We start from the raw sequence: 57671 nt of genomic DNA on the forward strand, positions 1-57671 counted from the left end.
GGCCCGCGACTCCGCCGCCCAGGACGGCTACGGACGGCCGTGGCGCGCGGGGCGCCGCCGACGCGGCCGGAGCCCCTGTGCCGAGGGCGGCCGCGGAGCCGGCCGCCGCGGCTCCCGCGATGAAGGTGCGCCGGGTCGCTCCCGACGTGGTTCCCGACCGATCCATGCCCAGCCCCTACTCGACGGTAACTGTCAGATCCGGCGCAGGAGCATACGGTCGGCCCTCGTGACCCGGAAGCGCCGCGCGGGCCCATTCACCCAGCGCGACACCGGTCAGGACACAATGGCCCCATGGCCCGACGTACCACCCGCCCCCAGCAGCCCACCGTCACCGACGGCTCGCCCTGCCCCTGCGGACTGCCCGCCGCGTACGGGGCCTGCTGCGGCAGGTTCCACACCGGAGCGACCGCCGCCCCGTCCGCGGAACTGCTGATGCGGTCCCGCTACTGCGCCTTCGTCGTCCGTGACGAGGCCTATCTGCTGCGCACCTGGCACCCGGAATACCGGCCGAGCAGTGTGGAATTCGATCCCGCGATGCGCTGGACCGGTCTGGAGATCCGGGACACCACCGAGGGCAGCATGTTCCACACCACCGGCACGGTCACGTTCGTCGCCCGCTACACCCGGGGCGGGGAGCCCGGACAGCTCCACGAGCGCAGCCACTTCGAGCGGCACGACGGCGCCTGGGTGTACGTGAACGGCACCTTCATGGAATGAGCGCCCCGGCGTGCCGCGGGCGGTCCGTGCACACCGGGCCCGGCGCGCCACTGCGGCAGCCGGGACGACGCCGGGCCGAGGCCCGTGGGTTCGCGGCGCCCCGATCCGCCCCCGCGGAAAGGCGGTTGCCGGTCCGGCCGGGTCCCGCCCCCGGGACGGTGGTGCGCGGGTGCCGTCGCCGTGCGGCGCGAACGCGAGCCGGCCGGGCGGCGGGTGGTGCGGCTCCCCCGGCTCTCCGGCCGTGCGGCGGGTGGTGCTCCCTCGGCTCTCCGGCACCCCGGTTCTCCGGCACCCCGAGGCTTCCCGGCTTCCCGGCTCCCCGAGGCTTCCCGGTCTCTGCCGTGGGCCCTCGGTCCTGCTGCCGCGCAGACCCCCGAAACGGTGTCAGACGCTCGTCGTCGAGCCCGGCCGCACGATCATCAGCGTGGTGACGACCGCCCACAGCAGGTTGAAGATCCCCGTGTACATCGCCAGCCGCTTGGTGTCGGCGATCACCACGGGACCTTCCAGCACCGCGCTCTGCCGGGGCAGTACCAGCGCCGCCAGGACGGCGGCGGCCGCGGCGGTGAGCACCATCGAGACGATCAGCCATGCGTCCCCGAGCACGCCGAGCTGCCCCGCGGTGGCGAGCCCGAAGACCGGGACGGTGACGCCGACGAGGGCGTACGCCCGGCAGACGCGGTGGAGGTTCGTGAGGACGGCCCGGGCCCGCTCGTCCTCGGGCGAGGCGATGACCTGCCGGGCGGTCGGGGGGAACATGCTGGCCGCCACGGCCACCGGCCCCACGGCGATGATCGCGGCCAGGACGTGGACGACAAGAAGGATCTTGGTCACGGAGTGACGCTAACGGCGGCTGCCGGACCCCTGACAGTGGCGGGAGTGCCAGGTGTCAACAGATTCCCGCCAGTGCCGCGCGGCAGGGGCCCGCCCCGTCCGGCCACGGCGCCGGCGGTGTCCACCTACGGGCGCGGTCCGCCCGGACGGACCACCAGGCCCGGGTTGTAGGCGGCGAGGATCTTGTTCGCCCGGGCCAGCACGGCCAGGGCGTGCTCCCGGTCCGCCTGGTCCTCGCTGCAGAACGGTGCCCGGAACCGCATGGCCTCGCGCGCCGCACACTCGGCTTCGATCTCCGCCTGCAGCACGCCGAGCGGCATGCAGGACCCGATCAGGGCGGCCACACCGTCGGGAATCGGGACGGGGACGAGGTTGGACGCGGTCACGTGGTGTCCTTTGCTGATGTTGCTCCGGGGTCGCCGGGCATGGGTGGTGTTCTCCTCTATACGTACCGGATGCGCTTCACGGTTCGTCAGCCGGGACGTCTCTGTGTGGAAACCGTTCGGTCGCGACCGTTGATTTCTCCTTACGCGGGAGTAAGTTGACCCGCCTGTAACCCCCGGTAAGTCCGCTTGCGCCGAACAGGAGCCGCCGATGGGCGTACGCAGGGATCTGAGGAGGGCCAGGCGCCGAGCCGACCTGGCGGGACGCGCCACCGTGGAACTGGTCAGGGAGAACGGGACCGTACGCGAGGTGCGCGCCGCTCCGCTCGCCGGGCCCGCCGTCTCGGGGTCCGCGGCCGACATCCCCTTCGTCAACGCCGAGGAGGCCCCCGGTGCCGTCGTCCTCCGCCGCAAGGAGGGCGACGGCTGGCGGCCCGTCACCGCGGCCGCGTTCGCCCGGGAGGTCACCGCCGTCGCCAAGGGACTCGTCGCCGCGGGTCTCGAGCCCGGCGACCGGGTCGCCCTGATGTCCCGCACCCGCTACGAATGGACCGTCCTCGACTTCGCGGTGTGGGCCGCGGGCGGGCAGTCCGTCCCCGTCTACGCCACCTCGTCCGCCGAGCAGGTCGCCTGGATCCTGAGCGACTCGGGCGCCCGGTTCGCCGTCGTGGAGAACGAGGGGAACGCCGCCACCCTGGCGGACGCGGCACGGCTGCTCCCGGAACCGCCCCGGACCTGGAGCATCGACGGCGGCGCGCTGCGCGAGCTCACCGAGCTGGGCACCCGCACCTCCGACGAGGAGATCGCCGGGCGGCGCGGCGCCCTCGGCCCCGACAGCGTCGCCACCCTCTGCTACACCTCCGGGACCACGGGCCGCCCCAAGGGCTGTGTGCTCACCCACGGCAATCTCCACGCGGAGGCCGCCAACACCGTGGAGCTGCTCCACCCGGTGTTCGAGGAGATCACCGGCCAGACCGCCTCGACCCTGCTGTTCCTGCCCCTCGCCCACATCCTCGGCCGGACCATCCAGCTCGCCTGTCTCCTGGCGCGCATCGAGCTCGGCCACTGCCCCGGCATCAGACCCGACGAACTCCGCCCCGAACTGCGGTCGTTCCGGCCCACGTTCGTCGTCGGCGTCCCGTACCTCTTCGAGAAGATCCACGACACGGGCCGGGCGACCGCCGAGCGGATCGGACGCGGTGCCTCCTTCGAGCGGGCCGACCGGATCGCCGTACGGTTCGGCGAGACGTACCTCGGGAAGTTCCTCGGCCGGGGGAAGGGACCGGGACCGGGGCTGTACCTCGCCTGGGCGCTGTACGACCTGCTCGTCTACCGCCGCGTCCGCAAGGAGCTCGGCGGCCGGCTGCGCTACGCCATCAGCGGCGGCTCCCCGCTCGACCGCCGGCTCAATCTCTTCTTCTACGCCGCCGGGATCATCGTCTACGAGGGGTACGGCCTCACCGAGACCACCGCGGCCGCCACGATCATCCCGCCCCTGGGCCCCCGCCCCGGCACCGTCGGCCTGCCCGTGCCCGGGACGGCGATACGGATCGCCGACGACGGCGAGGTCCTGGTCAAGGGCGGCATCGTCTTCGGCTCGTACTGGAACGACCCGGCCGCCACCGCGGAGGTGCTCGACGGAGGCTGGTTCGCCACCGGTGACCTCGGGAGCCTCGACGACGAGGGCTATCTGACCATCACCGGCCGGAAGAAGGACATCCTTGTCACCTCCGGTGGCAAGAACGTGTCACCCGCGGTCCTGGAGGACCGGCTGCGCAGCCGCCCGCCGGTCGGCCAGTGCGTCGTGGTGGGGGACGGCCGCCCCTTCGTCGCCGCACTCGTCACGCTCGACCCCGAGGCGGTCCCGCACTGGCTCGCGGTCCGCAGACGGCCCGCGGACACAACACTCACCGACCTGTGCGACGACCCGGAGATGATCGCCGACGTCGGCAAGGCGGTCGACTACGCCAACCAGGCGGTCTCCCGGGCGGAGTCCATCCGTGAATTCCGCCTCGTCGCGGGGGAGTTCACCGAGGAGAACGGACTGCTGACGCCGTCGCTCAAGGTCAGGCGGCACGCGGTGGCCGAGGCGTACGAGGCCGAGATCGAAGCGCTGTACCGCTGATAGGGGCCGGCTTCGCGGCGGGCACGGCCCCCACACGGAAGCCGCCGTCCGTGGTTCACCTGGGCGGCGGCGCCGACAGCACCTCCGAGAGGTCGTAGCGCACCGGCTCCTCCAGCTGGGCGTACGTGCAGCTCTCCGGGGTGCGGTCGGGCCGCCAGCGCCGGAACTGCGCCGTGTGCCGGAAGCGGTCGCCCTCCATGTGGTCGTACGCGACCTCCACCACCCGTTCGGGCCGCAGCGCCACCCACGACAGGTCCTTCTTGCCCGACCAGCGGCTCGGCGCGCCGGGCAGCCGGGCCGACTCGTGCGCCTCCTCCTCGGCCCAGCGCGCCCAGGGGTGTTCCGACACGTCCGCCAGGCGCAGCGGCTCCAGCTCGGCGACCAGCTCCTCGCGGCGCTTCATGGAGAACGCGGCGCAGACGCCCACGTGCTGCAGCGCACCCTCCGAGTCGTACAGGCCGAGCAGCAGGGAACCGACGACCGGCCCGCTCTTGTGGAAGCGGTAGCCGGCGACGACCACGTCCGCGGTCCGCTCGTGCTTGATCTTGTACATCAGCCGTGCGTCGGGCCGGTACGGAAGGTCCAGCGGCTTGGCGATCACCCCGTCGAGCCCGGCCCCCTCGTACTGCTCGAACCACTGTTCCGCGACGGTCGTGTCCGTCGTCGCCGGCGCGACGTACACCGGCTCGCGCGCACCCGAGAGCGCCTCGACGAGCGCGGCGCGCCGCTCGGCGAGCGGGGTGTCTAGCAGCGAGTCGTCGCCGAGGGCGAGGAGGTCGAAGGCCACGAAACCGGCCGGGGTGCGCTCGGCGAGCATCCGCACCCGGGAGTCCGCCGGATGGATGCGCTCGGTGAGCCGGTCGAAGTCGAGCCGCCCCTCGTGGGCGATCACGATCTCGCCGTCGACGACACAGCGCTGCGGCAGATTGGCGCGCAGGGCGGTGACCAGCTCGGGGAAATAGCGGGTCAGCGGCTTCCCGGTGCGGCTGCCGATCACCACCTCGTCCGCGTCCCGGTGGACGATCGCACGGAAGCCGTCCCACTTGGCCTCGTACTGCATCCCGGGCGGGATCTTCGCCACGGACTTGGCGAGCATCGGTTTCACGGGTGGCATGACCGGCAGATCCATAGGGCGATTGTCCGGTATGCATGGATTCCTGGCACGGCCTACGCTGACGGTCATGGCCGGAGCGGTGGAAGTGGAAGTGGGCGGGCGGACCGTCCGTGTGTCCAATCCGGACAAGGTGTACTTCCCCGAACGCGGCTACACCAAGATGGACATGGTCCAGTACTACCTCGCCGTCGGCGACGGCATCACCCGTGCGCTGCGGGACCGGCCCACCACCCTGGAGCGCTACCCCGACGGGGTGACCGGCGAGTCGTTCTTCCAGAAGCGCGCTCCCAAGTACCTCCCCGACTGGATCCCCACCGCCCACATCACGTTCCCCAGCGGCCGTTCGGCCGACGAGATGTGCCCGACCGAACCCGCCGCCGTGGCCTGGGCCGCCAACCTCGGCGCCGTCACCTTCCACCCGTGGCCGGTCCGCCGCGACGACACCGACCACCCCGACGAACTGCGCATCGACCTCGATCCGCAGCCCGGCACCGAATACGCCGACGCCGTCCGCGCCGCCCACGAGCTGCGGGACGTCCTCGACGAGACAGGGCTGCGCGGCTGGCCCAAGACGTCCGGCGGACGGGGACTCCATGTGTTCGTCCCCATCGAACCGCGCTGGACGTTCACCCAGGTGCGGCGCGCCGCCATCGCCTGCGGCCGGCAGCTGGAGCGCAGGATGCCCGACCACGTCACCATCAAGTGGTGGAAGGAGGAGCGCGGTGCGCGGATCTTCGTCGACTACAACCAGACCGCCCGCGACCGCACCGTCGCCTCCGCCTACTCCGTACGGCCCCGCCCGCACGCCCCGGTCTCCGCGCCGCTGCGCTGGGAGGAGATCGACGACGCCGTCCCCGAGGACTTCGACATCGTGACGATGCGGACGCGCTACGCCGAGGCCGGTGACGTCCACGCCGACATGGACGACCGGCGCTTCGGCCTCGAGGCGCTGCTGGAGCTCGCCCGCCGTGACGAGGCCGAGCACGGACTGGGCGATCTGCCGTACCCGCCGGAGTACCCCAAGATGCCCGGCGAGCCGAAGCGGGTCCAGCCGAGCCGCGCGAAGAAGGACGCCCCGGCAGGCGGGCCCGCGAGGAAGACCGGGCGCGCGCCCGCGAAGCCGCGGGGCGACGCCGGGGAAGGGACGCCGGGGGAGACGGGGCCGGGAGAGGCGGGCCCGGGGAAGACGGGGCCGGGGAAGACGGGGCCGGGTGACGGCTGATCCGGAGCGTCGGACCGTCCGCAGCACGCGTGTGCCCCACCGCCCGCCGGGGCGGTGGGGCACACCGTGGCCGCGGGGCCGACTCGGCTACAGCTCCTTGACGCGGATGTTGCGGTACGAGATCACATCGGTGGTGCCGTGCACCTGGAGGCCGATGTAGCCCTGGGCGTAGCGCCGCCCGTCCGTGCCGGGGTCGTCGGCCCGCGCCGGGACGAACTCCTGGCCGCCGCTGTTCTCGAACTCGTTGATCAGGACACCGTTGCGGTAGACCGAGTAGTGCTGGCCCTCCACCCGGATCTCGTAGTCGTTCCAGGTGCCCTTCGGGGTGACCCCGGCCCCGCCGAGACCGACGCGGTCGAAGCCGTAGACGGAGCCGGTCTTGTACATGTCGCCGTCGGGCCGGTCCAGGACCTGCACCTCATGGCCGTACTTGATGGCCACCCACTCCGGCCGCGGCTCCTCCGGGTTGTCGTGCACGTACGGGAAGCGCACGAACACACCACTGTTGGCGTTGCCGGTGCCCGGGGCGTCGTCCCGCCACTGGAGCTTCAGCGAGAAGTCGCCGTACTGCCGCTGCGGGAACCACAGCATGCCCAGGCCGCCCTTGGTGGTGCCGCTGGTCATCGTCCCGTCGGCGTTGAGACCGAACGAACCGCCGCCCACGTGCTGCCACTTGGCGAACGAGGCGGCCGTGCCGTCGAACAGGTCGCGGTAGCCGGCGGTCTGGCCCGGCTTGCCGATACCGGACTGCTTGGCGGCCTTGTAGATCTTCCTGTGCTCGCGCTGGTCGATCACGCCGTCGGCCAGGAGCCGGTCCAGCACCGCGTCGACGTGCTTGAGGAACAGGGCGTGGGAGCTCCAGTCCTTCTCGTCCTCGATCAGCTCGTTGATCGTGCACCGGGAGCGGGTGACCCGGTTCGGCACACCCGTGTCGACGGTGCCGACGATCACGGTCAGCCGCTCGTCGTACTCCGGGCAGTTCGGGGCGGGGACGCCGCCGCTCTCCGCGACCGTGAAGGACTCCTTCTTCGCCTCGGAGGTGTTGCCGGCCTTGTCGGTGGCCCGGTACTGCACGGTGTGGAACCCGACCCGGTCGACGATCACGGGCGCGGTGTAGGCCAGGTACGGGCCCGCGTCGAGCGAGTACTCGATGCGTTCCACACCCGAGTCCGTGTCCGCCGCCGTCACCGTCACCGTGGCGCTGGTGATGTACGCACCGTCCGAGTTCCTGGTTCCGGTCACCGTCGCCGCGGTCGTCGGCGGGGTCTTGTCGTCCGTCGGCGGGGCGACGACGGTGAAGTCGACGGCCTTCTCGGCGGCGGTGTTGCCGGCCTTGTCGGTGGCGCGGTAGCGGACCTTGTGGGTGCCGGTCTCGTGGACCATCACGGGTGCGGTGTAGGGCTGCCAGGCCCCGTCCGCGCCCAGCGCGTACTCGATGGTGTTGACCCCGGAGCCCGTGTCGGAGGCGGTCACGGTGACCGTCGCCATGCCCAGGTACTCGCCCTGCTCGTTCTTCTCGCCGCTCACGGTCGCCGACGTCTCCGGCGGGGTCTTGTCGTCCGTCGGCGGGGCGACGACGGTGAAGTCGACGGCCTTCTCGGCGGCGGTGTTGCCGGCCTTGTCGGTGGCGCGGTAGCGGACCTTGTGGGTGCCGGTCTCGTGGACCATCACGGGTGCGGTGTAGGGCTGCCAGGCCCCGTCCGCGCCCAGCGCGTACTCGACGGTGTTGACCCCCGAACCGGCATCCGTCGCCGCCACGGTCACCGAGGCGTGGCCGATGTAGGCGCCGTCGGCGTTCTTCTCGCCCTCGACCTTCGCGGAGGTCTCGGGCGCCGTCGTGTCCTCACCGCCCGGGTCGGTCACCGTGAGGATGCCCTGCATCTGGCCGTGGCCGGGGATCGTGCAGTGGAAGCGGTACCGCCCCGGCGTCAGCGTGACCTCGACCGAGTACTTCCCGCCCTGGTCGTCGTTGGGGTTCGCCAGGATGTTCAGCGGAACGTCGTTGTTGTACTCGGGATCCGAGACGTCGAAGGACAGCGTGTGCGGCATCCCGGTGGTGTTGCCGGTCGCCTTGCTGTTCTCGAAGACGATCGTCGTCGCGCCCGCCACCGCGGTCGTCGGGAACGACAGATAGCGGTCGATCGGGTCGCCCGCGGTCCAGGTGAGCGTCTGGGCCGCGGTCGTGTCCGCCTCCCGTTCACCGGCCCGCCCGTAGGCGACGGTCGAGGTCAGCCCGAGCACCGTCACGAGCGCGCCCAGCAGCGCCGTCCACAGCCGGAGCTGTCCCTGCCGGAGGATTCTCACTGCTGCGCCGCCTTCCTTGCGAGCTGATCGGCGGCCGGGGTGGGCCCGCCGCCCTTGTACGTCACACGCCACAGCGCGGACCGGGAATCGGAGGTGAAGAAGCCGCGCCCGTAGTCCAGGACGTACAGCGAACCGTCCGGGGCGAACTTCCAGTCCATGAGGTTGCGGATACCGTCCGTGCCGACCGGGATGATCTTCTTCAGGGACTCGGCGTGCACGGGCAGTCCGCCCTTGCCGACCGTCTTCGGGTCGGTCAGCACCGCGTGCCGCGGCTGGTCGCCGTCGTAGAAGTCGCCCACGAACCACTTGCCGTCCCAGTACGCGGGCCAGCGCACGGCCGGGTCGCCCTTCGCGTCGTCGAACCGGTACACCGGGCCGTTCATCGTCGCCTGACCACCGCCCTTCAGCCACGGCAGCAGCAGCTTCTGCTCCTCCACCTTGTAGCTGGGCACACCGGCGGCGTCGCGCGGGTAGTCCGGGCCGCCGCCCTGCGGCGAGTACCAGATCGTGTTCGGCGTCACCGGCGGCAGGTTCACCAGGCCGTCGTTGTTCGGTGACTCGTTCTTCGGCCTGGCGCAGTCGTACCAGCCGAGCGGCACGCTCGGGTCGGGCAGGTTGCGGTCCCGGTAGGGCTGGTTGTTGCCCATGCAGAACGGCCAGCCGTGGTTCCCCGCCTTGGTGATCGCGGCGAACGTGTCGTACTTCGCCGGGCCCCACGTCGTCGACGGCGAACCGGCGTCCGGGCCGACCCAGCCCGCGTACAGGATGTCGGTCGTCCTGTCGACGAAGATCCGCGCCGGGTTGCGCACGCCCATCACATAGATCTCGCCGCGGGTCTTGCCGCCGCCCTCGTCCGGCTCCTCACCGGTGAAGAGGTTGCCCGCGGGGAGGGTGTACGTCCCGTCGTCCTCCGGGTGGATCCGCAGGATCTTGCCGTTGAGGTTGTTGGTGTTGCCGGCCGTGCGCCGTGCGTCCGCGAACGAGACGCCCCTGAAGTTCGGCTGCGGGTTGTTGCCCGAGTAACCGGAGCTGAAGCCGGACGAGTTGTTGTCACCGGTGGCGACGTAGAGGTTGCCCTTGGAGTCGAAGGCCATCCCGCCGCCCGAGTGGCAGCAGCTGTGGATCTGCACCGGCCACTTCAGCAGCACCTTCTCGCTCGCCGTGTCGAGTTTGTTGGTGGCGAGGTCCAGGGTGAAGCGGGAGACGTAACGCTCCGCCATGTGCGTGTCGCGGTTGATCCGCGAGTGCGGTGTGTAGTGCAGATACACCCAGCCGTTGGTCTGGAACTCCGGGTCGAGCTCGATGCCGAGGAGCCCCTCCTCGTTCTTGGTGAGCTCGTCTCCGCCGCCCTTGTTGCCGAAGACCGTGAGCGCGCCCGCGAGGGTCACCTTCTTCGTCTTCGGGTCGTAGACGTGGACCTCGCCCCTGCCCTTGCCGATGTCCGGGTTGTTCCAGTCGGTCACGACCGGCTGGGACGAGTCCGCGCCGCCGCGCCCGATGTACAGGATCCGCCCGTCGGGCGCCGCGACCAGGCCGTGCGGCTCGCCGATCTGGTCGTTCTGTCCGGGCTGGTTGGGCTGGGTCACCCGCTGCGCCGTGTAGTTGGCGGTGATGGTGGCCTTGCAGTCCGCCTGCGAGGTGCGGGACGTCCAGGCCAGCGCGCCGCGCAGATGGTCCCGGAAGTCCGTCTCGGCGAACGAGTCGGCCGTCCCGCCCATGCCGGTGTAGAAGGAGCGGCCGCCGTCGTAGTCCCGGCACCAGGACACGGGGTGGTCCCAGCCGTTGGCGCCCTGGCCCGGCTGGTACGAGCTCTCCTTGACCCGGGCCACGGTGTGGACCGAACCGGACGGGTTCACCGACCAGTTGAGCCATCTGTCGGGCCGCTTCCAGTTCAGCGGGAGGCTCTTGGTCGCCGGGTGGAGCCGGTCGCCGACCTCGACGACCGCGCGCTGGACGGCGGCCGGTGAGGTGGTGGGCCGGGCGCCCACGAGACCGGTGAACCAGTCCGAGTACGGCTCCGCGCGGGCGGCGTCGTGGATGCCGACGAAACCGCCGCCCGCCTCCATGTACGCCTCCAGGCCCGCCTCCTGCTCGGGGTCGAGCACGTCCCCGCCGCCGGTCAGGAAGACCACGGCGTTGTACCGGCCGAGCTTCTTGGCGTTGGTGAAGACGGACGCGTCGTCGGTGGCCTCGGTGCGGAACCTGCCCGCCGCCGGCCCCGTCAGCCCGATCTGCTCGATGGCCGCGATCCCGGGGTCGACGGTCGGCGGCTCCTGGCCGGCGGAGGCATGGAAGACGAGCACCCGTACGTTCGCGCCACCCGGTGGCGATGGCAGGGACAACGTTGTCGTCCTGGGCGACAGAGGATCCGGCGCGGGTCTCGCCGTCGCGGCGGTCCCGCCGAGCAAGGACGCGGCCATCGTCCCGGCCAGCAGTGCCGCCGCCGTCCCGCGACGGGATCTCGACCGGTGATGTGGTGCGCGGTGCATGTGGTCACCCACCCCTCATTGGTCACAGCAACAGCCGTGAAGCTAGACCTCTTTCGGCGAACCGCCAATAGGTATGGTCGCAATCCGACGAACTTTGTCCTGGGTGTGGAGAAACGAAGATCAGCCGACTACGGTGTGCCCGGCCCAACCCGATTTTCCTTATGGCACTGGGGAGTTCACATGGACAGACGGAGCTTCAACCGGCGCCTGCTGGCGGGCGGCGCGGTCGCGGCGACGGGTGTGACATCGTTGTCCCTTGCCACCGCTTCCGCCGCGACCTCCGCCGAGGGCGCACCGAAGACTGCCCCGGCCGGCGGCCAGGTACGCCATCTCAAGCTGTACGCCGAGAAACTGCCGGACGGTCAGATGGGGTACGGCCTGGAGAAGGGCAAGGCGACGATCCCCGGTCCCGTGATCGAACTCGTCGAGGGGGACACCCTGCACATCGAGCTCGAGAACACCATGGACGTGCCCGCCAGCCTCCATGTCCACGGCGTGGACTACGACATCGCCAGCGACGGCACCCGGATGAGCAGGAGCCATGTGGAACCGGGTGCCACCCGCACCTACACCTGGCGCACCCACGCCCCGGGTCGGCGCAAGGACGGCACCTGGCGGGCGGGCAGCGCGGGTTACTGGCACTACCACGACCATGTGGTGGGAACGGACCACGGCACCGGTGGCATCCGCAAGGGACTGTACGGAGCCGTCGTGGTGCGCAGGAAGGGCGACCTGCTGCCGGACAGGCAGTTCACGATCGTCTTCAACGACATGACCATCAACAACCGGCCGGGCCACCAGAGTCCGGACTTCCGGGCGACCGTGGGCGACCGGGTCGAGATCGTGATGATCACGCACGGCGAGTACTACCACACCTTCCATATGCACGGCCACCGCTGGGCGGACAACAGGACCGGCCTGCTGACCGGCCCCGACGACCCCTCCCGGATCATCGACAACAAGATCACGGGGCCGGCGGACTCCTTCGGCTTCCAGATCATCGCGGGTGAGGGCGTGGGCGCCGGCGCGTGGATGTACCACTGCCATGTGCAGAGCCACTCGGACATGGGGATGGCGGGACTCTTCCTGGTGGCCAAGCCGGACGGGACGATCCCCGGGTACGAGCCGCACCATCCGGCGGCATCGGCGGCACCCGGCGCGAAGGGCGCCAAGGGCGCTTCAGGGGAGTCGAGTTCGTCGGACGCGTCCACGGAGCACGCGCACTGAGCGGCTGAGCGGGGCCGTCCCTCCACGGTCCCGTCCCGGACGCCTCGACCGCGACAAGGGGCGGGGGATACGTGCGGGGCCACCCGTTGCGCAACGGGCGTCATGGTCCCTCGTCGGGCCGCCGCGCCCAACCGTGTCGCGGCGACGACGGTGCGGACCGGGAGGGGGACGGCCGGAGACGGCCTGCGCGGGGAATGCGGACGAGGCTCCCGTGCAGGTGTCGTGCACCCGCGCGGCCTGCGGGCCGTGCGGGTGTCGCGTACGCGTCCGGCGCGGGGCGCGACCGATGCCCCACGCGTGCGGGGCCGGGGCTCTCCCCGGGGTACCGCCGCCCGCCGCGGCTTGCTCAGCGGCCGTAGCTCGCCCGGCACATGGCGACGAGGGAGGGGTCCGCCATCCCGTCCGAGGCCCGGCACAGGTCGCGCATGCCGTAGTCCGTACGCGGCCGGATCGGCCGTACCCCGGTGTGCTTCCCGCGCTTGCGCGGCGCCCTGGCCTGCTCCTTCGGCGCCGACTCGCCCCGACCGCCGCGCGCCCGCCGTTCCGGTGCGTCCGCACGCCCTTCACGCGCCGCTGGCACCCCCGCCGCGGCCGGTCCGCGTGCCTCGTCCCGCCGGTCGGCGCCCGCCTCGCGGGTGCCCGCGGGCCGGGGGCGCGGTGATGTCTGCGGCCCGGTGGAGGCCAGTTCGCCGTGGTCCGACGCCTGTTCGGTGCGGCGGTCGGCGAGCACGGGGGACGGCGAAGTGGTGCCGGCCGGCACGGGGCCGGGTGCCTGGGGCTGCGGCGGCGTCGCCGGTACGGAGACACAGCCGGTCGCCGCGAGACCGGTCGCGGCGAGCAGTACGGCGAGGGTGAGGGGCCTGATCCGGGGGTGCATCCGTCCACCCTGCCGCAGCGAACGGCCGTTGTGCGGCGGGCACACGGCCGGACCACCGGCACGAGTGATCGCACGGGACGCAGGGCGACGCCGTACGGACAACCGGGCCGCCAGGGAGCGGGGCCGGTGAACTCGCCGGGCCACTGCCCGGGACCGCGCGGCCGGTTGGCGTTCCCGGACACACGGACGGGCTGACGCACGACGGGCAGAAGGACGGGCTGACGAACGGCCTCGGCCGGGGTACGGACTGCGCTGGGCGCGGCCGGAGATCGGGCCGGCGTATCCGCTCGACTCGGGCCCCGGGGTGATGCTGCGCTTCCTGGACGCGACCGAGCGCCCCTTCGTCCTGGCGGCCCGGCAGTATCCCGCCGATCCCGGCAGGGCGCACGGCGGCGTCCAGCCGTCCACGCCTCCGCGCACGTCCCGGACGGTTGTCCGGCCGACGCCACGGAAGCCGTGCCGCGGCAGTTCGAACGCTTCGCCCCGGGAACAAGGGAACGGATCGTCGCGCTCGTCGCGCGGTCCGTCCCGGCCACCGAGGCGTACGACCCCGACCACATGGGCGGCGACATCATCAACGGTTCCACCGGTGCGCTCCCACTGGTCCCGCGTCCCCGGCCCACCCCGTTCGACCCCTACGCCACGGGGGTGCCGGGTGTGCATCTGTGCTCCGCTGCCACCCCTGCCCGGTGCCGGGACGCACGGGATGTGCGGCCACGAGGCGGCCCGTGCCGCACTGCGGGCGGCATCCCGGCGCCCCGTACGCCGTATGCGCCGAGGACCGCCGCGACGACGGCCGGCCGGGAACGCGGGACGGCGGCCGCCCCGGGTGCGGAGGGCCGGGACCGGTAGCACACTCGATGGGGTCGACGGCACACCCACGAGGGGGGTGAGGCACGACGACGGGCCCCGACGTCCCGGGGGCCACGAGGCTCGCGAGCCCCGTGGCGGGACCGCCGGCGGCCCACGAAGGAGCGACGTCCATGCTCACCACCCGCTTTCTCACCGGCTCTCCGAACTGGCTCGACCTCGCCACCCCCGACCTCCCGGGCGCGGCCTCGTTCTACGGCGACCTGTTCGGCTGGACGTTCCGTCCCACGGGTCCACAGGCCGGCGTTTACGGCATGTTCGAACTGGACGGGAGGACCGCGGCCGGAGGAATGACCGTCCCCCCGGAGCAGGGGGCGCCCGGCTGGACCCTCTACTTCCAGTCGCCCAGCGCCGACGACACGGCCGAACGGGTGAGGAACGGCGGCGGCGCCGTCACCCACGGACCCGCGGACGTGTGGGACCTCGGTCGCATGGCCCACTTCACCGACCCTGCGGGCGCGGGCTTCGCCACCTGGCAGCCCGGCACCAACCCGGGCCTCGACGTCGTGAACGAGACCGGCTCGCTGTGCTGGGCCGAGTTGTGCACCCCGGACCCGCACGCGGCGCTCGGCTTCTACCGTTCCGTCTTCGGGTGGGACGAGTTCGCCGTGCCCATCCCCGGCGGTGACACGTACGTCACCGTGAACCCGGCAGGCGCCGGCGAGGACGCGATGTTCGCGGGCCTCGTGGCCCTGGAGACCGACCCGGTGGACGTCGCCGGCGGCCCGTACTGGCTGCCGTACTTCGAGGTCACCGACACCGACGCGACCGCGGCGAAGGCCGAGGAGCTCGGCGGCACGGTCCGCACGGCGCCGATCGACCTCGAGGACGTCGGCCGCGTCGCCAAACTCGCCGACCCGTACGGGGCGCGCTTCGCGGTGATCGAGTCAGCGGCGAAGGGCGCGGGAGCGGCGGACGCCGCATGACGAGCCGCCCTTGGGCCGGACGATCCACGGGCCCAGGATGGCCGAAACGCGGGCGTTGAGCATTCATTGACATGCCGTTTATCACCGCGAGGCAGCCTGTCGACCATGCCCATGAACACCACCACCGCCGCACCCGACCACGAACTCTCCTGGCAGGAAACCGCCCTCTGCGCCCAGGTCGGCCCCGAGTTCTTCTTCCCGGCTCCCGGTTCCTCCACCCGAGAGGCGAAGCAGCTGTGCGGCGCCTGCGAGGGCCGTGTGGCGTGCCTGGAGTACGCGCTCGCCAACGACGAGCGCTTCGGTGTCTGGGGCGGCCTCTCGGAGAAGGAGCGCGGCAGGCTGCGGCGCTCCCGGATCGGGCGCCACGGGTAGCGTCCGGCGGGGACGAGCCGGCGGGGAAGGAGCCCGGCGGTGAAGCGGTCCGGCGGGGCGGCGAGGTCGCCGGCGCGCGCCCGAAGTGCTCCCCTCGCGGTCTCTCAGTCTCGCGGTCTTGCGGTCTCGCGGTCAGACCGTCGCCCGGGCGCGGCAACGCCGTACGCCTTCCGGGCGAGGGGAATTCAGGATGCCCACACGCGCCGGCGCTGGCTACGATCACCTGCGCATGAAGCAGATGTACGCGACGGCGACGGGCGCCGCCCCGGACGCGTCGGACGGCACGGTCACGGACGAGGAACTGGCCGCTTTCGGCCGGACGGTGGAGCGGCTGCGGGGCCTTCCCCTGGAGGATCCGGCGCGGATCCGCGGCGAGGAGATCGCCGCGTCCTTCGCCCGCGAGAGCCGGAACAAGCGCCGCAAGGCCCGTCGGCGGGAGCGCTCCGACGCCGATGCCCTGCTCAGCGCTGCCACGGCGACCGGCGCCCTCGACCGTCGTGAGGACGCCGCGCTGGAGTCCCGTCGCGGCACCGTGGGGACCTTCCTTAAGCCCCGTCATTGCTATGTCTGCAAGTCGCTGTATCGACAGGCGGATGCCTTCTACCACCGGCTCTGCCCCGACTGCGCGCGGGACAACACCACGCGGCGCGCGCTGCGCACCGACCTGTCCGGCCGCCGCGTCCTCCTCACCGGCGGCCGTGTGAAGATCGGCTTCCAGCTGGCCCTGATGATGCTGCGCGACGGCGCGCACGTGCTGGTCACGAGCCGTTTCCCGCAGGACGCCCTGCGTCGGTTCCACGCCGTGCCGGGCAGTGGGGAGTGGATCGACCGGCTGACCGTCGTCGCGATCGACCTCCGCGACCCGCGCCAGGTCCTCGGGCTGTGCGACCGGCTGCGGGCCGACGGCGAGCCGCTCGACATCCTCGTCAACAACGCCGCGCAGACCATACGCAGGCCGCCCGAGTCGTACGCGCTGCTCGCGTCCGGCGAGGGCGGCGACCGTCCGGCGGGTGTGCTGGCCGCCCCCGGGTACGTGCCGGCGGCGGTCACCGCGGGCCCGTCCGCCCCGCTCGACCTGGTGCTCGACGGCGCCGACGAGGCCGGGCTGCTGCCCGACCTCTCAGCCGCCAACTCCTGGTCGGCGCGCATCGGCGAGCTCGACCCGGCCGAGCTCCTGGAGGTGCAGCTCGTCAACTCCGTCGCCCCCGCGCTGCTGTGCGACCGGCTGCTTCCGCTGCTGCTCGCCTCGCCCCGGCCGCGCCGCTACGTCGTCAACGTGTCGGCCGTCGAGGGCCGGTTCGCCGTGCGCAACAAGACCGGCGGCCACCCCCACACCAACATGGCGAAGGCGGCGCTGAACATGCTGACCCGTACGAGCGCGGCGGAACTCGCCGCTCAGGGCGTGCACATGTGCAGCGTGGACACGGGATGGATCACCGACGAGAACCCGGCCCCGCGGAAGGCGCGGATCGCGGCGGTGGGCACCCGTACGCCGCTCGACGTCGTCGACGGAGCGGCCCGTGTGTACGACCCGGTCGTACGGGGCGAGGCGGGCGCGCCGCTGTCCGGGGTCTTCCTCAAGGACTACCGGGTCGCCGACTGGTGACGGCGGAGGCGGCAGCGGGACCTGGCGGCACCGGCTCCGGTCCGGCCGCGCCACGGCACCGTCCGGACCCGGACCGGAGAGGCCCGGTCGGCTCCGGTCGCGCGTCGGGTCGGGTTCGGTCGGGTCAGGTCCGGACGGGGCGCGGCCCGGGTCCGGTCGCGGTCAGGTCCGGACGGCCGTCGCGGTCAGGTCCCGCCACGGCACGGGCCGGGCCCCGTGCCCGGCCGTGCCCGGCGCACGGGCGTCAGGAAGCGGGGATCCGGAACGTCTCCCCGTACATCCGCCACTCCAGCGGCGCGGCCAGCTTCATGTTGCCGTTGCGCAGGAAAACCCGCTGCGCCGTGTCGATGCGCGAGGTGTCGCGCTGGGCGGAACCGATCCGGGTCCGCATCGCCGAGCGGCTCTCGTCGAGGAAGGCGTTCAGATACGCCTTCTCAGCGCCGCCCTCCGCCGCCGTCCGGGCCTTCTTCATGGCGGCCTGGCGGATGCCGTAGAACCCGTCGGGTTCGAGGCCCGGGCCGTGCAGCAGCATCGCGTCGTAGTAGATGAACTGGCCGAGCGTGCCGAGCCCGTCCATCTTGGCGAGCCGGACGGCGGGGTCGAAGTAGATCCGGTCGCGGGCGGCGTTCTGCGCGGCGCGGAAGGCCGGCTTCCCGGCCTCCGCGACCCAGGCGTCGGTGAAGCCGGGGTCCAGCCCCTCGTGCGAGTCGGTGCCGTCGACCTCCCTGAGGGCGGGGAGGTACCGGGCCAGACCGTTGTCCGGGTGGTCGGCGGTGTACGCCTCGACCAGCTGCAGCATGTCGTTGGTGCCGGAGCAGAACCCGATGATCCCGGCGGTGTAGCCGTTGCCGTCGCCGAGGTCCTCGATGGCGTCGTACTGACCGCGCCAGTCCAGGGTGGAGTGCTCGGCGGTGGACACCAGCCGCGCGGCGATCTCCTTCTTGGCGGGGTCCGCGAGCCCGGCGGGCATTTTGGCGATCCTGGCCTCCAGCGCCTGCCGCTCGGAGGCCGTGCCCGACTTGAGGGGGTTCTGCACGGGGGCCGCCGTGGTGCGGGCCTCGCGCGGACGGTCGGCGAGCGGGATCTCGTCCTCGCTGCCGACGCCGAGGATCATGGACACGACGATGGCCACCGGGGCGCCTATGAGGATGATGCGGGTCGCGGGCTTCACGCCGGACAGATTACGGGGCGCGTCCAGGCCGGCGGACGGCCGTCCCCGCCGAACACCGCGTTCCGGCCGGCGGAGGTCTCCGGCCGGGCCACGACGCCGACCGCCCCCGTCGCGTCGTGCGACGGGGGCGGAGGTTCCCCGCGGGCACCGGCCGGTGCCCGCGGGTACGGGTGGGAGCGGCGCACACCCGCGGGCGGCCATGAACTCCGCCTCGTTCGCGCCCGGCGATTCCGTCGGAGCGGCGCGCCCGGGTCAGCCCTTCGCGCGGGCCGCCAGCCGGGCCTTGCGGGCCGCGAGCTTCTCGTCGAACTTGGCGGCCTCGGAGTCCAGCCCGCCCATGTACAGTCCCAGTTCCTCCTGTGCCTTCACGCCCTCGGGGCCGAGCCCGTCGATCTCCATCACCTTCAGGAAGCGCAGCACCGGCTGCAGCACGTCGTCGTGGTGGATCCGCAGGTTGTAGATCTCACCGATCGCCATCTGCGCCGCCGCGCGCTCGAATCCCGGTATCCCGTGCCCGGGCATCCGGAAGTTCACCACGACGTCCCGCACGGCCTGCATGGTCAGGTCCGGCGCGATCTCGAAGGCCGCGCCGAGCAGATTGCGGTAGAAGACCATGTGCAGGTTCTCGTCGGTGGCGATCCGCGACAGCATCCGGTCGCAGACGGGGTCGCCCGACTGGTGGCCCGTGTTGCGGTGCGAGATACGCGTGGCGAGCTCCTGGAAGGCCACGTACGCGACCGAGTGCAGCATCGAGTGGCGGTTGTCGGACTCGAAGCCCTCCGACATGTGCGCCATACGGAACTGCTCGAGCTTGTCCGGGTCGACGGCCCGCGAGGTCAGCAGGTAGTCGCGCATGACGATGCCGTGCCGGCCCTCCTCGGCGGTCCAGCGGTGCACCCAGGTGCCCCAGGCGCCGTCGCGGCCGAAGAGCGTCGCGATCTCGTGGTGGTAGCTGGGCAGGTTGTCCTCGGTCAGCAGATTGACGACGAGGGCGGTCTTCCCCACGTCGGTGACCTTGGACTGACCGGGCTCCCACTCCTCGCCGTCTTCGAAGAGGCCGGGGAAGTTCCGGCCGTCCGACCACGGCACGTACTCGTGGGGCATCCAGTCCTTGGCGACCTTGAGGTGGCGGTTGAGCTCCTTCTCCACAACCTCCTCCAGCGCGTACAGCAGCCGGGCGTCGGTCCACACTTCCGAACTGCCGAGGTGGGGAGAGGTGATCGTCACGGGGGCTCCTGGGGACGGGTGGGGGAGGGACGTCGTCGTGCGGTACGCACGACACCGACGGCAAGGCACTGGCCGGATCACGGCATGCGACTTACCTACGACCTCGTAGGTTACGAAACCGTAGGTTAAAGGTGCAGTAAGCCATAGACCAAGCGCGCGGCCGTGATGTCCCCCTGCGTGCCGTTATGTATGCAGGTCCCGGAGTCGTACGGAGAGACACGTCACGCAGCCCTCGAGCTTCTCGAACTCGCTGATGTCCACCGGAACCGGTTCATATCCGAGGTCGGCGAACAGCTCCGCCGTCTTGGGAGCGCTCGCCGCCATCAGCAGTTTTGCGCCACCGAGGAGGACCACATGCGCCCCGGCCTCCTCGGGGACGGGCAGGAACCGGGGGAACAGCGACGGCTGCTCGACCAGCGGCTCGTAACCGATCACGGTCCCGTCGGGCAGGGCGGTCACCGCCGACTTCAGATGGAGTACGCGCGACACGGGTACGGCGACGACCCGCGCGCCCAGCGGCTCGAAGGCCGCGCGCAGCTGCTGCACCCCGGCCGCGTTCGTCCGCCCGCCGCGGCCCACGTAGACGGTGTCGCCGATCTTGAGCACGTCGCCCCCGTCGAGCGTGCCCGGCTCCCAGACCCAGTTCACCGAGCAGCCGAGCCTCGCCACGGCCTCCTCCACCCCGGCCGTCTCCGGGCGGCGGGTCTCGGCCCCCGAGCGGGCGATGAGGGCGACGTTGCGGAACATCACCACGCTGTCCTCGATGAAGACGCCGTCGGGGCAGTCGTCGGCGGGCTCGGCCTCGATCGTCTCCCAGCCGTGCGCCCGCAGGGCCTCGCCGTACGCCTTCCACTGGGCGAGCGCCGCCCGTGCGTCGACGGCGCGGCGCTCCACATGGGTGACCAGGCCGTCCGCCACGCGGGGGCTCGGGCGTCGGATCAGTGCTTTTCTGCTCGGCACAGGCTCTCCAGGGACCGAATTGGGGGGCGGCAGGGCCATCATGAGCCCCACCTGCCCGATTCCGTCCCGTCCCACACGGCGCGCGCCGCCCGTGCGTCCGGCCGCCCCTGGTGAGCGGGCGGGTGGCCGTGCGCGGCGGCCTCGGGTGCCACGCCGCCGGAGGCCGCGGCAGCGCGGCCGGGACCGCCGTGTCGGCGGCCAGGGCCCGCCGGCACGGCCGGCGGAGGCGCGGATGACCCGTGCCAGGCCGGCGCAGGCGGCCAGGTGCCGGCCGTGGCGAAGGCGCCGGCCGGTCGTCACGGCGGGCTCAACCGGTCATCCCCCCATCAGCTCCTCCCGTACCTCCTCGGCGGACGTGGGCCGCAGCTCACCGTCGAGCAGCAGCCAGCGGGTGATCCCCAGTGACTCCAGGAACGTCACGTCGTGGCTGGCCACGATCAGCGCGCCTTCGTACGCCTCCAGGGCCTCCGTGAGCCCCCGCACGCTCGCCATGTCGAGATTGTTCGTCGGCTCGTCCAGCATCAGCAGCTGCGGGGCGGGCTCGGCGAGCAGCAGCGCCGCCAGCGCGGCGCGGAACCGCTCGCCCCCGGAGAGCGTTCCCGCCGGGCGATCGGCCCGTGCCCCCCGGAACAGGAAGCGGGCCAGCCGCGCCCGGATCGCGTTGTCCGTCGCCTCGGGCGCGAACCGTGCCACGTTCCCTACGACGCTCAGCCCGTCGTCCAGCACGTCCAGCCGTTGCGGGAGGAAGCGCAGCGGCACCTGGGCCGCCACCTCACCCGAGACCGGCTGCAACTCCCCGGCGATCGTGCGGAGCAGGGTCGTCTTGCCGGCCCCGTTCCGCCCGACGAGGGCGATCCGCTCCGGACCGCGCAGATCGAACTCGCCCTGCACCCGGGCCCCGTAGCGGAGCTCCACGTCGGACAGCCGCAGGACGCCCAGGCCCGGATGGACCTTGGTGTACGGCAGTTCGACGCGGATCTCGTCGTCGTCCCGCACCGCGTCCACGGCATCCGCGAGCCGCTCCTTCGCCTCGGTCAGCTTCTCGGCGTGCATCGTGCGGTGCTTGCCCGCGGAGACCTGCGCCTGGCGTTTGCGCGCGCCCATCACGATCTTCGGCTCGCGCTTCTGCTCGAACATCTTTTGCCCGTAGCGCTTGCGGCGGGCCAGTTTGACCTGGGCCTCGGCCAGTTCGCGCTTCTGGCGCTGGACATCGGCCTCGGCCACGCGGACCATCCGCTCGGCGGCGTCCTGCTCGACGGCCAGCGCCTCCTCGTAGTCCGAGTAGGTGCCGCCGTACCAGGTCACCTCGCCGTCGCGGAGATCGGCGATCTGGTCGACCCGCTCCAGGAGTTCACGGTCGTGGCTGACCACGATCATCACTCCGGACCAGGCCTCCACGGCCTCGTACAGCCGCGCGCGGGCGAAGAGGTCCAGGTTGTTCGTCGGCTCGTCGAGCAGGAGCACATCGGGTCGCGCCAGCAGCAGCGCCGCGAGCCTGAGCAGCACGCACTCGCCGCCCGACATCTCGCCGACGGTCCGGTCGAGGCCGACGTGCCCGAGCCCCAGCTGATCGAGGGTGGCGCGGGCCCGCTCCTCCACGTCCCAGTCGTCGCCGACCGCCGTGAAGTGCTCCTCCCGTGCGTCGCCCGCCTCGATGGCGTGCAGCGCCGCACGGGTGGCGGCGATCCCGAGGGCCACGTCCACGCGCAACGCCGTGTCCAGCACGGCGTTCTGCGGCAGATAGCCGACCTCACCCGCGATCCGCACAGCGCCCTCCGTGGGCGAGAGCTCTCCGGCGATCAGCCGCAGCAGCGTGGACTTGCCCGAGCCGTTGAGTCCGATCAGCCCCGTTCTGCCGGGGCCGACGGCCAGCTGGAACTCCTCGAGGACGGGAGTGCCGTCCGGCCAGGAGAAGGACAGCGAGGAGCAGGTCACATAGGTGGGGAAGGTAGACATACGGTCTCCCTGTTGCGTGAGAAGAAAAAGGGGCAACGGGTGAGACACCGGTCGGACGGCACAAAGGCCCTGGTCCGGGAACGGGACGGCTCGTACGCCGAGGTCGCACACGGGCACGCGGGCGGAAAGCCGCGTGACACGGTGTCTCAGGACCTCAGACGAGCAACGTCCTTCTCCGATCGACGACAACAGGGCCGGTCACGAAAATACGCCCGGCAGGGGCGGTCGGCAAACGATTTGTGAACGGGGCGGCGGATGCCGCCGAGGGGCGCTCCGGCGGCCTCAGTGGGCGTCGCGCATCAGCTCGGCCAGGTCCGCGTCCAGGTCCAGGTGGAGGTGCTCCCGGCCGGCCGGCACGAGTCCCTGGGCCCGCTTCAGGAAGCGGCGCAGTTCGGACGTGCGGATGTGCATCATCGCGGTGCCCTCGGGGGCGTGGAACTCCAGGACGGTCCGGTCGTAGCCGTAGGGCCGCACGCGCACGTCACCCAGCCCCGCGGGCTCGTCCATGCCCTGCACCAGCAGATCGCGCGAGAACGCCCAGGACACGTCGGTGCCCTCCAGTGTGGCCGGTGCGGGGAACGACATGCTCACGGCGAACGGGTCGCGGCAGTCGTACCGCAGGGTCGCCGGCACGGATTCCATACGTGGCGCGGAGGCGACCAGACGGACCTGTACGGCCTGCTCGATAACGCTGGACAAGGCCCGCTCCCTCACGTCGCTGCTGCCGGACGACACTTTTCTGCCACAGAGGAGGACGACCGGACGACGGAATCCGTGCATCGGCCGGGTGCGTGAGCTGCGTCACCGCGCGGAGGAGCGGGCGGGTCGGCGGGCGCCGGGGGCCGTGGCCTCGCCGACGGCGCCTCCCGACCGCTCCTGCGGGGTCCGGGGAGGCCCGGAAGTCGTGAACGCCCACGCCTCCTCCCGACCGCTGCCGTGCGGTCCGCGGAGGCCAGGGGCCGTGAGCCCAGGGGTCGTGAGCCCAGGGGTCGTGACGCCCGCACCGGGCATCCCGGAACGCGCGTCGGTGGCGGCGGAGCCCGGCGGCGAGGCGCCCGCTCACTCTGCGGCGGCGCCGAACCACCGCCCCAGCCGGACGAGCAGCTCCTGCTGGTCCTCGCCGACCCACGCCACATGGCCGTCCGGCCGCAGCAGCACCGCCGGCACGTCCGGATCCCCACCGGCGTCGACGACGTGGTCGACCCGGTCCGCCCAGCCCGCCGCCGACAGCCGGCCGGTGCGGTCGAGCAGCAGTCCGCGGCCGCCGTGCATCAGATCGTAGAGGCGCCCCTGCTTCAGCTCCACGTCCCGCATCCGCCGCCCGAGCAGGTCGTGGCCCTCACCGAGGTCGTAGCGCACCCCGACCGCCGTGATCATCTCGGTCACATACAGGTTCACCGCCTCGAACTCCATCAGCCTCGCGAACAGCCCGCGCAGCGCGGTCGCCCCCGGATCGGTACCCAGCAGCGCGATCTGCGCCCGGGTGTTGTCCAGCACGGCGGCTCCCACCGGGTGCCGTTCGGCGTGGTAGCTGTCCAGCAGCCCCTCCGGCGCCGAGCCGTTGACCTCGGCGGCCAGCTTCCAGCCGAGATTGAAGGCGTCCTGCACGCCGAGGTTGAGCCCCTGCCCGCCGGTCGGCGGGTGGATGTGCGCCGCGTCCCCGGCCAGCAGCACCCGGCCGGCCCGGTAGCGCTCGGCCTGCCGGGTGGCGTCCCCGAACCGGGACAGCCAGCGCGGCGAGTGAGCGCCGAAGTCGGTGCCCGCGAAGGCCCGCAGCTGCGTCCTGAACTCCTCGAGCGTCGGCGCGGTCGCACGGTCCTCGGCCACACCGTCGGCGGGCACGACGACACGGAACACCCCCTTGTTGCCGTCCACGTCGGGAACGGCGCCGAACCGCAGCTGGGTCCTGCGGACTTCCTCGACGACGGCGGCGACCGTCGCCGCGTCCTCGGTCAACTCCATGTCACCCAGCAGGGTCTCGACCGTGGCGGGCTCGCCCGGGAAGCCGACACCGAGCAGTTTGCGCACCATGCTTCGGCCGCCGTCGCAGCCGACGAGGTATCGCGAGCGCAGCCGTGTGCCGTCGGCAGACTCGGCGGTCACCCCGTCGTCGTCCTGGCTCAGCCCGACCAGTTCGAAGCCGCGGCGGATCTCGGCGCCGAGCTCGACGGCGCGTTCGGCGAGCAGGCGCTCAGTGACGGTCTGCGGGGTGGCGAGGCCGTACGGGTGTGCCGTGTCCAACCCGTCCGGCCACGGCGAGGCCACTCCGGCGAACGGGCCGCCCACCGTGAACGGCTCGCTGACCGCGAGGAACCGGTCCAGCAGGCCGCGTTGGGCCATCACCTCGACGCTGCGCACGTGCAGTCCGCGTCCGCGGGACTGCCGGGTCGGCTCGTCCAGCTTCTCGAGCACGACCGTGCGTACCCCTGCCAGCCGCAGTTCAGCGGCCAGCATCAGCCCGGTCGGTCCGGCGCCGACAACGATCACGTCAATCACAAAAGCCCCATTTCCGCAGGTTCTGGCTTCGGTCGAGGATTCTGCGGTACGACCGGGGCCTTGCCGCAAGCCCCGGGGTGCGCTATACGTTGAGAGTGGCAAGGAGACGGTGACCTCCTTGCCCTTTGTCTTTCACCGTCCGTCGAGGGCCTTCTCCGCCTTCCCGAGGGGACGTTCCGCCGCAGCCTTCGGGGTCTCTCGGTCGCCCCTCCCGGTCCGGTCGGCGCCGTTCTCTCCCGACGGACACGCCTCCTCGAGCGAAGCGGCAGCGCAGCACAGCGCGAGGGCCGACGGCGCCTCGGGCGGCCGGACAGCGGCCGGTTCGGTTGCGACCGTGCCCGGAGCGCGGATGACTGATCGCGGTTCCCAAGCGCCGTGGAAGGCTCCTGAGCAGCGCAACGGCCCGGTGGGAAAAGGCCCAGGGCCCGGCAGTTGCGGTCGACGGCGAACTCGGGACCCGGCGCGGTACGGAACGGAGGCCCTCTGGACCGGGTGCCGGGGGTCGGCTACGTTCGCGCGCCATGAGACCCAAGGGGAAGTCGAGACGAACGGTGTCGGCGGGGCTGAGCGGTGTGGCGCTTGCCGCCGTCCTGGGTGCGGGCCTGTCGGTACCCGCGCAGGCGGACGCGCGGCACGAGGAGGGCCGGGCACCGCACTGGGAGCTCAAGCAGACCGGGACGGACGTCCGGTTCCGCGGCCTCGCCGCGGTCAGCCGCACGACCGCCTGGCTCGCGGGCTCGAAGGGCACCGTGCTCCGCACCACGGACGGCGGCCGCAGCTGGCGGAACGTCTCCCCGCCGGGCGCGGGCGAGCTGGAGTTCCGTGACGTCGAGGCCTTCGACGCCCGCAGGGCCGTCGTGCTGGCCATCGGCGAGGGCGAGGCGTCGAGGGTGCTGCGCACCGAGGACGGGGGAGCGACCTGGGAGGAGTCGTTCCGCAACACCGACCCCAAGGCGTTCTACGACTGCATCACCTTCTTCGACCCACGGCACGGGCTCGCGATGAGCGACCCCGTCGACGGCAAGTACCGCATCCTCTCCACACGGGACGGCGGCAGGTCGTGGAAGGTGCTGCCGAGCGCGGGGATGCCGGACGCGCAGCCGGGCGAGGCGGGCTTCGCGGCGAGCGGCCAGTGCCTGGTGAGCTCCGGTCCCAGGGACGTCTGGCTCGCGACCGGCGGCGGCGCCACCGCGCGCGTGCTGCACTCCGCGGACCGCGGACTGCACTGGACCGCGGCCGAGTCCACGATCCCGGCCGGTGACCCGGCGCGGGGCGTCTTCGCGCTGGCCTTCCGGGACCGCGCACACGGTCTCGCGGTCGGCGGCGACTACCGCACCGGTCAGGCTTCACCGCAGGCGGGCGCGGTGACCCGGGACGGCGGCCGCACCTGGCGGCAGTCCGCGACCCCGCCGCCCGCCTACCGCTCCGGCGTCGCCTGGCTGCCGCACAGCCGCAGGGCCGCTCTCGCCGTCGGCCCCACGGGCACCGACCTCACCACCGACGCCGGCCGCACCTGGCGCACCGTGGACACCGGCTCGTACGACACCGTCGACTGCACACCGGACTTCGGGTGCTGGGCGGCCGGCGAGAAGGGGCGCGCGGCGCGCCTGGAGTGGTGACGCCACGCCGGTCGCCCTCGTGCCGCCCTGACCGGACGGGCCGGTGCCGGGCCGTTCCACCCGGTACCCGCCCGTCCCCAGGCGCGCACGGCCGTGACACCGGGCGCGGCGCACCGGGTGCGCGAGAGACGGCCCGGAGCGCCCCGTCCCAGCCCCGCGCCCGTCACACGGAGGGCTGCTCCCTGTACTCCTCCAGCGCGGGCGCCGTCTTGGTCGCGATGAACTCCGTGATCCGGTACGCGCACACCCCGGCCTCCGAGTAGGGGTCCGACGCCGCGATCCGCTCGGCGCCCTCGCGGTCGACGCCCGCCGCGAGCAGCACACCGCCGTCGCGCGGGTTCTTGCGGCCGGAGGCGATCAGGACGCCCTCGCCGTACAGCGCGTCCAGCCAGGCGGCATGGGCATCCTGGTGCTCCTCGACGCGTGCGAGCGGTGCCGTGTAGGTCAATTCCATTACGAACATGATCGGCAGGTTAGCCCCACGTCTAGGCTGGGTGTCACCATGACCCTCATCAGGACACCCGCCGACGAGACCGAAGCCCGCGCGGTGCAGGACGAACTCAGGACCCGCGTCGTCCTGGACGAACCCGGCCCGCCGCCGGGCACGGGCCTCGTCACCGGGGTCGACGTGGCCTACGACGACGAGCGCGGCGTCGTCGTCGCGGCCGCCGTCGTCCTCGACGCCGCCACACTCGACGTCGTCGAGGAGACCACCGCGTCGGGCCGGGTCGCCTTCCCCTACGTGCCGGGGCTGCTCGCCTTCCGCGAGATCCCGACGGTGCTCGCCGCGCTGGAGTCGCTGGAGCACGGCCCGGGGCTGGTCGTGTGCGACGGGTACGGACTGGCCCACCCCCGCCGCTTCGGACTGGCCAGCCATCTCGGGGTGCTGACGGGACTGCCGGTCATCGGGGTCGCCAAGAACCCCTTCACGTTCACCTACGACCCGCCGGGCGAGCGGCGCGGTGACGCCTCGGCGCTGGTCGCGGACGACGGCGAGGTGGTGGGGCGGGCGCTGCGCACGCAGGACGGCGTCAAACCGGTCTTCGTCTCGGTCGGCCACCGCGTCTCGCTCGACAACGCCTGCGCCCACACCCTCGCGCTCTCCCCGGACTTCCGCATCCCCGAGTCCACCCGCCGGGCCGACGCCCTGTGCCGCAGGGCGCTGCGCGCGGCGACCACGGGCTGACGGGCCGGTCCGGGCGCCGGGAGGCGTCACTCGGGCCACGGTCGGCCGGGCCGCGGCACCACGGGTCGGCCCGGGGCGCAGGCCGTCGCCGTGGCGCACGGGACCGGGCCCGGTCCACCTCGGCGAAGGTGCGGCCGCGCCGAGCCGCCCTTTTCTGCAAGAGTCCCGGTAGAATTGCCGGTGCCCGCGTTCGTGCCGTTCCCGCGGGGCGGGCCGCCCGGCGTCATCGCCCGGCCGACTCCCGCCGCACCCGCTGCGGGACCCGCCGAGGCGCGCCGCGGATCGCCCGGCGTCCCCCGCGCTTTGCGCTGATTCCAGGGCGGGTGTCATGGCTTCCACCGCTCAGTCCTCGACCGTCAGACTGGTCCATCTCCCTCATTTCGCCATTCCGTTGGGCTTCGCCGGCCTCGGTGGGGCGTGGACCGCAGGTGTGCTGGTCGTGCATGCACCCGAGTGGGTCGACGACACCCTGTACACCGTCGCGGGCGTGCTGTGGCTGATCTTCTCCGCCGTCTACATCGGCGAAAGAGCACGTCACCGAGGTGCGTTCCGCAGCGACCGGGAGAGCGCGGCGTCGGGGGCCGGGGCGGCCTTCCTTCCGGTCGTCGGCATTCTGCTGATCGTGCACTTCGGTCGGTACTTGCCCCTCGCGGCGGCACGGACCGTCTGCTGGATCCTGGTGGCCGCACTCGCCGTGGTTGCCGCGCAGCTGCTCGCGCACTGGCTGACCGGCCAACTGACCTTCCAGCAACTGCATCCCGGCTACACCCTCCCGCTGGTCGCGGGGCCGTTCATCGCAGCCATCGGCCTGGCGAGTGTTCAGGCGGTGTCCGCGGCCAGGGCGGCTCTGGGTGTGGGCATGTTCTTCTGGGTCGTCATCGGCGGCGTCATCACCGCACGCCTCATCACGGGCGGCCCTCTCCCCGAACGGGTCCTGCCGTCCCTGTCCGTGCTGCTCGCCCCGCCGGCGACGGGCGGAATCGCGACCTTCGTGGCCTACCCCGGACCGATCGGGCCTCTGCAACTGGCCTTCTTCGGCGTCTTCGTCGTGATGGCGCTCGTTCAGATCGCGTTGCTCAAGGCGTACCTCTGCCTCCCGTTCAGCCTCGGCTTCTGGAACTTCACCTTTCCCGTCTCCGCCTCGGCCAACTACAGCCTGCGCTGGTTGGGCGAGTCGGAGTTCGACGGCCGGGACGGGCTCGCCTGGGGCGTCCTGGGGCTCGCCACGCTCTTCGTGCTCTCCATCGCCGTGGCGACGGTGCGCGGTCTGACGCCGGCCGTGCGCCGGCGTCTCCGACGCGGTTGACGCCGGGCGCGGTTGACGCCGGGCGCGCGCCGTGCCGGTCGACGGAGGCACGGACGGTGGCACGTGTGCGAGGCGGGTCCGACCACCCAGCCGCGGTCCTCGGACCCGCCTCGGTCGTTGCCGGCGCCCGGCTCAGCCGCGTGCGAACTCGAGGAGGTCCGCGTTGAACTGCTCGGCGAACTCGGGGACCATCGACAGACCGTGGGGTGCTCCCGGATAGACCTTGTAGACCGCGCCCTTGACCAGCTTCGACGACTTGTCCCCGGCGGCCACGATGGGCACGATCTGGTCGTCGTCGCCGTGGACGATCAGGGTGGGGACGTCGATCCTCCTGAGGTCCTCGGTGAGGTCGGTCTCGGAGAACGCCTTGATGCAGTCGTGGGCGCCCTTGATGCCGACGGTCATCGACCACAGCCAGAACTCGTCGCGGGTGCCCTGACTGACGGTCGATCCGTCGCGGTTCGCTCCGTAGAAGGGCGCGCTGAGGTCCTTGTAGTACTGGGACCGGTCGGTGAGGACGCCTTTCCGGATCTCGTCGAAGACCTCGATCGGAAGGCCCTCGGGGTTCGCCTCCGTCTTGAGCATCAGCGGGGGTATCGCGCCCAGCAGTACGGCCTTGGCGACACGGCCGGTGCCGTGCCGTCCCATGTACCGCGTGACTTCGCCGCCGCCCGTCGAGTGGCCCACCAGAATGACGTCCCTGAGATCCAGCGACTCGATGACCGCCGCCAGGTCGTCGGCGTACGTGTCGAGGTCGTTCCCGCCCCACGGCTGACCGGAGCGTCCGCCCCCGCGCCGGTCGTGGGCGACGGCGCGGAACCCGTTGTCCACCATGAACTTCAACTGGGGGTCCCAGGAGTCGGCGGTCAGCGGCCAGCCGTGCGAGAAGACGACGGGCTGACCCGATCCCCAGTCCTTGAAGTAGATCTCTGTGCCGTCCTCGGCCTTGGCGAAGGGCATGGTGGGTTCCTTTCGAAGCTCGTCACTCGTCCAGAACCGCGGGGGTCGAGCGGAGTTCTGGACGACCGGCCGGGAATTGTCACGCCGCGAACCAGCAGCGGACGCACTGGGAAGGCGACGGAGCGGTCAGCAGCGAAAGGCGACCGGAATGAGCACGTCGTTCGACAACGCTACCCGAGAAGCCGCCGATCAGCGCGTTGACCCGATTTCCTACGAGACTTCGGGGAACGAGGTCCGGAATGCCGGGGACGAGTCCGGAATCGTTCGGCAGCGAGCACGGAATCCTTCGCGGACGAGTCCGGAGTGCTTCCGGAAACGTGTCCCGGGGTCGTTTCCGGCAACGACCCCGGGACCATGCCTCCGCGCGCGCCGGACAGCGCCTTCAGCGCGCGTCGGCGACCCGGAAGACGATGCCCGCGGCCCGCAGCCGTGCCAGCAGGGCGTCGCCCATCGCCACGGCCGTGGTGACCTGGCCCGCGGTGGCCGGGAGTTCGTCGAGGGCGAGGCCGAGTGCCGACTCGGCGAGCATCTTCGCCGTCTCGCCGTAGCCGGGGTCCCCACCCGAGACCTCCGTGAAGACCCGGCGGCCGCCGCCCTCGCCGACGAAACGGACCCGGAACCAGCTGCGTTCGCGCTGCTCGGCGCTGGGACCGCGGCCGGGCTCGTACCGGTTCATCAGCCACGCGCGGGCCGGCCCGACCTGCGCCAGCGCGGCGAGGGCGCCGAGCGCGACCGGGCCGCCGAGGGCCATCGGGAGCGTCTTCACCGACGCGTAGTGCCGGTACTGGAAGTCGGGACCGTACCGCTTCAGACCGGCGGCGGAGCGGGCCACGATCCGGGGGTCGAGGGTAGGCAGCGGCAGCGCCCAGGCACCGGTCTCCCGGCTGAAGCGGGGCGCCCCGATCGGCGCCCTCGCGCGGCGGCCCATCAGCCGGGGCTCATGGAGCCTGCGCTCCCGCGCCACGCGCGCGGCCTGTCGCTGCCGGCCCATCGCCGTGAGCGCGGAAGCGAACGTCCCGCCGGAGAAGATCCCGCCGGCGCGGACGAAGCCGTCGACGCGCAGCGGCACGTCCTGCGGGAGTTGCTGCACCGTGAAGTAGACGCCCAGATCGTGCGGCACCGAGTCGAAGCCGCAAGCGTGCACCAGCCGGGCACCCGTCTCACGGGCCCGTGCGTCGTGCCGTATGTAGACGGAGTCGACGAACTCCGGCTCACCGGTGAGGTCGGCGTAGTCCGTGCCGGCCTCCGCGCAGGCGGCGACCAGCGGCTCGCCGTACCAGACGTAGGGACCGACCGTCGTCGCCACTACGCGCGTCGACTCGGCGAGGGCGCGCAAAGAGTTCGCGTCCTCGGCGTCCGCGACGACGAGCGGCAGGTCGGCGCAGGCCGGGTCGAGGGCGGTGAGCCGCTCCCGCAGCTGCTCCAGCCGTGCCCGGCTGCGCCCGGCGACGGCCCAGCGGCAGCCCTCGGGGGCATGCGCGGCCAGATACTCCGCGGTGAGGGTGCCGACGAATCCGGTCGCGCCGAAGAGCACGATGTCGTACGGCCGCTCCGGTCCGTTCTGCCTGTTCACTGGCCCTCCACCCCGCTGTGGGTCCTGTCCCGCGCCGTTTGTCGCCGGCCGAGGCTAGCGTGAGACCGAACGAAGCGCTCCACCGGGAGGACGGGATGACGGCACCGCCGAGGAATGCCCTGGCGAAATGGGAGAAGGTGCGGTCCTTTGCCCTGGACCTGCCGGGAGCCGGCGAGGAGTTCCCCTGGGGGGACACCGTCGTCAAGGTCAACAAGAAGATCTTCGTCTTCATGGGTGTCACCGACGGCAGCCACCCGCTCGGAGTCGGGGTGAAGCTCACGGACGAGGCGTTGCACGCGCACGCGCTCTCCTGTCCCGGCGCGGAGCCGTCGGGGTACGGCCTCGGCAAGGCGGGCTGGGTGCGGATCCCGCTGCTCGGGAAGGGCGCGCCGTCGGCGGAGGAGCTCTGCGACTGGGTCGAGGAGAGCTACCGAGCGATCGCCCCGAAGAAGCTGGTCGCCGAGCTCGACGCGCGCTGACGGCGGCGGCACGGGCGGGCCTCCCCGGGTAGCCCGGCACGCTCGTCTCGTACCGCCCCCCGCCGGCCGGGCGCGCCCGTAACGCGGCGGGCCGCGTCCGTACCGCGCCGCTGCCGGCCCCGGTCGCATCCGGGGACCGGGGCCGATCCGGTCGGGTGGGGGACCGGTCACCGGCCCGGCCCGTCTCGGTCGACCGGCAGCCCTTCCGGCAATGACCGACCGGCGCGCGCCGTCTCAGCGGTAGTCGTCCGGGTGGTCCTGCATCCAGGTGTCGATCCGGTCGCGGGTGCCGACGAGCTCTCCCTGGTGGGCCTTGAGGTTCGGGTACGAGCGGTCCGGGCCGATGGTCGTGCGCAGGCCGGCGATCCACTCGATCGGCTCGGGGAAGTGGCCGGGGCCCTTGGGGTCGGCCTTCATGGCCCGGTCGAGCCGCTCCAGCTCGTCGTACACGCGCCCGAGGAAATAGGCGCACTGCCCCTCCGACGTGCAGCCGTCGTCGAGCGTGGCCTGGAGACCCGCGAAGGCGTCGCGGACCTTCTCGGGGGAGGGCGTGGACCCGGCCGCCGGGGACGCGGCCTCCTCGGTTGCCGCGGCAGCGGCCCGCTCCGGGCCGGCCGCGACGGTCGCCGTCCCGGCCCCGGCCGCCGTCGTGCTCCCCCCGGCCCTCGGCGCGCCGTCGTCGGTGGCGGAGCAGGCGATCAGCAGTGCCGCCGGAAGTGCGACGAGCGCTGCGGCGCGGACGGGGCGGGGTATACGCATGGAGTCTCCGATTCCTGGGTCCGGCGGCAGACCTTATCGCCGACGCAGGGGAACCAAGCGCTTGCTCGCCTCGGGGGCTTGTGCGGAGTGGAACGTGTTCTTAACATCACTGATGTTACATCAGTTGTGTCATAGTGCTGGGGGCTTCATGGCAGCGACAGGGAACGGCCCGCCGGGCGGTCCGCTGGCCGGCGTGCGCGTCGTCGAACTGGCCGGCATCGGGCCCGGTCCGTTCGCCGCCATGCTGCTCGCCGACCTGGGCGCCGACGTCGTGCGCGTCGACCGGCCCGGCGGCTCGGGGCTCGCGATCGACCCCGCCGGCGACCTCACGAACCGGAACAAGAGGTCCGTACTGATCGACCTCAAGGCCGACGGGGCCGCCGAGCGGGTCCTCGACCTCGTGGAGCGCGCGGACGTGCTCATCGAGGGCTACCGCCCCGGGGTGGCCGAACGGCTCGGGGTCGGGCCGAAGGAGTGCCACGCCCGCAATCCGCAGCTGGTCTACGGCCGGATGACCGGCTGGGGCCAGGAGGGCCCGCTCGCCCAGCGCGCCGGGCACGACATCGCCTACATCGCGATCACCGGCACCCTCGGCATGATCGGGAAGGCGGACGAGCCGCCCGCTGTCCCCGCGAACCTCGTCGGCGACTACGCGGGCGGTTCGCTGTACCTCGTCATCGGCGTGCTGGCGGCACTGCGGCACGCCCGCACCCCCGGCGGCACCGGCCAGGTCGTCGACGCGGCGATCGTGGACGGCGCCGCGCACCTCGCCACGATGATCCACGGGATGATGGCCGCAGGCGGCTGGCGGGACCGCCGCGGCACGAACCTCCTCGACGGGGGCTGCCCCTTCTACGGGACCTACGAGACCGCCGACGGCCAGTACATGGCAGTCGGGGCGCTCGAGCAGCAGTTCTACGACGAGTTCATCAGGCTGCTCGGCATCGAGGGCGAGGCACCCGCCCGCAAGGACTTCGCCCGCTGGGGAGAACTGCGGGCCGCCGTCGCCGAGCGGTTCCGCACGAGGACGCGGGACGAGTGGACCGCGGTCTTCGAGGGCTCCGACGCCTGCGTGGCCCCCGTCCTCTCGCTGGCAGAGGCGCCGGGGCATCCGCACCTCGCGGCCCGCGGCACCTTCACCGACCACGGCGGGATCACCCAGCCGGCCCCGGCCCCCCGCTTCTCCGCCACCCCCGGCGCCGTCCGCCGGCCGCCGGCGCAGCCCGGCGCCGACGCCGAGGAGATCGCCCGCGACTGGGACGCTCCCGGCATCCTGGACGACGGCGGAACCCGACCCGACCCGACCGCAGCCGGCTCGAAGGGGCTTCAGGCATGAAACGACAGATCTTCGACGCCGAGCACGACGCGTTCCGCGAGACCGTCCGCACCTTCCTCGACAAGGAGGTGCTGCCGTACTACGAGCAGTGGGAGAAGGACGGCATCGTCTCGCGCGACGCCTGGCTCGCGGCCGGACGCCAGGGCCTGCTGGGCCTGGCCGTGCCCGAGGAGTACGGCGGCGGCGGGAACACCGACTTCCGCTACAGCGCCGTCCTGGCCGAGGAGTTCACCCGGGCCGGCGCCCCCGGCCTCGCGATCGGCCTGCACAACGACATCATCGGCCCGTACCTCACCTCCCTCGCGACCGAGGAGCAGAAGCGGCGCTGGCTTCCCGGCTTCTGCAGCGGCGAGATCATCACGGCCATCGCGATGACCGAACCGGGCGCCGGCTCCGACCTCCAGGGCATCCGCACCACCGCCGAGGACCGGGGCGACCACTGGCTGCTCAACGGTTCCAAGACCTTCATCTCCAACGGCATCCTCGCCGACCTGGTGGTCGTCGTCGCCAGGACCACGCCGGAGGGGGGCGCCAAGGGGCTGTCGCTGCTGGTCGTGGAGCGGGGGGCGGAGGGCTTCGAGCGCGGCCGCAACCTCGACAAGATCGGCCAGCACGCGCAGGACACGGCCGAGCTGTTCTTCCACGACGTGCGGGTGCCCAAGGAGAACCTCCTCGGGCAGCTCAACGGCGCGTTCGTCCACCTGATGACGAATCTGGCCCAGGAGCGGCTGAACATCGCGGTCGCCGGCATCGCCGCCGCCGAGTACCTGCTGGAGATCACGACGCGGTACGTGAAGGAGCGCGAGGCGTTCGGCCGCCCGCTGGCGAAGCTCCAGCACATCCGCTTCGAGATAGCGGAGATGGCCACCGAGTGCGCCGTCACCCGGACCTTCCTCGACCGCTGCATCGTCGACCACTCCGCCGGGCAGCTCGACGCGGTGCACGCCTCGATGGCCAAATGGTGGGCGACGGAACTGCAGAAGCGGGTCGCCGACCGCTGTCTGCAGCTCCACGGCGGCTACGGCTACATGACGGAGTACCGGGTCGCCAAGGCCTTCACGGACGGCCGCATCCAGACGATCTACGGTGGCACCACCGAGATCATGAAGGAGATCATCGGCCGCGCGCTGCTCTCCTGACCGGCCGCTCCCGCGATCGGCCGGTGTGCGCCTCCGCCCGCTCGCGGCCGGCGTCCCCGCTGCCTCCCGGCGGATTCCCGGGCGGGCGGCAGCGGCCCGCCGTCCGTCCGCCGTCCGCCCCGAACCTCACCCCTCACCCGTGATGCGAAAGGCTCTGTTGTGAGTACCGAAGCGTATGTGTACGACGCGATCCGCACCCCGCGCGGCCGCGGCAAGGCCAACGGCGCCCTGCACGGCACCAAGCCGATCGACCTCGTCGTCGGCCTGATCCACGAGATCCGCTCCCGGTTCCCGGGGCTGGATCCCGCGGCGATCGACGACATCGTGCTCGGCGTCGTGGGCCCGGTCGGCGACCAGGGTTCGGACATCGCCCGGATCTCCGCCATCGCGGCCGGACTGCCCGACACCGTCGCCGGCGTCCAGGAGAACCGCTTCTGCGCCTCGGGCCTGGAGGCCGTCAACATGGCGGCGATGAAGGTCCGCTCCGGCTGGGAGGACCTGGTGCTGGCGGGCGGCGTCGAGTCGATGTCGCGCGTGCCGATGGCGTCCGACGGCGGTGCCTGGTTCGCGGATCCGATGACCAACTTCGACACCCACTTCGTACCGCAGGGCATCGGCGCCGACCTGATCGCCACCATCGAGGGCTTCTCCCGGCGCGACGTGGACGAGTACGCGGCGCTGTCCCAGGAGCGGGCGGCCGCGGCCTGGAAGGACGGCCGTTTCGACCGCTCCGTCGTCCCGGTGAAGGACCGCAACGGCCTCGTCGTCCTCGACCACGACGAGCACATGCGCCCCGGCACCACCGCGGACTCCCTGGCCGCGCTCAAGCCGTCGTTCGCGGGCATCGGGGACATGGGCGGCTTCGACGCCGTCGCGCTCCAGACGTACCACTGGGTGGAGAAGATCGACCACGTCCACCACGCGGGCAACTCCTCGGGCATCGTGGACGGGGCCTCGCTCGTGGCCGTCGGCTCCAAGCAGGTCGGCGAGCGGTACGGGCTCACGCCCCGCGCCCGGATCGTCTCCGCGGCGGTCTCCGGCTCCGAGCCCACCATCATGCTCACCGGCCCCGCGCCCGCCGCGCACAAGGCGCTCGCCAAGGCCGGGCTGACGATCGACGACATCGACCTCGTCGAGATCAACGAGGCCTTCGCCGCCGTCGTCCTGCGCTTCGTGAAGGACATGGGGATCTCCCTCGACAAGGTCAACGTCAACGGCGGGGCCATCGCGCTGGGCCACCCCCTCGGCGCCACCGGCGCGATGATCCTCGGCAGCCTCATCGACGAACTGGAGCGCCAGGACAGGCGGTACGGCCTCGCCACCCTCTGCGTCGGCGGCGGCATGGGCATCGCCACGATCGTCGAACGCATCTGACCCCTCGTCCCTCCCGCCCCTTCCCCCGTACGGAGAAGCAGCAATGACCGCAACGCCGACGAGCACCACCATCCGCTGGGAGCAGGACGAGACCGGCATCGTCACCCTCGTCCTGGACGACCCGGACCAGTCCGCCAACACCATGAACCAGGCCTTCCGCGAGTCGATCGCCGCGATCGCCGACCGGGCCGAGGCCGAGAAGGACTCCATCCGCGGCATCGTCGTCACCTCCGCCAAGAAGACCTTCTTCGCGGGCGGCGACCTCAAGGACATGATCAAGGTCGGCCCCGAGCACGCCCAGCAGGCGTTCGACATGGGCATGGGCATCAAGCGGGCACTGCGCCGCATCGAGACCCTGGGCAAGCCCGTCGTCGCCGCCATCAACGGCGCCGCGCTGGGCGGCGGTTACGAGATCGCCCTCGCCTGCCACCACCGCATCGCCCTCGACGCACCCGGCTCCAAGATCGGTCTGCCGGAGGTCACGCTCGGACTGCTGCCCGCCGGCGGCGGCGTCACCCGCACCGTGCGCCTCATGGGCATCGCCGACGCCCTGCTGAAGGTGCTCCTGCAGGGCACCCAGTACTCCCCGCAGCGCGCGCTCGAGAACGGTCTCGTCCACGAAGTCGCCACCACGCCCGAGGAGATGATGGCCAAGGCGCGCGCCTTCATCGAGGCACACCCCGAGTCGCAGCAGCCCTGGGACGTCAAGGGCTACCGGATCCCCGGCGGTACGCCGTCGAACCCGAAGTTCGCCGCGAACCTGCCCGCCTTCCCGGCCAACCTCAAGAAGCAGCTCAACGGCGCCCCGTTCCCGGCACCGCGCAACATCCTCGCGGCCGCCGTCGAGGGCTCGCAGGTGGACTTCGAGACCGCCCAGGTCATCGAGGCGCGGTACTTCACCGAGCTGCTCACCGGCCAGACCGCCAAGAACATGATCCAGGCGTTCTTCTTCGACCTCCAGGCGGTCAACTCCGGCGCGAACCGCCCCAAGGGCATCGAGCGGCGCACGGTCCGCAAGGTCGCCGTCCTCGGCGCCGGGATGATGGGCGCGGGCATCGCGTACTCCTGCGCCCGGGCCGGGATCGAGGTCGTCCTCAAGGACGTCAACGCCGACGCCGCCGAGCGGGGCAAGGCGTACTCGGAGAAGCTGCTGGACAAGGCGCTGAGCCGGGGCCGCACGACCGAGGCGAAGCGCGCCGAGCTGCTCGCCCGGATCACGCCGACGGCCGACCCCGCGGACCTCGCGGGCTGCGACGCCGTCATCGAGGCCGTCTTCGAGGACCCGGCGCTCAAGCACAAGGTGTTCCAGGAGATCCAGGACGTCGTCGAGCCGGACGCGCTGCTGTGCTCCAACACCTCGACCCTGCCGATCACCCTGCTCGCCGAAGGCGTGGAGCGGCCCGTCGACTTCATCGGTCTGCACTTCTTCTCGCCCGTGGACAAGATGCCGCTGGTCGAGATCATCAAGGGGGAGCGCACCGGGGACGAGGCGCTGGCGCGCGCCTTCGACCTCGTCCGTCAGATCAACAAGACGCCGATCGTCGTGAACGACTCCCGCGGGTTCTTCACCTCGCGGGTGATCGGGCAGTTCATCAACGAGGGCGTGGCGATGGTCGGCGAGGGCGTCGAGCCCGCGTCGGTCGAGCAGGCCGCGGCCCAGGCGGGCTACCCGGCGAAGGTCCTCTCGCTGATGGACGAGCTCACGCTCACCCTGCCGCGCAAGATCCGCAACGAGACGCGGCGGGCCGTGGAGGAGTCAGGCGGCACCTGGACCCCGCACCCGGCGGACGCCGTCATCGACCGGCTGGTCGACGACTTCGGGCGCACGGGGCGCAGCGGCGGCGCGGGCTTCTACGACTACGTGGACGGCAGGCGTGCCGGGCTGTGGCCGGGGCTGCGCGAGCACTTCGCCGATCCCGGCGTGCACGTCCCGTTCGAGGACATGAAGGAGCGGATGCTCTTCTCCGAGGCACTGGACACCGTCCGGTGCCTGGAGGAGGGCGTGCTGACGTCGGTCGCCGACGCCAACATCGGCTCCATCATGGGCATCGGCTTCCCGGCGTGGACGGGCGGCGTCCTGCAGTACATCAACGGGTACGAGGGCCGTGACGGGGTGGGCAACGGCCTGCCCGGCTTCGTCGCACGGGCGCGCCGGCTGGCGGAGGCCTACGGCGAGCGCTTCGAACCCCCGGCGCTCCTGGTGGAGAAGGCCGAGCGGGGCGAGGTCTTCACCGACGGATGACACGGCACGCCCGGCCGGGTGCGGACCCGGCCGGGACGCGTGCGACGGGCCCGCCCCTGGTGCGGGCCCGTCCCGTCCCGGCAGGGTGGTGGGCCATGACGCGACCCTCGCCGACAGGACGACCCCGGCCGCGCCTGAGCGGCACCTCGCTGGACGCCCCCGACGCCCGTCTGCTCGCCGGCTTCTACCGGCGGCTGCTGGGCTGGACGGTGGTGGCGGACGAGCCGGACTGGGTGAAGCTCGCGCCGCCGGACGGTGGGACGGCGCTGTCGTTCCAGACCGAACCGCACTACGTCCCGCCGGTCTGGCCCGCGGTGCCGGGCGGGCAGCAGATGCAGGCCCACCTGGAGATCGAGGTCGCCGACCTGGACGCGGCCGTGGCCGAGGCGCTCGCGCTCGGCGCGACGACGGCCGCGTTCCAGCCGCAGGACGACGTCCGGGTGTGTCTGGACCCGGCGGGACACCCGTTCTGCCTGTGGCTGGGCGGGGCGGGCGCGGACGAGTAGCCGTGCGGTCGGGGACGGTGAGCCGGCGGACCGGTCCGGGCCGGGGCACGGCACGGGCGGGGCCGGGCTGAGCCGGGTCGGGTCGGTGCGGGTGCGGTTCGGGCGCCGGACAGTGCCGGTGCGCCCGGCTCGGCGACCGAGGCCCCTGGCCGACTCCCCGCCCGGACGGAGCCGCGACCGGCGCGGGGTGTGGTGGTCAGGGCGTGTCCGGCGACCGGCGCGGTGTGTGGTTGTCAGGGCGTGTCCGGCGACGGTTCCGTACCCGGGGTGTCCACCGCTCCGGCAGGGTCCCCGGGCCGCGGCCCCCGCTCGGCCGGGGGCACTCCCGCCGAGCCGAAGGCGGCTCGGAGTTCCTCCCGCAGCGACCGCTGGAATGCCGTGACCAGGGCCTGGATCACCATCGGCTGCATATGGGCCGAGAGGGACTTCATCGCGGCGACGTGGTCCGTATCCGACTCGCGCTCGCGGTACGGGCCCCACACCTCGTCGCGGAACAGCCGGCTCAGCTCCTGGGCGGCGGCGCGTGCGTGCTCCAGCAGGACCGTGCGGGAGGCGAGGATCGTCTCGTGGGCGATCGGGACGTCGAGCAGTTCGACCCCGAGCCGCAACAGCCCGCCGTCCAGCCGGAACACGTCGGGCGTGGCGGTCCGGTCCAGCACGCCCATGGCCGCGAGCCGGTCGACGTCCTCGTCCGACAGCGGCCGCCCGGCCCGGCGCACCAGCTCCTGCAGCCCGGTCTCCTCGGCGGACTCGGGCGCCCAGGAGGACACCAGGGCCCGGTGGATCGCCAGATCCTGGGCGGACAGCCCCGGCGGCAGCTGTTCAAGGTAGCGTTCGATGGCGGCGAGCGTCATGCCCTGGTGCTGCAGTTCCTCGATCAGGGCCAGCCGGGAGAGGTGTTCCGCGCCGTAGTGGCCCACGCGGCGCGGGCCGATCTGCGGGGGCGGCAGCAGACCGCGGGTGCTGTAGAACCGGATGGTGCGGACGGTGACGCCCGCGCGTGCGGCCAGCTCGTCGACGGTCAGCGTCGGCCCCTCGGTTTCGGTCGCCATCGTCCTCCTCGCTCCCTGCAGGTGCCGGTCGGTGCAACAGTATTGCTGTCTCACCAGAGTTGTGAAACCTGCAGGGCGGTCCGGGCCGCTCGTCCGAGCGCGACCGGGTAGGCGGCAGCCGGCGTGAGCGCCTCGGTTCGCCCGCCGGGGCGGATTCCCCACCCGTGCCGACCCTGCCCCAGGTGCGCCGGCACACGCTCCCGCAGCCTCCGTGCCGTGACCGCCGTGGGTGGGAACGGACCGCTTCGGCTACTCCGCGAAGTGCTGAAGCCGACGGTCCACCGCTTCATGACGGCCGACGAGGTCCTCGGCGCGTCCCGGTAGGACGGACGGGCGGGAACGGCTGCGGGCGCACGATGTCAGAGGCGCCTCGTACGGTGGTGCCATGACGGGGATCACGTACGTACGGGGGGACGCCACCGCGCCGCACGGCAAGGGCGTCAAGCTGATCGCGCATGTCTGCAACGATCTGGGCGGCTGGGGCAAGGGCTTCGTCGTCGCCGTCTCGCGCCGCTGGCCGGAGCCGGAGAAGGCGTACCGGCGCTGGCACCGGGAGCGGGCCGGCAACGACTTCGGTCTCGGTGCGGCCCAGTTCGTCCGCGTCGGGCCGTACGTCTGGGTGGCGAACATGGTGGGTCAGCGGGGGATGCGCACGGGAAGCAAGGGGGTCCCCGTGCGGTACGAGGCCATCGACACGGCGCTCGGCGCGGTCGCCGCCAAGGCCGCCGAACTGGGGGCCTCCGTCCATATGCCGAGGATCGGCTGCGGACTCGCGGGCGGCACCTGGTCCCGGGTGGAGCCGCTGGTGCGGGCCCGGCTCGTCGAGCAGGGCATAGCGGTGACGGTGTACGACCACGGCGAGGAGCCCGCGCGCGGCTCGGTGCGCGCCTGACGCTAGAGTGCGGTGCTTGTTCGAACGGCGCACGTCGGAGCGGGGGAGAGCATGAGTGCGCAACTGAGGGAGACCGCCACGGAGTTGGCGGACGTCCTGTGGCGTGAGCACACGGTGTACCGGGACCACGCGGGAGGTGTGGTCATCCGGGGCGAGCACGTCCGACGCTGGATCAGTCTCGCGCCGAGCGGCGGCCGCGACGAGATCCTCCTGCGCGCCGGCCGCATACTCGACGGCGGCACGACGGCCCCCGCGCGCTTGGAGGCGGTGGTGCACGTCAAGGCCGGTACGGCCGAACTGGCCGCGGTCTGCCGCCGACTGCTCGCCGAGACCGCCGCGGACCCTTCGCCGCGTGTGGTTCCCCCGGCCCTTGCGCCCGCAGGGCGGGCCAAGCGCTTCTCCGTACGCTCCGGGGGTTCCCCGCGGCCCGCCCGCCCGGCCCGTGCCGCTCGCGCCGGCCGCGAGCGGACCCCGCGCACCGGACGGCGCACCGTGCGCCACACGGGCTTCGGCTCCTGGGTGGTGATCGTCTGCGTGGCCGCGACCATCGCGCTGTACGCCTGGAGCGCCGCCGCCTGGTACCGGTAGGAGCGGTACGCCGCCGGGAGGGGCGCCGGCCCCGGCACCGCACGATCAGCACCGGCCTCGGCACCGCACGCTCAGTACCGCACGACCGGCACGGGCACCGGTGACGCCGCGGCCGTACCACCGGCGCCGGACGCTCATCGGGCCGAGCGGCCACCGGCGTGGCGCGCCCACCGGCGTGGCGCGCCCACCGGCGTGGCGCGCCCACCGGCGTGGCGCGGTCATGGCACCGAGCCGAGCCGAGCCGTCACGTCACCGGGCCGGCAGGCGGCCGGGCCTTGCGGTCACGGGTTGGCTCGGCGGTCCTGCGGACGGTCACGGGCCGATGTGCGCGGTTCGGGCCGGGCGGTCACCGGGCGAAGTGGTGGTCGAGCGCGGCGTGCGGGTCCTGCCCGGCCGCGCCCGCGTGGTCGATGTGCACGGTCGCGCCCGTCAGCCGGGGCACCGCGTGGAGCAGGGCGTGTTCGGCGGAGACCGCCACGGCGTGGGCCTGCACGACCGTGAGTCCGGGGTCGACCTCGACCGAGGTCTCGGCGCGCAGCGCGTGCCCGATCCACCGCATCCGCACGGCCCCCACGGCCCGTACGCCCTCGACGTGGGAGAGCGCGTGCTCGGCCGCGTCGACCAGGGCCGGGTCCACGGCGTCCATCAGACGGTGCCAGATCTCGCGCGCCGCGCCGCGCAGCACGAGGAGGATCGCCCCGGTGATGACGAGACCGACGAGGGGGTCCGCGTACCGCCACCCCAGTGCCGCGCCGCCGGCTCCGAGCAGGACGGCGAGGGAGGTGAACCCGTCGGTGCGGGCGTGCAGTCCGTCCGCCACCAGCGCGGCGGAGCCGATGCGGCGCCCCGTGCGGATCCGGGCGCGCGCCACCCACTCGTTGCCCGCGAACCCCACCAGGCCGGCCGCGGCGACCGCCGGGAGGTGGGTGATGTCCTGCGGGTCCAGCAGCCGCCGGACCGCCTCGTACCCGGCGAAGGCCGCGGAGGCGGCGATCACGAGGACGACGAACACCCCCGCCAGGTCCTCGGCGCGGCCGAAGCCGTAGGTGTAGCGACGGGTCGCGGCCCGCCGGCCCAGCACGAACGCCAGCGCCAGGGGCAGCGCGGTGAGCGCGTCGGTCGCGTTGTGGACGGTGTCGCCGAGCAGCGCGACCGACCCCGACAGCGCGGCGATGACCGCCTGGACGACGGTGGTCGCGGCCAGGACGGCGAACGAGAACCAGAGCGTGCGCAGCCCTTCGGCCGAGCCTTCGAGTGCGGAGTCGATGCGCTCGCCGTGGTGGTGATGGTGGTGGTGTCCACGGCCGCGGCCCCGTGGGTGCCCGTGGCCCCGGGCGCGCCCGTGGCTGTGCGCGGACCCGTGGTCCCGGCCGCCCCCGTGGGCATGGCCGTCCGAGTGGTCCTCCGCGTGCCCGTGTATGTGCCCCTGACCCGTCATGGACACCACCATGACAGCCGGACAGGCTTGCAGCCACTGTCGAAGAGCGGCCCCTGACCAGCTGCGAAGGCCTTGCGACTACGCCTTCCCGGCTACTGCCCCGAAGCGGCGACCGGGTAGTGGTCCGAGAGGTTGGTGTAGGTGTAGTCGGTGCCCCAGCTGGTGACCGTCCAGGCCGCGCTCCGCTCCTTGATCACCTCGTTGCGCCAGCCGGCCGGGCGGGCGTGACCCGCCCGGTGCAGCACGTAGTCCAGGTCCTCGCGCGGTTCGCCCGGGTACCGGTCGGCCGCGATCGAGTTGTCCTGCGGGTCGAAGGAGTACGCGTGCCCGGTCCGGCTGTCCGCGCCGGTGAGCCCGCCGTCCGTCAGCATGGTCGCGTACTCGGGAGTGCGGGAGTCGACGTTGAAGTCGCCTGCCACCAGGACCTGTTCGGAGGCCGGGATGTTCTTGGCGTCGAGGAAGGCGTCCAGCGCCCTGAACTGGCGGCTGCGCATCAGCGCCGCCTCGCCCGCCGCGCAGCCCGGATCGGTCGACTGCGCGTGGGTCCCGACCACGTGCACCCGGCTGCCGTTCACGTCCAGCACCGCGTACACGAAGCCCTTGTTGGACCACCAGTCCGATCCGCAGGCGTCCTTGTAGACGTACTGCTCCTTGCGCGTGATGGGCCACTTGCTGAGGACCGTGACCCCGCCGTCCTCCGGGACCGTCGCCGAGTAGGCGCCGCCCGTGGCGTCCCAGCCGTTCTTGCTGCGGCCCATCACGGGGGTCTGGTACGGGTACTGGGGGCGGGCGTTGCGCTGCAGCGCGTCGGAGGAGGAGTTGTCGAAGGCCTCCTGGAGCACGACGACGTCGTTGCCCTGGAAGTACGGGGCCCTGGGGATCTCGGCGGCCCGGTGGTCCTGGCCCCAGTTGGGGTACAGGGTCTTGCTGAAGAGGAAGACGTTGTACGTCAGTACCTTCAGCGACGGCGTCGCCGCGGCGGTCTGCGCGGCGGGGGAGGCGGACGCCGACGGCGCGGCGACCGCCAGGGTCGCGGCGGCGAGGGCCGTGGAGAGGGCTGCGCTGGACGCGCGGCGGAGCACGGACTGCGGCACTGGGACTCCCGTTTCTGGTGGGGGGTGATACCGGCGCGCACATCAAAGCAGCGGCAGTTACCTTCGGGTAACCGTCAGGTGCCGGGTTTCTTGCCGGAGTTCCACGTTCCTCGGAACGTGTACGGACAATTCGCGCCCCGGGGACCGCCAAGGGGACTTCCCGGGACGGACCGGTCATCGGCCCGTCCCTCCCGCCGGCCGTGATCGCATACTGGAACCGTGAGAACGAGCGCACCGCACCGCGCCCGCCGGCCGCCCGGAGCCCAGCCGTGACCGGGTCGCGGTACCCCCTGACGCGGACGACGGAAGGCACGGCCGGACCGGACCCCCTGCCCCCGCCGCCGGGCGGTGTCCTGTGGACCCTCGTCGGTGACGTCCGCGGGCTGCTGATGCTCCCCGCCGCGCTCGCCCTGCAGGTCGCGCACCCCGCCGTCGGCGCGGGCGTGGACGAGCACTCCGTCTTCCGCACCGACCCCTGGGGTCGCGGCGAGCGCTCCCTGCGCTCGCTCCAGCTGTGGGTGTACGGCGGTGACACCGCCGCCGAGGAGGGCCGCCGACTGCGCCGGCTGCACCGGGACATCCAGGGCACCGACGGGCGGGGACGCCGCTACCACGCGCTGGCCCCCGAGAACTACGCGTGGGTCCACGCCACCGGGTTCCCCGTCCACCACCACGCCATCCGCTATCTGTACCGCCCGTTCACCGAGGCCCAGGAGCGCCGGCTGTACGAGGAATGGCTGAGGGTCGGCCGGGTGCTCGGCATCCGTGACCGGGACATGCCGGGCACCATCGAGGAGTTCTGGCCCTACTACCGCTCGGTCCTCGCCGACGAACTGGAGGCCACCGCCGTCGTCCGGGAACTCCTCGCCACGGACGTCCGGCTGCCGCCGCCCGCTCTCGGACCCCCGCCGGTGCGGCTGCTGCTGCGCCTGTGCTGGCCGCTGGTCCTGCCGCGGTTCCTCCGGCTGAGGCGCTTCCTCACCGTCGGGCTGATGCCGCCGGACGCCCGCGAGGCCATCGGACTGTCGTGGACGGACGCGCAGGAACGGCGGCTCCGGCGCCTCGGCCGGGTCGTCCGGGTCGTCGTGCCGCTGCTTCCGGAGCGGCTGCGCTATCTGCCGCAGGCCGCACAGGCCCGCCGCCGGGCCCGGGCCGAGGGGAGGCTCCCGCCGAGGCGGGCGCGCTGACGCCTCCCGCCGTGTGGGAGCGGCGATGTCCGGAGCATGGGCCACGCACCCCGGGCCCACGAGCGCCGTCGGGCACCGCTCGTGCTGCGGCCGGCCCCGGGAAGCCTCAGGCCGAGGCGCGCCGTACCAGCGTCGTCGGTGTGATCACCGAGGCCGGGGGAGCGGATTCCGCCTCCCGCCCGTCCAGCAGTTCCATCAGCAGCCGTACCATCAGCCGGCCGTTGCCCTCGATGTCCTGACGGACCGTCGTCAGCGCCGGATCGGTGCGCTCCGCCACGGAGGCCATGTCGTCGAAGCCGACCACCGCGATGTCGTCCGGCACTCGCAGCCCGCGCTCGCGCAGCAGCCTCAGCGCCCCCGAGGCCATCAGGTCGTTCGAGGCGAAGACGGCGTCGGGCGCGGGGCCCGGTCCGTCCAGCAGCCGGGCCATCGCCTGCTCCCCGCTGTGCGCCGTGAAGTCGCCCTGCACGGTCAGCCCGGGGCCGGCGTCCGCCAGCACGTCCCGGTAGCCGTGGAGCCGGTCGAGCGCCGATGTCTGGTCCTGGGGGCCCGCGATGTGCGCGATCCGGGTGCGGCCCAGACCGACGAGATGGCGCACCGCCGCGCGGGCCCCGCCCCGGTTGTCGCAGTCCACGTAGGGCACTGCGTGCTCCGATCCGGCGCCGGGCCCGCCGGGGCGGCCCCCGAACACCGCGGGCACTCCCGAACCCCGCACCACCGAGGGGAGTTCGTCGCTCTCGTGGAGTGAGAAGGCGAGCGCGCCGTCGACGTGGCCGCCGCCGAGGTAGCGGGCTATCCGGTCGTGGTCGTCCGGGCCCTCGACCCACAGCAGCACCAGCTGAGAGTCGTGGACGACCAGTTCACGGCTGATGCCGCGCACCTGGCGCTCGAAGAACGGGTCGGAGAAGACCCGGAACTCCGGTTCGGCGATGATCACGGCGACCGCACCGCTGCGCCGGGTGACCAGGCTCCGGGCCGCCTGGTTGGGTACGTAGCCGAGTTCCGCGACCGCCTCCCGCACCCGGTCGGCCAGGAGAGCGCGCACCCCGGCCCCGCCGTTGACGACGCGGGACACCGTGGCCCGGGAGACCCCGGCCCGTGCGGCGACGGCTTCCAGAGTGGGTCTGGGCCCACTGCTCCGATCGGGCACGGGACGCTCCTCACCGGCGGTGTCCGTACGGATGACACAGGTCGTGCGGGGGCCAGCGTAACCGCAGGCGCCTCCGGCCCGGAGCGGGTCGGCGGCGCCCCGCGTCACCCGGCCGCGTGCGACGTCACGGGGCGGCTGCGACGGAGATCACCGGCTGGGCCCGATGTCCCCGGCTGCGCCGGAGAACACCGCTGCGCCCGGTGTCACCCCGGCGGCACCGGGTCTCACCGCCGGCGGCCCGGATCACGGTCGCCGGTGGGATCGCGGTCGTCTCCGTGGTCGTGTTCGCCGTCGTGATCGCGGTCGCGTCCGTGGTCGTGCACCGTGTCGGTCGCGGCGATCTTCCGGTACGACCTGGGCTCGGCCGGCCGGACCTCGGACCGCCCGCCGCGCGGTGCCTGCGCCGCCCCGCCCGTCGCTCCCGCCGGCGCGCCTGGTTTCGACGGCTCGTACAGCCAGGTCGCGAAGAGTTCCACGAGCCGTTCGCCGGAGACCTTCTCGGCGTACTCCACGAAGTCGGCGACGCTCGCGTTGCCGTCGGCGTGGGCGGCCGGCCAGCCCTTGAGCACGGCGAAGAAGTCCTCGTCGCCGATCTTGTTGCGCAGCGCCTGCAGGGCGAGCGCGCCGCGGTCGTACACGGCGATGTCGAACTGCTTGTCCGGTCCCGGATCGCCCGGCTTCACCGTCCAGAAGGGGTCGTCGGCCGGATGCAGGGCGTACACGTGGTCGGCCAGCTCCTGTGCCGTGCCCTCGCCCTCCTTCTCCGACCACAGCCACTGGCTGTAGCGGGCGAACCCCTCGTTGATCCAGATGTCCTTCCAGCCCTTGACGGAGACGCTGTCCCCGTACCACTGGTGGGCGAGCTCGTGCACGACGACCGAGACGTTCGCGCCGTTGGCGAACTGCCGCGGGCTGTAGAACGGCCGGGTCTGCGTCTCCAGGGCGTACCCGCTGGGCACGTTCGGGACGTAGCCGCCGAGCGCGTTGAACGGATACGGCCCGAAGACGCCCTCCAGCCACTCCGCTACCTCGGCGGTCCGCTCGATGCTCGCCCGCGCCGCGCCCGCGTTGCCCCCGAGGTCCTTGCTGTACGCGTTGAGGACCGGCAGCCCGTTCGCGGTCGTGTCCGTGGTGATGTCGAACTTGCCGACGGCGAGCGTGGCGAGATACGTGGCCTGCGGTCTGTCGGACCGCCAGTTGTAGCGGGTCCAGCCGAGCCGTGACGACCGGGACTGCAGCACGCCGTTGCTGATCGCCTGGGTGCCGTCCGGGACGGAGACGGAGACGTCGAAGGTGGCCTTGTCGAGCGGATGGTCGTTGGACGGGAACCACCACACGGCCGAGGCCGGCTCCTGCGCGGCGACACCGCCGTCCGGGGTGCGGTGCCAGGCGGTCCAGCCGTCGATCTTCAGTTCGGAGGGCTTTCCGGCGTACCGGACGACGACCGAGACCGGCCGGTTCTTCGCCAGCGGTGCGACGGGCGTGATCTCAAGCTCCTGGTCGCCGCTCCTGGCGAACGCCGCCTTGCGGCCGTTCACCCGCACCTCACGGACCGTCAGACCGAAGTCGAGATTGAAGGTGGAGAGGTCCTGCCGGGTGGTGGCGAGAATCGTCGCCGTGCCCTCCAGGAGATCCGTCGCCGGCTGGTATTTCAGCCGTAGGTCGTAATGCGCCACGTCGTATCCGCCGTTTCCACTGGCCGGATAGTAGGGGTCGCCGATACCGGGGGCCCCGGGCGTGCCGTCTTCCCCGGGGGATCTCCCCGGGCCCCCGGCCGCGGCGGATGCCGGGATCGCCAGCAGAAGAGATGCCGCGAGCGCACTCGGGACGAGAATTCTGCGGTGCACGAATGCTCCAAACATCAGGGGTGGATGATCTCTTCGGACCCTATTCACGCGTCCGGCGCTCCGGTGTGTCCATGGCGCCCGCCGTCACACGATCGCCAATCGGCCGACATGGTGCACGGTCCCCCATTCGTCACTCCTGTCCTCGAACGGCTCACTACTGCCCTCTGTCGCACGGCAGTTGACGGGAGTACCGTCCGCCCATGCCGATACGTGTGCACCGCATCCGACTCACCGGCAGAACCATCGCCGCGGCGGCCGCAACCGCCCTGATGTCCGTCCTCGTCCCGCAGAGTGGCGCACACGGCGCCCCGCCCCGCGAGAGCGGACCCGTCTACTCGTACGACGACGCGATACGGGAATCCGTCTGGGTCGACACCCGGCTCGACGGCGACGGGGACGGCCGGAACGACCGCGTCGCCGTCGACATCGTCCGGCCGCGGGAACCGGCGCAACATGGCCGGAAAATACCCGTCATCATGGACGCCAGCCCGTATTACTCCTGCTGCGGGCGCGGCAACGAGAGCCAGAAGAAGACCTACGACGCCGACGGCGATCCCGTCGCCTTCCCGCTCTACTACGACAACTACTTCGTGCCGCGCGGCTATGCCTTCGTCGCCGTCGACCTCGCCGGCACCAGCCGCTCCGACGGCTGTGTCGACGTCGGAGGACGCTCCGACGTCCAGTCGGCCAGGGCCGTCGTCGACTGGCTGAACGGCCGCGCCCGCGCCTTCACCACCCGCACCGGCACCCGGCGCGCCGCCGCCCCCTGGACCACCGGGAACGTGGGGATGATCGGCAAGAGCTGGGACGGCACCATCGCCAACGGCGTCGCCGCCACCGGGGTCGAGGGACTGCGCACCGTCGTGCCCATCGCCGCCATCTCCTCCTGGTACGACTACTACTTCGCCCAGGGCGCGCCGCTCTACGACTCGGGGCCCGACTGGCTCTCCGGCTACGTCAACAGCCCGGAGGCGCGCGCCCGCTGCCGGGCCGTGCAGCAGCGGCTGGTGGACGGGGCCCCGCGCACCGGCGACCTGACCCGGCTGTGGAGCGAGCGCGACTACGTCCGCGACGCCGGGAACGTGAGGGCCAGCGTCCTCGCCGTCCACGGCATGCAGGACCTCAACGTCCGCGCCAAGCACTTCGGACAGTGGTGGGACGCCCTCGCCGCCCACGGCGTCGAACGCAAGGTCTGGCTCTCGCAGACCGGGCACGTCGACCCCTTCGACTTCCGCCGTGCCGAATGGGTCAGGACCCTCCACCGCTGGTTCGACCACTACCTCCTCGGCCACGACAACGGCATCGACCGCGAGCCCATGGCCGACATCGAACGCGCTCCCGGACAGTGGTCCACCGACCGCGCCTGGCCGCCCCGGTCCACCGCCACCACCGTCCTGCGTCCCCGCAGCGGGGACGTGCCCGGCGTCGGCACCCTCGGACTGCGGCCCGCACGGCCCGGGGCCACGGAGACCTTCACCGACGACCCGTCACTCGGCGGGAACGACTGGGCCGCCGACATCGACCGCGCCACGCCCGCCAAGGCCGGCTTCACCACACGGCCGCTGAGCCGCGCACTGCGCCTCTCGGGCTCACCGAAGGTCACCGTCACCGCGACCCCGACCACGAGCACCGCCCATCTGACGGCGGTACTCGTCGACCTCGGCCCCGACACCATCCGCGACTACGCCCACGCGGGCGAGGGCATCACCACCCTTCCCGAGCGCACCTGCTGGGGAGCGAGCACCGCGGGGGACAGCTCCTGCTACAAGGAGACCGCGGCACGCACGGCGGACGTCGAGTACACCGTGGTCAGCCGCGGCTGGGCCGACCTCGGCAATCACGCCTCACCCGCCGTGGGACGGCCGCTCACACCCGGCAGGCCCTACACCGTCACCCTCGACCTGCACGCAACGGACCACGTCGTCCCCGCCGGCCACCGGCTGGCCCTGATCGTCGGCGGCACCGACGCGGGCCTCATCGACCCGCCCGCCGGCCGTCCCGCACTGACCCTCGATCTGTCCCGCACCTCGGCGCGGCTGCCGTTCGGCGGTGGCACGGCCGCCTTCCTGCGGGCCACCGCCGGCCACGCCCCGCGGTCCGGACCGCCCCACGGCGCCCGGCTCGACGGAGTGAGCGCACAGCGTCCGATCCGACCCGTCCCCGGAGGCAGCAACTGATGCACCGTCGTATCCGCACCCTCGCCGTGGCGGCCTCCGCACTGGCGGCCGCCGCCGTGACCGTACCCGCGCCGGTCCAGGCCGCCGCCGGCCACACCGACGTGCCGCGCACCGGATTCGAGTCCTCCGGTGGTGCGCGCTGGACCACCGAGCCCGAGGAACGGGCGTTCCTCGCCGCCGTCGACCGGTCGAGCGACCGCATGTCGCTGCGCACCATCGGCACGACCGGACAGGGCCGCCCGCTCCAGCTCGTACGCATCGGCGGCGACCGGCCCACCTCGAACACCGTGCTGCTGATCTGCAGTCAGCACGGCGACGAACCGTCCGGACGCGAGGCGTGCCTCATCACCGTCCGCGATCTCGCCCGGGCCGGGGACGCAGTGACCCGCCGCTTCCTGGACCGTACGACCGTCCTCGTCGTCCCCACCGCCAACCCCGACGGACGCGCGGCCGACACCCGCGGCAACGCCGACGGCGTGGACGTCAACCGCGACCACATCGCGCTGAGGACCGCCGAGGGCCGGGCCGTGGCCGCGGTCGTCCGCGACCACCGCCCCGACATCGTCTACGACCTGCACGAGTACGGCGCCACCCCCGGCTACTACGACAAGGACCTGCTGGCGCTGTGGCCGCGGAACCTCAACACCGCCCCGGCCGTGCACCGGGAGGCGCACGCCCTCTCCGAGCGCTACGTCCGCCCCGCCGCCGGCGAGGCCGGATTCAGCAGCGGCATCTACGGCATCTGGACCGATCCCGTCACCGGTGAGCCCGTCCGGCAGGTCGCCGGCGACGGGCAGGAACGCATCCTGCGCAACACGGCGGGCGTGAAGCACTCCGTCGGCCTGCTCGTCGAGACCCGGGTGGACGCCCTCACCGACGCCGAGAAGGCGGACCCCGCCCTCAACAACCGGCGCCGTGTCGACTCCCAGCTCGCCGCCCTGGACGGTGCTCTCGCCTTCGCGGGGGAGCGGCGCGGTCGGATCGAGGCCGCGACGACCGCGGCCCGGCTCACCGGGTTCGCCGACCGGGGCCCGGTGTGGACCGGCGGCGCCGACAACGACCCCGCGACACCGGACGAGACCATCCAGGACCCGCCCTGCGGATACCGGCTCACGGCCGCGCAGTACACCGACGTCAAGGACGAACTCGCCCTGCACGGGGTGGTCTCCAGGACCGCACCGGACGGCGCCGTCGTACCGCTCCGGCAGTCGCTGCGGGCGCTCGTGCCCCTGCTGCTCGACGAGCGGGCCGCCTACCGCCTCACGACCGGGAGTCCGATCACCCGCTGCTGATTCCGTATGAACCGCGTCACATGTGGTAGGAGGGCCTACGGAGAACGAAGCCCGGCTCCGTTTACCCGCGAAAGGGGCCTTCCGTGCCGCACGACGAGTCGCATGACGCAGAACAGCCGGACGGCCGGGGAGATCCGCCGGTGACGGACTTCCCCGTCCGGCCGGAACCGACGAGGAACGGTCCCGTCACGGACCGGGTGGTCTTCGGCGTCACGGCCGTCCTCACGGTCGCGTTCGTGGTCTGGGGCTCCGTCGCCACGGACACACTCGAGCGCGTGTCCAGCGGCATGCTGTCGGCACTCATCCACAACGGCGGCTGGGCGTTCGTCCTGGCCGCCTCCGGCTTCGTGATCTTCGCGCTCTGGCTCGCCATGAGCCGCTACGGACGGATCCCGCTGGGCCGGGAGGACGAGGAACCCGAGTTCCGCACCGTCTCCTGGATCGCGATGATGTTCAGCGCGGGCATGGGCATCGGCCTGATGTTCTACGGAGTCAGCGAACCCCTCGCCCACTTCACCGACCCGCCGCCGGGCACCGATCCCGCCGACGCGGCCCAGTCCATGCAGACGGCGATGGCCACGACGCTGTTCCACTGGACGCTGCACCCGTGGGCCATCTACGCCGTCGTCGGCCTCGCCATCGCGTACAGCACCTTCCGGCGCCGCCGCCGCCAGACGGTCAGCGCGGTCTTCGAGCCGCTGATCGGCAGGAAGCACGCCTACGGATGGGGCGGACGGGTCATCGACATCCTCGCCATCTTCGCCACGCTGTTCGGCTCGGCCGCCTCCCTCGGACTCGGCGCCCTCCAGATCGGCAGCGGCGTCAGCGAACTGGGCTGGATGACCAGGGTGAGCACGGCGCTGCTCGTCGTCATCATCGCCGTGCTGACGCTCGCGTTCGTCCTCTCCGCCGTCTCCGGCATCGAGAAGGGCATCCAGTGGCTGTCCAACACCAACATGGTGCTGGCCCTGCTGCTCGCCGTGTTCCTCTTCGTCGCCGGACCGACCGTCATCGTGCTCGACCTCCTCCCCACCTCGATCGCCACCTACTTCGGCGAACTGCCGCAGCTGATCGGCCGGACCGAGGCGTCCAGCGGTGCCGGGGTCGCCGACTGGCTCGGCAACTGGACGGTCTTCTACTGGGCCTGGTGGATCTCCTGGACACCGTTCGTGGGCATGTTCATCGCCCGTATCAGCCGCGGCCGGACCATCCGCCAGTTCGTCGGCGGCGTGATCCTCGTGCCCAGCGCGGTCAGCCTCTGCTGGTTCGCGATCTTCGGCGGTACGGCGATGACGCTCCGGGAGCGCGGCCGGCTGGGCGAGGAGGCCACGCCCGAGGGCCGGCTGTTCGCGGTGCTCCAGCAGTACCCCGCCGCCACGGTCACGAGCCTGCTCGTGATGGTCCTGGTCGGCATCTTCTTCGTCTCCGGCGCCGACGCGGCGTCCCTCGTGATGGGCACGCTGTCGCAGAAGGGCGCCCTGGAGCCGGGCCGTTCCGTGGTGGTGTTCTGGGGCACCGTCACCGGCGCCGTCGCGGCCGTGATGCTGCTGATCGGCGGCGGGAAGGGCGACGCGCTCGCCGGACTGCAGAATCTCACGATCCTGGTCGCGGCACCGTTCCTCGTGGTGATGATCGCGATGTGCTTCGCGCTGATGCGCGATCTGCGCCACGATCCGATCATCGTGCGCGGCGAACGCGGCGAGGAGGCCGTCGATCTCGCCGTCATCGCGGGACACGAGAAGTACGACGGCGCGTTCGAGCTCCGCATCGGGCCGACCCCACCGGAGAAGTGAACCCGGGCCGCCGCCTGGGGGCTTCCGGCCCGGCGGCGGCCGTGGTCACGGGCCGGCGCCGGGCCTCCGGTCACGGCCGGGCCTCGTCGGACCCGCCGGCAGCTGTCCGTCCGCGTCGTCGCGGGCCGGCTCCCGGCCCTCGTCCGCCGCCGACCGGTCGTCGACCAGGCAGGTCCCACGGGCCCGTCAGCCGGCCAGGTCCGCCGCCGCCCGAGCACACCCCCAGGCGACCGTCACACCCGCCCCGCCGTGCCCGTAGTTGTGGACCAGACGCGTGCCGTACGGCCCCGGAACCGCCGCCAGCCGCACCCCACCCGAGCGCACCGGGCGCAGACCGACCCGGTGGGCGAGGACCGGCGCGTCCGCGATCTCCGGGCGCACACGGGCGCACCGGCGGACGATCGCCTCGGCCGTCGCCGGGTCCGGCTCCGTCGACCAGGCCCCCTCGACCGCGGTACCGCCGAGGACGAGCCGGCCCGGCTGCGGGAAGAAGTACGTCAGCTCGCTCGACGCCTCGTCGGCGGCGGCGAACCACGAGTCGAACCCGGGGTTCTCCACGAGCACCAACTGCCCCCGCACGGGCGTGAGCCGCGGGTCCGGCACCAGCTCACGCGCCGCGAGACCCGTGCAGTTGACCACGACCGGGGCCTCGGCCGACGCCTCGTCGAGCGAACCGGCCGTACGGAGCTCCACGGTGCCGCCCGCCGCCTCGAACCGGGCACGCAGCCAGCCCAGATGAGCGGGCATGTCGATGAGCGGCAGCCGCGCCCGGACCCCGGTGGCGACCCCCGCCGGCCGCTCGCCGGGCGCCGCCTCCCGCACCATCCCGGCGAGTTCACGGGCCCAGGGCCCGAGCGCGGCGGGCGAGACGCCCGACTGCACTCCCGGCACCAGCCGGACCCCGGTCTCCGCCGGCCTCGTCGCCAACTCCTCGTACACCCTCAGCGACGTCAGCGACCACGCGCCGACCAGCGCCGCCGGCTCGATCCGGTACGGCCACCACAAGGCGCCCGCCACCGCCGACGTCGTCGCCTCTGCGGGCTCACGGGTCCACATGCGCACCCGCCGCCCGCGCTCGGCGAGTTCGACCGCCGTCGTCAGCCCGATGACCCCGCCGCCCACCACGATCACTTCGCCGCCCATGCCGGGACCGTAACGGAATCACCGCCACCGCGCTCACATCGCGTCGCGGCCGGGAATACTCCGGACATGTCAGCCCAGTACGCGACGTTCGCCCTGGCCCCGGCCGCCCGGGCCGGGGGATTCCTCGCCGACGGCGGCTTCGAGGTCCACCGCGACTTCCTGGACTTCGTCGTCGACGGCCGCCCCCTGCTCCTCCTGCTCTCCGGCCTCGATGCCGTATCCCCGCTCGCCTCCGACGTGCCCCCGGCGATCCTCGCCCGCCAGGTGCGCGGACTGCTGCTGGAGGCGGAGGCCCCGCTGCCCGGCGGCCGCCACGTCCTCTACGGCTGCCCCGACTGCGAGGAACTCGGCTGCGGAGCCGTGACCGCCGTGATCGAGCGGCAGGGGAACGACGTCGTCTGGCGGGACTTCGCCTGGCAGACGGACGAGACCGCGGACCTGGAACTCAACGGCTACCCCGGGACGGGCCCGTTCCGATTCCGCGCCGACGAGTACCGTGCCGCACTGGAACGGCTCCTCGACGGCGCCGCTGCCGGGCCGCGCCGCCGGGTCCTGCTCATCGGCGCCCGTGCCACCGCCCTCGCCGGGCTGGCCGCCGCGCTCCGGACCATCGGCGTCGGTGCCGACATCGCCCGGGACACGGCGGCGGTCCCGGCGGAGGAACTGCGGACGTACGGTGCCGTGGTCTTCGCCGGCACGGTCACCGAGCCCGACCGGACCGCGGTCAGGGCTGCCTTCAGCGGCGCCGGAGCGGACGTCGTCTGCGTCGACGCGCTCGCCGACGTCGCACCGCTCGTCGTCGCCCAGGTGGAGCAGGCGCTCTACCGGGCTCCCGCCGAACACCGCCGGCTGACCGGCCTCACCGCCACCGGCCGCACGGTATCGGTGACCGTCGCCTCCGTCTGCCGCGTCCGGCTGGTCGCCCACCGCCTCGACCGGCTCCACCGCACCCGTACCCACGAGGTCTTCGACGGCACCCTGGAGCCGGGCACCCACCGGATACCGCTGGACGGCAGCGCCGCGAGGGGGAGGTCGTTCGTGGTGGCGCGCGCGGGCGGGGGTGTCCTGGTGGCGGAGGTGACGGGCTGAGGCAGGCGCGACGGTCGCGGTGGGGCGGTGGCGGCACGCCGAGACGGGCGCCGTGGCTGCGCGGGTGGTGCGCCGAGAGGGGAGTCCTGGGGGTGGTGCGCCGAGACGGTGGTTCCGGCCGGTGCGCCGAGACGGTGGCCGTGGGCCGGCGTCGGACCGCGGGTGGTCGACGGCCGCGCGGGAGGTGTGGCGCTTCGTCGCCGGGGCAGCAGGACCCCGCCGGGTCGCGGACTCGGGCCGGCAGGGGCTCGTGGCGGTGGTCGGGGTGCCGGTGGCGACGGTCGCGCGGGTGTCGACGGCCGGGCGGGGTGGGCGTCCGTCGCCCGGCCGGCCCGGGCCGCAGGGCCACCTTCCCGGCCCGGGCTGCCGGACCACCCGCCCGGGCTCCGGATCCGCACGCCGTCGTACGCCGTACGCGGTGCCGGCCGCCTGGGTGCCGGAGTCCGTCGGGCGGGCCACCGGGTCGCCCCGGCGCGTCCGGCCGGGTCCGGAGGAGTCCCCCGGACCCGGCCGTGCTGACCGTGGTGCCGGTCGCCGGCCGGTTCGCCCGGCCTCCGCACACTCGCCCGGCTGCTCTGACCTAGGATCGGTCCCCTGATGACCGCAACCCTCGTCGCCAAGGACCTCGCCGCCGGACACGGCGACCGCACCCTCTTCGCCGGGCTCGACCTCGTCGTCGCCCCCGGTGACGTGATCGGCCTCGTCGGCGTCAACGGCGCCGGGAAGTCGACCCTCCTCCGGCTGCTCGCCGGGCTCGACACCCCGGAACACGGTGAGCTGCGGCTCTCCCCGCCGACCGCCGTGGTGGGCCACCTGCCGCAGGAGCCGGAACGGCGCGACGGGGAGTCCGTACGGGAGTTCCTCGCCCGCCGGACCGGGGTCGCCGCCGCCCAGAGCGCCATGGACGAGGCCACCCAGGGCCTCGTCGACGGCACGCCGGGAGCCGACGACGCCTACGCGGCGAGCCTGGAGCGCTGGCTGGCGCTCGGCGGCGCCGACCTGGACGAGCGCGCCGAGGAGGTCGCCGGCACCCTGGGCCTCGCCGTCGGCCTCGACCAGCCGATGACCTCCCTCTCCGGCGGACAGGCCGCCCGTGCCGGGCTCGCCTCACTGCTGCTGTCCCGCTACGACGTCTTCCTCCTCGACGAGCCGACCAACGACCTCGACCTGGACGGTCTGGAGCGGCTGGAGGAGTTCGTCAGCGGGCTCCGCGCCGGCACGGTCGTCGTCAGCCACGACCGCGAGTTCCTCACCCGCACGGTCACCAAGGTCCTCGAACTCGACCTCGCCCAGCAGCAGATCACCCTCTACGGCGGCGGTTACGCCGCCTACCTGGAGGAACGGGAGACCGCGCGGCGGCACGCCCGCGACGACTACGAGGAGTACGCCGACAAGAAGGCCGCCCTCGAGGGCCGGGCCCGGATGCAGCGCTCCTGGATGGACAAGGGCGTCAAGAACGCGCGGCGCAAGGCGGGCGACAACGACAAGATCGGTCGCAAGTTCCGCAGCGAGGCGAGCGAGAAGCAGGCCGCGAAGGCCCGCCAGACCCAGCGCATGATCGAACGCCTCGACGT

At 72.7% G+C, this 57671-nt stretch carries 48 protein-coding genes (2 of these 48 running past the window's edge); 25 read left to right on the forward strand and 23 right to left on the reverse strand.

The window, feature by feature from the left end:
* Positions 1-166: the beginning of a hydroxysqualene dehydroxylase gene (locus QRN89_RS30810; RefSeq protein WP_290352693.1), read on the reverse strand. 1616 nt of this gene lie to the left of the window's left edge; only the first 166 of its 1782 coding nucleotides appear in the window; it begins with the start codon at positions 164-166; the stop codon falls past the left edge of the window.
* Positions 167-291: 125 nt separating this feature from the next.
* On the opposite strand from QRN89_RS30810, the gene QRN89_RS30815 reads away from it, so the two are divergent.
* Complete coding sequence (locus QRN89_RS30815) at positions 292-717, forward strand: YchJ family protein (protein WP_290352694.1); 426 nt, start codon at positions 292-294, stop codon at positions 715-717.
* Between the two features lie 384 nt (positions 718-1101).
* Here QRN89_RS30815 and QRN89_RS30820 read toward each other — a convergent pair whose 3' ends face one another.
* Positions 1102-1551, reverse strand: coding sequence for a hypothetical protein (locus tag QRN89_RS30820; RefSeq protein ID WP_290352695.1), 450 nt, complete (start codon positions 1549-1551; stop codon positions 1102-1104).
* Positions 1552-1676: 125 nt separating this feature from the next.
* Positions 1677-1937 (reverse strand): hypothetical protein, encoded by a 261-nt coding sequence (locus QRN89_RS30825; protein ID WP_290352696.1) that lies wholly within the window; start codon positions 1935-1937, stop codon positions 1677-1679.
* 208 nt (positions 1938-2145) lie between these two features.
* On the opposite strand from QRN89_RS30825, the gene QRN89_RS30830 reads away from it, so the two are divergent.
* Positions 2146-4059, forward strand: coding sequence for an AMP-dependent synthetase/ligase (locus tag QRN89_RS30830; protein ID WP_290352697.1), 1914 nt, complete (start codon positions 2146-2148; stop codon positions 4057-4059).
* Positions 4060-4114: 55 nt separating this feature from the next.
* Here QRN89_RS30830 and QRN89_RS30835 read toward each other — a convergent pair whose 3' ends face one another.
* Positions 4115-5188: an ATP-dependent DNA ligase gene (locus QRN89_RS30835; RefSeq protein ID WP_290352698.1), complete on the reverse strand. Its 1074-nt coding sequence runs from the start codon at positions 5186-5188 to the stop codon at positions 4115-4117.
* A gap of 52 nt (positions 5189-5240) precedes the next feature.
* Between QRN89_RS30835 and ligD the strand changes: the two genes are divergently transcribed.
* Positions 5241-6395 (forward strand): non-homologous end-joining DNA ligase, encoded by a 1155-nt coding sequence (gene ligD / locus QRN89_RS30840; RefSeq protein WP_290352699.1) that lies wholly within the window; start codon positions 5241-5243, stop codon positions 6393-6395.
* Between the two features lie 87 nt (positions 6396-6482).
* Here the strand turns inward: ligD and QRN89_RS30845 are convergent, their stop codons facing one another.
* Together QRN89_RS30845 and QRN89_RS30850 are read right to left on the reverse strand one after the other, a co-directional pair.
* Positions 6483-8699 carry an OmpL47-type beta-barrel domain-containing protein gene (locus tag QRN89_RS30845; RefSeq protein ID WP_435833282.1) on the reverse strand — a complete coding sequence of 739 codons (2217 nt, stop codon included), beginning with the start codon at positions 8697-8699 and terminating at the stop codon, positions 6483-6485.
* On the reverse strand, positions 8696-11188 hold the full coding sequence (locus QRN89_RS30850) for a ThuA domain-containing protein (protein ID WP_290352700.1): 2493 nt from the start codon (positions 11186-11188) through the stop codon (positions 8696-8698). The genes QRN89_RS30845 and QRN89_RS30850 overlap by 4 nt, the downstream gene beginning before the upstream one ends.
* Positions 11189-11368: 180 nt before the next feature.
* On the opposite strand from QRN89_RS30850, the gene QRN89_RS30855 reads away from it, so the two are divergent.
* The gene (locus tag QRN89_RS30855) at positions 11369-12415 is read left to right on the forward strand and encodes a multicopper oxidase domain-containing protein (protein WP_290352701.1); all 1047 of its coding nucleotides are present in this window, start codon (positions 11369-11371) and stop codon (positions 12413-12415) included.
* Between the two features lie 346 nt (positions 12416-12761).
* Here QRN89_RS30855 and QRN89_RS30860 read toward each other — a convergent pair whose 3' ends face one another.
* Entirely contained in the window at positions 12762-13292 is a 531-nt protein-coding gene (locus QRN89_RS30860) for a hypothetical protein (RefSeq protein ID WP_290352702.1), read from the reverse strand.
* A gap of 456 nt (positions 13293-13748) precedes the next feature.
* On the opposite strand from QRN89_RS30860, the gene QRN89_RS30865 reads away from it, so the two are divergent.
* From QRN89_RS30865 to QRN89_RS30880, 4 genes are all read left to right on the forward strand, one after another.
* Positions 13749-14144, forward strand: coding sequence for a hypothetical protein (locus tag QRN89_RS30865; protein ID WP_290352703.1), 396 nt, complete (start codon positions 13749-13751; stop codon positions 14142-14144).
* Between the two features lie 131 nt (positions 14145-14275).
* Positions 14276-15088, forward strand: coding sequence for a VOC family protein (locus QRN89_RS30870; RefSeq protein ID WP_290352704.1), 813 nt, complete (start codon positions 14276-14278; stop codon positions 15086-15088).
* Between the two features lie 105 nt (positions 15089-15193).
* Entirely contained in the window at positions 15194-15460 is a 267-nt protein-coding gene (locus QRN89_RS30875; RefSeq protein WP_290352705.1) for a WhiB family transcriptional regulator, read from the forward strand.
* 238 nt (positions 15461-15698) lie between these two features.
* Entirely contained in the window at positions 15699-17066 is a 1368-nt protein-coding gene (locus tag QRN89_RS30880) for an SDR family NAD(P)-dependent oxidoreductase (protein WP_290353927.1), read from the forward strand.
* A 244-nt stretch (positions 17067-17310) separates the two neighbouring features.
* Here QRN89_RS30880 and QRN89_RS30885 read toward each other — a convergent pair whose 3' ends face one another.
* The 6 genes from QRN89_RS30885 to rox form a co-directional block, all read right to left on the reverse strand.
* Positions 17311-18180, reverse strand: a complete 870-nt coding sequence (locus QRN89_RS30885; protein ID WP_290353928.1) for a chitosanase — start codon at positions 18178-18180, stop codon at positions 17311-17313.
* A 309-nt stretch (positions 18181-18489) separates the two neighbouring features.
* Positions 18490-19464, reverse strand: a complete 975-nt coding sequence (locus tag QRN89_RS30890; RefSeq protein WP_290352706.1) for an acyl-ACP desaturase — start codon at positions 19462-19464, stop codon at positions 18490-18492.
* Positions 19465-19647: 183 nt separating this feature from the next.
* Positions 19648-20424 (reverse strand): dimethylargininase, encoded by a 777-nt coding sequence (gene ddaH, locus QRN89_RS30895; protein ID WP_290352707.1) that lies wholly within the window; start codon positions 20422-20424, stop codon positions 19648-19650.
* A 315-nt stretch (positions 20425-20739) separates the two neighbouring features.
* Positions 20740-22380, reverse strand: coding sequence for an ABC-F family ATP-binding cassette domain-containing protein (locus QRN89_RS30900; RefSeq protein WP_290352708.1), 1641 nt, complete (start codon positions 22378-22380; stop codon positions 20740-20742).
* Between the two features lie 282 nt (positions 22381-22662).
* The gene (gene ssgD / locus QRN89_RS30905; protein WP_290352709.1) at positions 22663-23079 is read right to left on the reverse strand and encodes a spore wall synthesis regulator SsgD; all 417 of its coding nucleotides are present in this window, start codon (positions 23077-23079) and stop codon (positions 22663-22665) included.
* A 360-nt stretch (positions 23080-23439) separates the two neighbouring features.
* The gene (gene rox, locus QRN89_RS30910) at positions 23440-24876 is read right to left on the reverse strand and encodes a rifampin monooxygenase (RefSeq protein ID WP_290352710.1); all 1437 of its coding nucleotides are present in this window, start codon (positions 24874-24876) and stop codon (positions 23440-23442) included.
* A gap of 521 nt (positions 24877-25397) precedes the next feature.
* Here rox and QRN89_RS30915 point away from each other — a divergent pair.
* Positions 25398-26495, forward strand: coding sequence for a WD40/YVTN/BNR-like repeat-containing protein (locus tag QRN89_RS30915; protein ID WP_290352711.1), 1098 nt, complete (start codon positions 25398-25400; stop codon positions 26493-26495).
* Between the two features lie 163 nt (positions 26496-26658).
* Here QRN89_RS30915 and QRN89_RS30920 read toward each other — a convergent pair whose 3' ends face one another.
* Complete coding sequence (locus tag QRN89_RS30920) at positions 26659-26958, reverse strand: YciI family protein (RefSeq protein ID WP_290352712.1); 300 nt, start codon at positions 26956-26958, stop codon at positions 26659-26661.
* Positions 26959-26997: 39 nt separating this feature from the next.
* Between QRN89_RS30920 and QRN89_RS30925 the strand changes: the two genes are divergently transcribed.
* Positions 26998-27681: an endonuclease V gene (locus QRN89_RS30925; RefSeq protein WP_290352713.1), complete on the forward strand. Its 684-nt coding sequence runs from the start codon at positions 26998-27000 to the stop codon at positions 27679-27681.
* Between the two features lie 328 nt (positions 27682-28009).
* Positions 28010-28987 carry an SLAC1 family transporter gene (locus tag QRN89_RS30930; RefSeq protein WP_290352714.1) on the forward strand — a complete coding sequence of 326 codons (978 nt, stop codon included), beginning with the start codon at positions 28010-28012 and terminating at the stop codon, positions 28985-28987.
* A gap of 132 nt (positions 28988-29119) precedes the next feature.
* Here QRN89_RS30930 and QRN89_RS30935 read toward each other — a convergent pair whose 3' ends face one another.
* Positions 29120-29947 carry an alpha/beta fold hydrolase gene (locus QRN89_RS30935; RefSeq protein ID WP_290352715.1) on the reverse strand — a complete coding sequence of 276 codons (828 nt, stop codon included), beginning with the start codon at positions 29945-29947 and terminating at the stop codon, positions 29120-29122.
* 382 nt (positions 29948-30329) lie between these two features.
* A complete protein-coding gene (locus QRN89_RS30940; RefSeq protein WP_290352716.1) occupies positions 30330-31520 on the reverse strand; it encodes a saccharopine dehydrogenase family protein in 1191 nt (396 codons plus the stop codon).
* 95 nt (positions 31521-31615) lie between these two features.
* Between QRN89_RS30940 and QRN89_RS30945 the strand changes: the two genes are divergently transcribed.
* Complete coding sequence (locus QRN89_RS30945; RefSeq protein ID WP_290352717.1) at positions 31616-31999, forward strand: MmcQ/YjbR family DNA-binding protein; 384 nt, start codon at positions 31616-31618, stop codon at positions 31997-31999.
* Between the two features lie 234 nt (positions 32000-32233).
* On the opposite strand, the gene QRN89_RS30950 is transcribed toward QRN89_RS30945, so the two are convergent.
* The gene (locus QRN89_RS30950; protein ID WP_290352718.1) at positions 32234-32758 is read right to left on the reverse strand and encodes a hypothetical protein; all 525 of its coding nucleotides are present in this window, start codon (positions 32756-32758) and stop codon (positions 32234-32236) included.
* A gap of 148 nt (positions 32759-32906) precedes the next feature.
* Here QRN89_RS30950 and QRN89_RS30955 point away from each other — a divergent pair, with 148 nt between their 5' ends.
* The 5 genes from QRN89_RS30955 to QRN89_RS30975 all read left to right on the forward strand — a co-directional run bounded on the left by QRN89_RS30955 (position 32907) and on the right by QRN89_RS30975 (position 39355).
* Entirely contained in the window at positions 32907-34094 is a 1188-nt protein-coding gene (locus QRN89_RS30955) for a CaiB/BaiF CoA transferase family protein (protein WP_290352719.1), read from the forward strand.
* On the forward strand, positions 34091-35233 hold the full coding sequence (locus tag QRN89_RS30960; RefSeq protein WP_290352720.1) for an acyl-CoA dehydrogenase family protein: 1143 nt from the start codon (positions 34091-34093) through the stop codon (positions 35231-35233). Before QRN89_RS30955 ends, QRN89_RS30960 begins: the two co-directional genes overlap by 4 nt.
* Before the next feature lie 159 nt (positions 35234-35392).
* Positions 35393-36607 carry an acetyl-CoA C-acetyltransferase gene (locus QRN89_RS30965; protein WP_290352721.1) on the forward strand — a complete coding sequence of 405 codons (1215 nt, stop codon included), beginning with the start codon at positions 35393-35395 and terminating at the stop codon, positions 36605-36607.
* Positions 36608-36650: 43 nt separating this feature from the next.
* Entirely contained in the window at positions 36651-38849 is a 2199-nt protein-coding gene (locus QRN89_RS30970) for a 3-hydroxyacyl-CoA dehydrogenase NAD-binding domain-containing protein (RefSeq protein WP_290352722.1), read from the forward strand.
* Positions 38850-38944: 95 nt separating this feature from the next.
* Positions 38945-39355: a VOC family protein gene (locus tag QRN89_RS30975; RefSeq protein WP_290352723.1), complete on the forward strand. Its 411-nt coding sequence runs from the start codon at positions 38945-38947 to the stop codon at positions 39353-39355.
* A 233-nt stretch (positions 39356-39588) separates the two neighbouring features.
* On the opposite strand, the gene QRN89_RS30980 is transcribed toward QRN89_RS30975, so the two are convergent.
* On the reverse strand, positions 39589-40407 hold the full coding sequence (locus QRN89_RS30980) for a MerR family transcriptional regulator (RefSeq protein WP_290352724.1): 819 nt from the start codon (positions 40405-40407) through the stop codon (positions 39589-39591).
* Positions 40408-40792: 385 nt separating this feature from the next.
* On the opposite strand from QRN89_RS30980, the gene QRN89_RS30985 reads away from it, so the two are divergent.
* Positions 40793-41299 (forward strand): macro domain-containing protein, encoded by a 507-nt coding sequence (locus tag QRN89_RS30985; protein ID WP_290352725.1) that lies wholly within the window; start codon positions 40793-40795, stop codon positions 41297-41299.
* A gap of 51 nt (positions 41300-41350) precedes the next feature.
* On the forward strand, positions 41351-41887 hold the full coding sequence (locus QRN89_RS30990; RefSeq protein ID WP_290352726.1) for a hypothetical protein: 537 nt from the start codon (positions 41351-41353) through the stop codon (positions 41885-41887).
* A 346-nt stretch (positions 41888-42233) separates the two neighbouring features.
* Here the strand turns inward: QRN89_RS30990 and QRN89_RS30995 are convergent, their stop codons facing one another.
* Positions 42234-43325, reverse strand: coding sequence for a cation diffusion facilitator family transporter (locus QRN89_RS30995; protein WP_290352727.1), 1092 nt, complete (start codon positions 43323-43325; stop codon positions 42234-42236).
* A gap of 92 nt (positions 43326-43417) precedes the next feature.
* The gene (gene sph / locus QRN89_RS31000; protein WP_290352728.1) at positions 43418-44419 is read right to left on the reverse strand and encodes a sphingomyelin phosphodiesterase; all 1002 of its coding nucleotides are present in this window, start codon (positions 44417-44419) and stop codon (positions 43418-43420) included.
* Between the two features lie 269 nt (positions 44420-44688).
* Here sph and QRN89_RS31005 point away from each other — a divergent pair, with 269 nt between their 5' ends.
* Positions 44689-45606: an oxygenase MpaB family protein gene (locus QRN89_RS31005; protein ID WP_290352729.1), complete on the forward strand. Its 918-nt coding sequence runs from the start codon at positions 44689-44691 to the stop codon at positions 45604-45606.
* Positions 45607-45712: 106 nt separating this feature from the next.
* On the opposite strand, the gene QRN89_RS31010 is transcribed toward QRN89_RS31005, so the two are convergent.
* Positions 45713-46756 carry a LacI family DNA-binding transcriptional regulator gene (locus QRN89_RS31010; RefSeq protein WP_290352730.1) on the reverse strand — a complete coding sequence of 348 codons (1044 nt, stop codon included), beginning with the start codon at positions 46754-46756 and terminating at the stop codon, positions 45713-45715.
* Positions 46757-46980: 224 nt separating this feature from the next.
* Positions 46981-48603: a M1 family metallopeptidase gene (locus tag QRN89_RS31015; protein WP_290353929.1), complete on the reverse strand. Its 1623-nt coding sequence runs from the start codon at positions 48601-48603 to the stop codon at positions 46981-46983.
* Between the two features lie 200 nt (positions 48604-48803).
* On the opposite strand from QRN89_RS31015, the gene QRN89_RS31020 reads away from it, so the two are divergent.
* The 3 genes from QRN89_RS31020 to QRN89_RS31030 all read left to right on the forward strand — a co-directional run bounded on the left by QRN89_RS31020 (position 48804) and on the right by QRN89_RS31030 (position 53865).
* Positions 48804-50780: a Xaa-Pro dipeptidyl-peptidase gene (locus tag QRN89_RS31020; protein ID WP_290352731.1), complete on the forward strand. Its 1977-nt coding sequence runs from the start codon at positions 48804-48806 to the stop codon at positions 50778-50780.
* Positions 50780-52072, forward strand: coding sequence for a M14 family metallopeptidase (locus QRN89_RS31025; protein ID WP_290352732.1), 1293 nt, complete (start codon positions 50780-50782; stop codon positions 52070-52072). Before QRN89_RS31020 ends, QRN89_RS31025 begins: the two co-directional genes overlap by 1 nt.
* Before the next feature lie 140 nt (positions 52073-52212).
* Positions 52213-53865 (forward strand): BCCT family transporter, encoded by a 1653-nt coding sequence (locus tag QRN89_RS31030; RefSeq protein ID WP_290352733.1) that lies wholly within the window; start codon positions 52213-52215, stop codon positions 53863-53865.
* A 186-nt stretch (positions 53866-54051) separates the two neighbouring features.
* On the opposite strand, the gene QRN89_RS31035 is transcribed toward QRN89_RS31030, so the two are convergent.
* Positions 54052-55008: an FAD-dependent oxidoreductase gene (locus QRN89_RS31035; protein WP_290352734.1), complete on the reverse strand. Its 957-nt coding sequence runs from the start codon at positions 55006-55008 to the stop codon at positions 54052-54054.
* Between the two features lie 66 nt (positions 55009-55074).
* On the opposite strand from QRN89_RS31035, the gene QRN89_RS31040 reads away from it, so the two are divergent.
* Positions 55075-56097 (forward strand): oxidoreductase, encoded by a 1023-nt coding sequence (locus QRN89_RS31040; protein WP_290352735.1) that lies wholly within the window; start codon positions 55075-55077, stop codon positions 56095-56097.
* 597 nt (positions 56098-56694) lie between these two features.
* Positions 56695-57671 carry the 5' portion of an ABC-F family ATP-binding cassette domain-containing protein gene (locus QRN89_RS31045; protein ID WP_290352736.1) on the forward strand. Its footprint extends 661 nt past the window's final position, so only the first 977 of its 1638 coding nucleotides appear in the window; its start codon is at positions 56695-56697; the stop codon falls past the right edge of the window.

The sequence above is a fragment of the Streptomyces sp. HUAS CB01 genome (assembly GCF_030406905.1).
In the GTDB taxonomy this organism is placed as follows: Bacteria; Actinomycetota; Actinomycetes; order Streptomycetales; family Streptomycetaceae; genus Streptomyces; species Streptomyces chengbuensis.

Coding starts and splice junctions, on each gene's coding strand:
- QRN89_RS30815 (WP_290352694.1), top strand. CDS start 292: ATGGCCCGACGTACCACCCGCCCCCAGCAGCCCACCGTCACCGACGGC.
- QRN89_RS30830 (WP_290352697.1), top strand. CDS start 2,146: ATGGGCGTACGCAGGGATCTGAGGAGGGCCAGGCGCCGAGCCGACCTG.
- QRN89_RS30835 (WP_290352698.1), bottom strand. CDS start 5,188: ATGGATCTGCCGGTCATGCCACCCGTGAAACCGATGCTCGCCAAGTCC.
- ligD (WP_290352699.1), top strand. CDS start 5,241: ATGGCCGGAGCGGTGGAAGTGGAAGTGGGCGGGCGGACCGTCCGTGTG.
- QRN89_RS30850 (WP_290352700.1), bottom strand. CDS start 11,188: ATGCACCGCGCACCACATCACCGGTCGAGATCCCGTCGCGGGACGGCG.
- QRN89_RS30855 (WP_290352701.1), top strand. CDS start 11,369: ATGGACAGACGGAGCTTCAACCGGCGCCTGCTGGCGGGCGGCGCGGTC.
- QRN89_RS30860 (WP_290352702.1), bottom strand. CDS start 13,292: ATGCACCCCCGGATCAGGCCCCTCACCCTCGCCGTACTGCTCGCCGCG.
- QRN89_RS30870 (WP_290352704.1), top strand. CDS start 14,276: ATGCTCACCACCCGCTTTCTCACCGGCTCTCCGAACTGGCTCGACCTC.
- QRN89_RS30875 (WP_290352705.1), top strand. CDS start 15,194: ATGCCCATGAACACCACCACCGCCGCACCCGACCACGAACTCTCCTGG.
- QRN89_RS30880 (WP_290353927.1), top strand. CDS start 15,699: ATGTACGCGACGGCGACGGGCGCCGCCCCGGACGCGTCGGACGGCACG.
- QRN89_RS30885 (WP_290353928.1), bottom strand. CDS start 18,180: ATGATCCTCGGCGTCGGCAGCGAGGACGAGATCCCGCTCGCCGACCGT.
- QRN89_RS30900 (WP_290352708.1), bottom strand. CDS start 22,380: ATGTCTACCTTCCCCACCTATGTGACCTGCTCCTCGCTGTCCTTCTCC.
- QRN89_RS30915 (WP_290352711.1), top strand. CDS start 25,398: ATGAGACCCAAGGGGAAGTCGAGACGAACGGTGTCGGCGGGGCTGAGC.
- QRN89_RS30920 (WP_290352712.1), bottom strand. CDS start 26,958: ATGTTCGTAATGGAATTGACCTACACGGCACCGCTCGCACGCGTCGAG.
- QRN89_RS30925 (WP_290352713.1), top strand. CDS start 26,998: ATGACCCTCATCAGGACACCCGCCGACGAGACCGAAGCCCGCGCGGTG.
- QRN89_RS30930 (WP_290352714.1), top strand. CDS start 28,010: ATGGCTTCCACCGCTCAGTCCTCGACCGTCAGACTGGTCCATCTCCCT.
- QRN89_RS30935 (WP_290352715.1), bottom strand. CDS start 29,947: ATGCCCTTCGCCAAGGCCGAGGACGGCACAGAGATCTACTTCAAGGAC.
- QRN89_RS30945 (WP_290352717.1), top strand. CDS start 31,616: ATGACGGCACCGCCGAGGAATGCCCTGGCGAAATGGGAGAAGGTGCGG.
- QRN89_RS30950 (WP_290352718.1), bottom strand. CDS start 32,758: ATGCGTATACCCCGCCCCGTCCGCGCCGCAGCGCTCGTCGCACTTCCG.
- QRN89_RS30955 (WP_290352719.1), top strand. CDS start 32,907: ATGGCAGCGACAGGGAACGGCCCGCCGGGCGGTCCGCTGGCCGGCGTG.
- QRN89_RS30960 (WP_290352720.1), top strand. CDS start 34,091: ATGAAACGACAGATCTTCGACGCCGAGCACGACGCGTTCCGCGAGACC.
- QRN89_RS30970 (WP_290352722.1), top strand. CDS start 36,651: ATGACCGCAACGCCGACGAGCACCACCATCCGCTGGGAGCAGGACGAG.
- QRN89_RS30975 (WP_290352723.1), top strand. CDS start 38,945: ATGACGCGACCCTCGCCGACAGGACGACCCCGGCCGCGCCTGAGCGGC.
- QRN89_RS30980 (WP_290352724.1), bottom strand. CDS start 40,407: ATGGCGACCGAAACCGAGGGGCCGACGCTGACCGTCGACGAGCTGGCC.
- QRN89_RS30985 (WP_290352725.1), top strand. CDS start 40,793: ATGACGGGGATCACGTACGTACGGGGGGACGCCACCGCGCCGCACGGC.
- QRN89_RS30990 (WP_290352726.1), top strand. CDS start 41,351: ATGAGTGCGCAACTGAGGGAGACCGCCACGGAGTTGGCGGACGTCCTG.
- QRN89_RS30995 (WP_290352727.1), bottom strand. CDS start 43,325: ATGACGGGTCAGGGGCACATACACGGGCACGCGGAGGACCACTCGGAC.
- QRN89_RS31020 (WP_290352731.1), top strand. CDS start 48,804: ATGCCGATACGTGTGCACCGCATCCGACTCACCGGCAGAACCATCGCC.
- QRN89_RS31025 (WP_290352732.1), top strand. CDS start 50,780: ATGCACCGTCGTATCCGCACCCTCGCCGTGGCGGCCTCCGCACTGGCG.
- QRN89_RS31035 (WP_290352734.1), bottom strand. CDS start 55,008: ATGGGCGGCGAAGTGATCGTGGTGGGCGGCGGGGTCATCGGGCTGACG.
- QRN89_RS31040 (WP_290352735.1), top strand. CDS start 55,075: ATGTCAGCCCAGTACGCGACGTTCGCCCTGGCCCCGGCCGCCCGGGCC.